Raw genomic sequence first — 56,643 nt, forward strand, 5'->3', positions numbered from 1 at the left:
TAAGCCCCAGCGTCCTAAGGAAGCGCAGAAGAGGCGCCGCTCAGCGGCGGCGCCGTCTCGATGGGCGGTTTATAGGCGGGACCCCTTTCTCCTGTCAACGCGCTTTTTGAAAGTTTTTCGACAAAAATGAGTTCTGCAATGAATTCAGGCACTTGATACGAAAGTATGAGTTTCGGGCTTCGGATGGACTGCTGCCGGGGCTGCTTCGGAGCCCTTTTGCTGGCGGGCCCGATCCGCACTGCTCCAGGCCGCCTGACGAAGCCTCGAAAGGCACGCCCTCAGGGAAGAGTGGCGGCGTCACTCAGGGCTTCCGCGAGGAAGGTGCTGAGTGCAGCCACGGCAGCCGGTGCCCGGCCCGGCGCCAGATGCAGCGCGATCTCGGAAGCCGGCAGAGCGGGCAATCCGTGCTCGGCCCCCAGCAACTGAAGACCGGGGCGGGCCGTGCCTGCCTTGACCACGGTCAGCGCCACGCCGGAAGCGGCCATCGCCTCGACGGCGCCGATGCTCGACGACGAGAACAGGATGCGCCAGCGCAGGCCCGCCTCGTTCAAGGCGTCGAGTGCCCATTCACGAAACATGTTGGGCGCCTTCAGAATGGCGAGCTGCAATGGCTCCTCCAGAGAGAAGGCGTTGCGGTCCGAGCAGGCCCAGACCGTCTGCTCCTTGCGCAGCACCTCGCCGCGACCGTCGCCGGCCTTCTGGGTCGCGAGCACCAGATCGAATTCCTCGCCGAGGCTGTTCAGGAGATCGCGCGTGAAGCCGGTCGTGACCTCCAGCTCGACATCCGGGTGCGAGCGGGCGAAGCGCGCCAGGGTCTCCGGCAGGACGATGGTGGCGTAATCGTCCATCACCGCGAGCCGGACCCGCCCGCTGACGCTCTGGGCATTGATGACGTCGAGCGCCTCGTCATGCAGTGCGACGATGCGGCGGGCATAGCCCAAGAACTGTTCGCCCGCGCGGGTGAGAAGAACTTCGTGGGGCGAGCGCTGCAGCAGGGTCTGTCCGGCGAGCTCCTCGAGGCGGCGGATCTGGGTGCTGACCGTCGACTGGCTGCGGAAGAGCGCAGCGGCTGCCCGCGTGAAGCTCCTGAGCTCCGCGATCGTGACGAAGCCGCGCAGCAGATCGACGTCGATATTGCGCAGCATGGCGCGGTGTCCTCACTTCCCTTGCGGTTCGGCAAGAGCCGTTATGGCAATTCGGAAACCATCTGTCCCATAGGCAGGCCGGTGGTTGCCATGCGCAGTGCCGATCATGGAAATCGAAGAATTCAATTTTGTCGCAGGGCGCGGGGGCGATAGCCTGCCGCGCAACGGGACATCAGGAGCCCGAACGGAGACGCATGAGATGCCCAGGCTGAGATCCGCCACCTCCACCCATGGCCGCAACATGGCCGGCGCCCGCGGCCTGTGGCGCGCCACCGGCATGAAGGACAGCGATTTCGGCAAGCCGATCATCGCGGTGGTGAATTCCTTCACTCAGTTCGTGCCGGGCCATGTCCATCTCCAGGATCTCGGCCAGCTCGTCGCGCGCGAGATCGAGAAGGCCGGCGGCGTCGCCAAGGAGTTCAATACGATCGCGGTCGATGACGGCATCGCCATGGGCCATGACGGCATGCTCTACAGCCTGCCATCGCGCGAGCTGATCGCCGACAGCGTCGAATACATGGTCAACGCGCATTGTGCCGACGCGATGGTCTGCATTTCCAATTGCGACAAGATCACGCCCGGCATGCTGATGGCCTCGATGCGCCTGAACATCCCGACCGTCTTCGTCTCGGGTGGCCCGATGGAAGCCGGCAAGTACATCGCCGAGGGCGTGCTGAAGAAGGTCGATCTCGTCGACGCGATGATCGCGGCGGCCGACGACAAGTATACCGACGAGCAGGTCGACGTGATCGAGCGCTCGGCTTGCCCGACCTGCGGCTCCTGCTCGGGCATGTTCACGGCGAATTCGATGAACTGCCTGACCGAGGCGCTCGGCCTCGCCTTGCCGGGCAACGGCTCGACGCTCGCAACCCATGCCGACCGCAAGCGCCTCTTCGTCGAGGCCGGCCATCTGATCGTCGATCTCGCCCGCCGCTACTACGACCAGGACGACGAAAGCGTGCTGCCGCGGAATGTCGGCTCGTTCAAGGCCTTCGAGAACGCGATGACGCTCGACATCGCCATGGGCGGCTCGACCAACACGGTGCTGCATCTGCTGGCGGCGGCGCATGAGGCCGAGATCGACTTCACCATGGCCGATATCGACCGGCTGTCGCGGCGCGTGCCGGTGCTGTGCAAGGTCGCCCCAGCCGTCGCAGACGTGCATATGGAGGACGTCCACCGCGCCGGCGGCATCATGGCGATCCTCGGCGAGCTCGACCGCGCTGGGCTGATCGACACCTCGCTGCCGACCGTGCACAGCCCGAGCATGGCCGAGGCCCTGGCGCGCTGGGACATCACCCAGACGCATAGCGAGGCGGTGCGCTCCTTCTACAGCGCCGCGCCCGGCGGCGTGCCGACCCAGACCGCCTTCAGCCAGGATCGGCGCTTCGCCGAACTCGACACCGATCGCGCGAAGGGCGTGATCCGCAGCGCGGAACATGCCTATTCCAAGGATGGCGGACTTGCCGTGCTGTTCGGCAATATCGCGCTCGACGGCTGCATCGTGAAAACGGCGGGCGTCGATGCCTCGATCCTCAAGTTCTCCGGCCCCGCCGTGATCTTCGAGAGCCAGGATGCGGCGGTCGACGGCATCCTCAACCGCAAGGTCAATCCCGGCGATATCGTGCTGATCCGCTATGAGGGGCCGCGCGGCGGGCCGGGCATGCAGGAAATGCTCTATCCGACGAGCTACCTGAAGTCGAAGGGCCTCGGAAAAGCCTGCGCGCTGATCACGGACGGGCGTTTCTCGGGCGGCTCCTCCGGCCTCTCGATCGGCCATGTCTCGCCGGAAGCTGCCGAGGGCGGCGCGATCGGCCTGGTCGAAAGCGGCGACATCATCGCGATCGACATCCCCAATCGCGGCATCTCGCTTGAGGTTTCCGACGAGGAACTGGCGCGCCGCCGCGCCGCGATGGAGGCGAAGGGCAAGGATGCCTGGAAGCCGGCCGCCCCGCGCAAGCGCAAGGTCACGACCGCGCTGAAGGCCTATGCCGCGACGACGACGAGCGCGGCCAAGGGCGCCGTGCGCGTCGTCGATTGATGATTGCGGGTCGCCCGGCCAATCCGACCGGGCGACCTCGCTAGATCGAAATTCCCCAATCGCGGCGCGCGGAAAGACGTTTCGGCCTTTTGCAGAAAAACGGCCGGTTCGACGGCAGAATGACGTTGCTCCGCCAAACACGATCCGCCTATTGAGCCTGCACACAATTTGAGCAGCCCAATCGGCCGTCATGAGTTCGGTTTCCCCTCCCTCTCCAGAGCGCTCGCGCTGCCGGTTCTTCGTGCCGCTTCTGGCCGGCGCGACCTGGCGTGACCGTCTGGTCTCCTGCGTCGGCGCGCTCGTTTGTGTCGGCGCAACCGGGCTGATCTGCAGCCTGCTGCTCGGCAACGATCCGCATCTGCCGCTGCTCGTCGCGCCGATGGGGGCGTCTGCGCTGCTGCTCTTCGCGATCCCGTCGAGCCCGCTGGCGCAACCCTGGCCGATCGTGGGCGGCAACACCGTCTCGGCCTTGATCGGCCTCCTCGTCAGCCGCTATGTGCCGGAACCTGCGGTCGCGGCCGGCTGCGCGGTGGCATTCGCCATCGCGGCGATGTCGCTGTTGCGCTGTCTGCATCCGCCGGGCGGCGCGGCCGCGCTGACCGCGGCGCTCGGCGGGCCGGCCGTCGCGACCTACGGGCTCGGCTTCGCCTTCGTTCCGGTCGGCCTCAATGCGCTGGTGCTGACCCTGCTCGGCGTGGCCTTCCATCGCTTCTCCAGCCACAGCTATCCGCATCGCGCGCAAGCGCCCGCGAATGCTCACGGCACGAAGGACTTGCCCTCCGCACAGCGCGTCGGCTTCACCGAAGCCGATATCGATGCCGCATTGAATGACGTCGGCGAGGCCTTCGACATCGACCGGGACGATCTCGACCGGCTGATGCGGCGCGTCGAATTGCATGCCCTTGCCCGCAACCGTGACCTGCCGCGCTGCGCCGACATCATGTCCCGCGATCTCATCCGGGTCGACCAGCATGACGATATCGAGACCGCCCGCCGCCTGCTGCTCGACCATGCGGTCCGGACGCTGCCGGTGGTCGACCGCGAGAACAAGGTGCTCGGCACGGTCGGCCTGCGCGAACTGACGCATCCGGGCCTGCGCGTGCGCGACGTGATGTCCCCTGCCGTGATCGCGCGCCTGGACGAGCCGGCCGTCGACCTCATCGCCACCCTCACCGATGGCCGCCACCATGCCGTCATCGTCGTCGACGACCGGGAGCGCCTGGTTGGCCTCGTCAGCCAGAGCGATCTCCTTGCCGTGCTGCTGCGCCCGCTCCGGCGCGAGGCCGCCTGACGAAAAAGCGGGTTCCCCCCGGCCGCCATCCTGCTTTAGCCTTGAGACGGGGTCTCAAGGGAGGAAATTGGATGCGGGCCGCGATCGTCGCCCTGAGCTGTCTTCTGTCCTTGCCGGCGGCAGCCGCCGGCCCGTTCGGCAAGATCGTCGTCGGCAACTGGTCGGGCGGCACCTTCACCAACGACCAGACCGGCGCCTTCTCGCATTGCGCCGTCAGCGCCCGCTACAAGAGCGGCGTCACGATGCTGACCTCGGTGACCGCGCAATTCTCCTGGCTGCTCGGCTTCTCGAAGCCGGAATGGAAGCTCAGGACCGGCGAGACCCTCAAATTGCAGCTCGTCTTCGACCGCAGCTCGACCATCGACGTGACCGCCAATATCAAGTCGCCGACGCTGGTCACCATCGCCATGCCCGCCCAATCCGCCCTGATCAATGCTTTCCGGCAAGGGCGCTATCTCGAACTGGTCGCCAATGACGCGCGCTATACCTTCGCGCTGACCTCGACCGGCGAGATGCTGCCGGCGCTGGTCGAATGCGTGAAGCAGAGTGCCAATGTGCGCGGGCCGGTCACGCCCGGTGCGCCCGCCCAGGCCCAGACGCCTCAGCCGACGGAGCAGGAACGCGCGGCGCGGGCCGAGAAGAAGGCGCTGCTGGAAAAAACGCGCGACCTGATCCGCACCAAGATGCTGGCCTGCATCGGCCGCGAGGGCGCGACGATGCTGCTCACCGACGAAAAAGCCGAGGTCGTCGCCAAGGCCGCGATGCTGTTCTGCAAGGGCGATGTCGATGCCCTGACCAATGCCACGATCGAGATCATCGAGAACGAGGACGGGCGGCCAGCCAATCGCAACGCCGTGCGCGATGCCGCGGAGAAGCGCGTCCAGGAGGTGGTCACGGCGCATATCATCCGCTCGCGCGGCGAGATGATCGGCAAAGGGCAGCGGCCGGACAATACGGCACCGAGCCGGCCGACCGATTCAGGATCGCGCCCTTCGCAATCGCTGTAGAAATGGAAACGCCACGCCTTGCGGCGCGGCGTTCCGGAAACTTGCGTCTGGCTAAGGATCAGCTCTTCAGCTTGGTGTTGCACTGGCTCCAGTAGCCGCCGCCCTTCTCGATCCACTTGAGCTCGCCATTGGCATTGGCCGCCTTGTTGGCGTTGTACTGGTCGGCGCAGGTCTTGAGGCGGGCCTTGCCGGCGCTCTCGTTCGAGTATTTCTGCGCGACAGCCTTCGGGAAGACGGCAGCCTTGGCCCTGCCGGCTGGCTTGGCAGCGGGGGCCGCAGCGGTCGTCGTCGCGGGGGCCGCGGTCTCCGGCACCGCAGCAGCGGCATCGGCATCGTTGGCGTCGTCATCGCCGCACTGGGCCTTGCGGAAATCGTTCCACTTCTGGCCCTTCAGCGTATTGGCCTTCTTGGCGTCCTGATACTTGGCACTGCATTCCTTCATCGTCAGCGCCGAGGCGGGCGCCACGGAGAAGGAGGCGAGCGCGAAGGCCGATGCTGATGCGAGAATGAAAGTCCTGAACATGGCGTTCTCCATGGCAAAGCGTGCTGCCGCCGGACGGCATGCCACTCCGATTTGCACCTCGAAGCAAGTCCCCTCCGGCGTGCCGACAATGCTTCGGACGACAAGATGTTCCTTTTCGGGCGAATGCCCGCTGCTTGGCAGGTGAAAGCTTCGCGACGGCCGCCGCGATCCGTGCTCTTGCGAGACTGTGGGATTTCCCTGCTATATGACGGCCCGCCGAACCGCTGGAGACGACATGGCACGGCCGTCAGACGCCGCAAAGGACCGCGAGCTCATCCGCATCCTCACCGAGAACGCCCGCCTGCCGCTGTCGGAGATCGCCAAGCAGCTCGGCGTCTCCCGCGCGACGGCGCAGGGCCGGCTCAGCCGGCTCGAACGCGACGGCGTCATCGCCGGCTATACAACGATCCTCGGCAAAGCGAGCCGGCCGGCGACCACGATCGCGGCGCTGATCATGATCGAGCTGGAGATGAAACAGCAGGGCGGCGTCGTCGCGGCGCTGAAGAAACGGCCGGAAATCGTCCAGTGCCACACGCTGAGCGGCCATTTCGACCTGAGCGTCAAGATCGAGTGCGAGACCTCCAGCGACCTCGACACGATCATCGACTGGATCGCCGAAATGGAAGGCGTACGCCGGACCATCTCCTCGGTGATTCTGGCCCGCAAGTTCGAACGCTGAGGACGAGGCCGTCGCGGCCCGTACCGTTTCTCATCATTCTTCAGCATATCCCATCGAATTGACTGATCATAACACCCTCCCCCGGCGATCCGCTTGTTAAAGCCTGCACGGCTTACGGCGATGCTCCGCATCGAGGGGGAGGCTCCTGGCCTGCCCGAGACCCACCAGGAGATCGCACATGACCATCCAGAAGCGCATTGCCGTGCTCGGCGCCGGCCAGATCGGCGTCATCATCGCCGGCATGCTGGCCGAGCAGGGCCATCAGGTGACGCTGGCCGACGCTTCCGCCGCGCAGCTCAAGCACGCGGCCGGCGGCCGTTTCGCCACCGAGACCGTCGATGCGTCCAATCTCGACGCGCTGCGCGTGTTCCTGAAAGACCGCGATATCGTCGTCAGCGCCTGCCCCTATTTCCTGAACAAGGGCATCGCCAAGGTCGCCGCCGAGACCAAGACCCATTATTTCGACCTGACCGAGGACGTCGCCACCACGGCCTATATCAAGGAACTCGGCGAGACCTCCGATGTCGCGCTCGTCCCGCAATGCGGCCTGGCTCCGGGCTTCATCTGCATCCTCGGCGCCGACATGGCCGCGCGCTTCGAGAATGTCCGCGCCATCAAGATGCGCGTCGGCGCGCTGCCGCTCTATCCGACCAATGCGCTGCGCTACAACGTGACCTGGTCGGTCGACGGCCTGATCAACGAATACTGCAACCCCTGCGAGATCGTCTTCGACGGCCAGCCGACCCTGGTGCCGGCGCTCGAAGGCATCGAGAGCGTCATGATCGACGGCGTCGCCTACGAAGCCTTCAACACCTCGGGCGGGCTGGGCACCCTGACCGAGACGCTCGCCGGCAAGGTCCGCAACATGAGCTACAAGACGCTGCGCTATCCCGGCCATGCCGAGATCATGAAGCTGCTGCTGCGCGACCTCGACCTCGCCGACGACCGCGAGACGCTGCGCCGTATCCTGACGCATTCCGCGCCCTTCACCCGCAAGGACGTGGTCGTGATCTTCGTGACCGGTGTCGGCGAGCGCCGCGGCCGCCTCGAGGAGGAGAGCGTCGTGCTGCGCTATGACGGCAATGACGAGCTCGGCGCGATCCAGCTCACCACCGCCGCCGGCTGCGTCGCGATGGTCGAGCTCTTCCTCGCCGGCAAGCTGCCCGCCAAGGGCTTCGTGCGCCAGGAAGACGCCGTCCTCGCCGATTTCCTCGCGACCAAGGCCGGCGCCCGGCTGGTCGGCGAAGCCCGCGGCGTCGATGCCGCCGGCCTCGTGCCGACCGTCGCGATCAAAAGCGCGGCCTGAACGCCCGCGCTCTCACACGTCAGGCTCTGCTCGTCAGAGCCTGACGCCCAGACCGCGCAATTCGGCGCGCAGGTCGATGGGCTCGACGAAATGGACGGTCCGCATGCCGGCGGCGCGGGCCCCCACCACGTTCTTCTCGCTGTCATCGACGAAGATGCAGTCCCCGGCCGTCAGGCCATAGCGATCGAACAGCACCTCGTAGATCGCGCGCTCCGGCTTCAGCATCCGCTCATGGGCTGAAACGACGACGCCGTCGAAGCTCTGCAGGAACGGGAAGCGGACCAGGCATTCCGCCCATTTCTCGCGCGAGAAATTGGTGATGGCGTAGACCTTCTCGCCCTGCCCTTTCAGCTCCTCCAGCACCGCGACGCTGTCGGCGATGGTATGGGGCACGCTGTCGTGCCAGCTTTCATCGAAGGCGCGGATCTCGCGCTCCCATTCCGGGTGCTGCTTGACGAGCAGCGCCACGCCCTCCTCCCAGGAGCGGCCGCGATCCTGCTCCAGATTCCAGTCGCCCGTGCAGATGTTCTGCATGAACCAGTCGAGCCGCTCGGGCTCGGGGATCAGCGAGCGATAGATCAGCCGCGCATCCCAGCGCAGCAGGACGTTGCCGACATCGAAGACGACGATGGGAGTGCTGGAAGCCATGACCAAACCCGATTGAAAGGGCGGGCAGGACAACCCATTCACGCGCTTGTGTCCAGACGTGCAGGACAGGGGCCGACCCCATCGTTTATGCCGGGGTCATGAGCGCCCGCCCCGCAAATACCGGCTTACGAACCTGGCTGCCCTGGACCGACCGGCAGGGCCGGTTCTCCGGCCTGCGGGCTGCCGCCTTCGCGCTGCTGCTCGTGCCCGCGCTCATGCTGCTCTATGCGGCCTGGATGCACCAGCTCGGCTCCAAGCCCTGGACGCAGGCGATCCACCAGACCGGGACGTGGACGGTCAGAATCCTCATCGCGACGCTCGCGGTCTCGCCGTTCCGGCGCCTGTTCGACTGGGGCAAGCTGATCGGCATCCGCCGCATGCTCGGCCTCGGCGTCATGGCCTATGCGCTCGGGCATCTCGGGCTCTACTGCATCGACATGGCCTTCGACTGGGGGCTGATCGTCTCGGAGATCGTCAAGCGCTTCTACCTGACCATCGGCTTCGTCGCGCTGATCGGCCTCGTCGCGCAGGGCGTAACCTCGACCGACGGCATGATCCGCCGCCTCGGCAAGAACTGGCAGCGCCTGCACAATCTCGTCTATCCGATCGCGATGCTGGCGCTGCTGCATTTCGCGCTGCAATCGAAGATCGACGTCACCGAGCCGGTGCTGATGAGCGGGCTGTTCCTGCTGCTGATGCTCTATCGCGGGCTTTACCGCTGGAAACTGCCCGTCTCCGTGCCGGTGCTTGCGGGCTTGGCGCTTCTCGCGGGCCTGCTCACCGCCGGCCTCGAAGCCGGCTGGTATGCGGCCACTTCCGGCGTCTCGGCCTGGCTGGTCTTCCAGGCCAATGCCGACATCCTGATCTATCAGGACTATGCCTCGATCCGACCGGCGCATTGGGTCGCGCTCGCGGGCCTCGCGGTGGCGCTCGGTCATGGCCTGCGCGCCCGCAAGCCACGGCAGGCACGCCAGCCCGCTCCCGCACGCGCTGCGTGAAGAGACAAACTTTCCAAGTTTCGACATCTTCCAGATGGAAAGGGTTTCCCCCTCCAGCACTCATGCTCTAACCCTATGACATGCCTGACGACCAGCACGCCCAGCCCACGGCCGATGTCGTAGAAGCCGAGCTCGCCTCGGAGGGCATCAAGCCTACCCAAGCCCGGGTTTCGCCCTTCGTTCCGCTACAGCAGCCAATCTTCCGCGCCGTCTGGTTCGCCAGCCTGGTCTCAAATTTCGGCGGCCTCGTCCAGGCGGTCGGCGCGTCCTGGATGATGGCCTCGATCTCGCCCTCGGCGGAGATGGTGGCACTGGTCCAGGCCTCGACGACGCTGCCGGTGATGCTGTTTTCGCTGGCGGCGGGGGCCATCGCCGACAATTACGACCGGCGCAAGATTCTGCTGACCGCCCAGGTCTTCATGCTGGCGGTCTCGATAGGGCTCGCGGTCAGCGCCTGGTTCGGGCTGATCACGCCCTGGCTGCTGCTGACCTTCACCTTCCTGATCGGCTGCGGCACGGCGCTGAACAACCCGGCCTGGCAATCCTCGGTCGGCGACATGGTCCCGCGCCGGGACGTGCCGGCGGCGGTGACGCTGAACAGCGTCGCGTTCAACATCGCCCGCAGCGTCGGACCGGCGATCGGCGGCGCGATCGTCGCGGCGGCGGGCGCGGTCGCCGCCTTCATCATCAATGCCTTCAGCTATATCCCGCTGCTCGTCGTGCTGACGCGCTGGCAGCCGCCCAAGGTCGAGCGCCTGCTGCCGCGCGAGACTTTGTTCATCGCGATGAGCGCCGGCATCCGCTATGTCGCGATGTCCCCGAATATCCGCACGGTCACGCTGCGCGCCTTCGTCTACGGCTTCGGCGCCATCGTCGGCCTGGCGCTGCTGCCGCTGATCGCGCGCGACCTCGTCCGCGGCGGCCCGTTGACCTATGGCGTACTGCTCGGCGCCTTCGGCGCCGGCGCGGTGGCCGGCGCCTTCATGAGTGCGCGCCTGCGCCGGGCGATGAGCACGGAAGCGCTCGTGCGCTCGACCTTCATCGCCTATGCCTGCGGCGTCACGCTGATCGCCTTCAGCAAGACGATCTGGCTGGCCATGGCGGGCTTGTGCGTCTGCGGTGCCTGCTGGGTCCTGGCGCTCTCGACTTTCAACGCGACGGTGCAGCTCTCGGCGCCGCGCTGGGTCGTCGGCCGGGCGCTGGCGATGTACCAGATGGCAACCTTCGGCGGCATGGCGATCGGCAGCTGGGCCTGGGGCCGCTCGGCGCTGCATTTCGGCGTCGAGAAGGCGCTGCTGATGTCGGCTGTTGTCTTGATCGCCGGAGCGATACTGGGTCTGCGCTACCGGCTGCCGCCGCTCGAGGCACTCAATCTCGACCCGCTCAGCCGCTGGCGCGAGCCTAAGGTCGCGGTCGATATCGAGCCGCGCTCCGGCCCGGTCATCGTCACCATCGAGTACATCATCAAGCCCGAGGACGTCGTCGCCTTCCTGACCGTGATGGCGGAGCGGCGACGCATCCGGCGCCGCGACGGCGCCCGGCATTGGACGCTGCTGCGCGACCTGACCGACCCGACGCTCTGGATCGAGCGCTATGACAGCCCGACCTGGGTCGAGTATGTCCGCCAGAACCAGCGCGTCACCCAGGCCGATGCCGAGATCGGCGAGCAGGTCCGCGCGCTGCATAGCGGCCCGAACCCGCCGGTGGTCCACCGCATGATCGAGCGGCAGACGGCCTCGCTGCCGCAACTGGCGCCGAGCCGGACGCCGACGCTCGCCGACTCGCTCAACGACCCGGCGCGACCGGCCTGATCAGCCGACGATCCAGAGGCCGGCGAGGCCGACCATGCCGACGATGATGCGCCACCAGGCGAAGGGCGCGAAGCCGCGCTTCGAGACGAAGTCGAGGAAACTCCTCACCACGATCAGGGCCGAGATGAAGGCGGCGACGAAGCCGACGCCGATCATGACGCCATCGTCGAAGGTCAGGAACTTGTAGCTCTTGAGCAGGTCATAGGCGAAGGCGCCGGCCATGGTCGGCATTGCCAGGAAGAAGGAGAACTCGGCCGCCGCGCGCTTGCTGGCTCCGAGCAGCATGGCGCCGACGATGGTCGAGCCCGAGCGCGAGACGCCCGGCACCATCGCCAGGCACTGGATCAGACCGATCTTGAAATACATCGGCAGCGGGAAGGTCGTCGCATCGGTGTGCTTCTCCTGCAATTCCAGTTCGTCGACGACGAGCAGGATCAGGCCGCCGGCGATCAGCGTGCAGCAGACGATGAAGGGGTTGAACAGCACGCCCTTGATGAAGCTGTGCAGCAAGGCGCCGATCACGGCCGCCGGGAGGAAGGCGATGAGCACGCCGATGACGAAACGCCGCGCCGACGGGTCGCTGGGGATACGCAAGGCGATATCGAGCAGACGGCGGAAATAGACCAGCGTGATCGCCAGGATCGCGCCAAGCTGGACCAGGACCTCGAAGGTCTTGCCGTTGGATTCGAAGCCGAGGAAATGGCCGAGCAGGAGCAAATGCCCGGTCGAGGAGACCGGCAGGAACTCGGTGAGACCCTCGACGATGCCGAGAATGAAGGCTTCGATCAGGTTGTGCATGGAAGACTTTCCTCGCGCGAATCAGGCCTCGCGGATTTCGATCCGCACCGGCCTGTCGCCGGCTTACGCCCAGCTCTTTGCAAATTGGTTACCACTTTGCGAAGCAGCAGCGGCAAATTGCGGGTATCGCCGTCGTCGCGGGTTGTGGCGTTTTTCCGGCATGATTATAGCAAGCCGCCGTCGCCTATCGGGTCGCTGCAAGCCCGGCGGCCCTGCTTCCGTCGCATTTTGCCTGCTTCACAGTCCTCATGAGTGCCATGGCGACCCTTTATCATTACCCGCTATGCCCGCATTCGCGTTTCATCCGCCTCGCGCTCAGCGAGTTCGGCATGGAGGCCGAACTGGTCGAGGAACGCGTCTGGGAGCGCCGGCGGGAGTTCATCGAGCTCAACACCGCGGGCACGACGCCCGTCTTCCAGGAGCAGAACGGCCTCGCCGTCCCCGGCGCCGGGCCGATCTCGGAGTATCTCGACGAGACGCGGGGCCTCGCGCTCGGCGATCGCCGCCTGCTGCCGGAAGGGCCGGGCGAGCGCGTCGAGGTGCGCCGCCTGCTCGACTGGTTCAACATCAAGTTTCATGAGGAGATCACCGGCCCGCTTGTGCTGGAAAAGGTGATGAAGCGCTTCATGAGCCGCGACGATGGCGGCGGCTCGCCCGATATGAGCACGATCCGCGCGGCGCGCGCCAATGTGCGCTATCATCTGCGCTATATTTCCTGGCTCCTGGCCAAGCGGAACTGGCTCGCGGGGGCGCAGATGAGCTATGCCGATCTCGCGGCGGCGGCACATCTGTCCTGCGTCGACTATCTCGGCGACGTGCCCTGGGAAGAGGATGAGGCGGCTCGCGCATGGTATGCGAGGATCAAGTCGAGACCGAGCTTCCGGCCGCTCCTGAGCGACCGCATAGCCGGCATGGCTCCGAGCGCCCATTACGACAATCTGGATTTTTGAACGGCGAGAAACTCAAGCGCGCCGTTGAAGCACGGGCGCTCACTGAGGGCTTCGCGGTCATGCGCGTCGCCGCGGCCGATGCGATCCCGCAGGCGCCGGAGCGCCTCGAAGCCTGGCTCGCCCATGGCTATCAGGGCGAGATGGACTGGATGGCGGAACGGCAGGCGCAGCGCGCCGATCCGCGCCAGCTTTGGAGCGAGGTCCGCTCCGTCGTCATGCTCGGCATGAACTATGCCGGAGAAGGCGATCCGCTCGCCATGCTCGCCCAGCCAGAGAAGGCGGCGATCTCGCTCTATGCGAGACGGCGTGACTATCACGACGTCATCAAGGGCAAGCTGAAGAGCGTCGCCGGCCTGCTCGCCGCGCGCGGCGGCGCCGACGTCAAGGTCTTCGTCGACACCGCTCCCGTCATGGAGAAGCCGCTGGCGCAGGCGGCCGGGCTCGGCTGGCAGGGCAAGCACACCGTGCTGGTCTCGCGCGAGCACGGCTCCTGGCTGCTGTTAGGGGCGATCTACACCACCGCCGAACTGCCGGCAGACGCGGCCGAGCGCGACCATTGCGGCTCCTGCCGGCGCTGCCTCGACATCTGCCCGACCGATGCCTTCCCGGCGCCCTACCAGCTCGATGCCCGCCGCTGCATCGCCTATCTCACCATCGAACATGCCGGCCATATCGATGCGGGCCTTCGTCCCGGCATCGGCAACCGCGTCTTCGGCTGCGACGATTGCCTCGCCGTCTGCCCCTGGAACAAGTTCGCCGAAGCCGCGCAGGAAACCCGGCTCGCCCTCAAGGACGAGCTCGACGGGCTCGACCTCGCCGCGCTCGCCCGTCTCGATGATCCAAGTTTCCGTACGCTTTTCGCGGGCACGCCGGTGAAGCGTACCGGACGCGACCGCTTCCTGCGGAATGTGCTGATAGCGATCGGCAATAGCGGCCGGCCTGCGCTGATCGACAGCGCCCTGCCCCATCTCGCCGATCCCTCGCCGCTGGTCCGCGCCATGGCGGTCTGGGCGCTGGGGCGGCTCGATGCCGGGCGTGCGAGAGGGCTTGCCACCGCAGGGCTCCAAGACGAAACCGACCCTCAGGTGCGCGCCGAATGGCACGCGCTCATGCCCCAGACGGAAGACGCCGCATGAATATCCTGATCCTCGGCCTCGGCTACTCGGCCGGGTTCTTCGCGCGCGCCGCGCTGGCGCAGGGCTGGGAGGTGACGGGCACCGTCCGCTCCGCCGAGAAGGCGGCAGAGCTCAGCCGCCAGGGCATCCGGACGCTGGTCTTCGGCGGCTTCGCGGTGTCGTCCCCGCTCGCCAAGGCGGTGGCGGAGGCGGACGCCGTGCTAATCTCGGTGCAGCCGGCCGAGGACGGCGACCCGGCGCTCGGCCCCTTGCGCGCGGCGCTGATGGCGGCGCCGAACCTGCGCTGGATCGGCTATCTCTCGACGATCGGCGTCTATGGCGACCAGGGCGGCGGCTGGATCGATGAGACCACGCCGCCGGCACCGACCAACGCCCGCACCCGCCAGCGCGTCGAGATCGAGGAGGCCTGGCTGCAGCTCGGGCGCGACAGCGGCAAACCCGTGCAGATCTTCCGCTTGTCGGGCATCTACGGCCCCGGCCGCAACGCCATCACCAAGCTGCGCAGCGGCACGGCGAACCGCCTGATCAAGCCGGGGCAGGTGTTCAACCGCATCCATGTCGACGATATCGCGGGCGTGCTCATGGCTTCGCTGGCCAAGCCGCGGCAGGGAGCGATCTACAACGTCACGGATGACGAGCCCGGCCCGCCGCAGGACGTCATCACCTTCGCGGCCGAGCTGACACGTCTCGAACCGCCACCGGAAATCCCGTTCGAGCAGGCGAAGCTCTCGCCGATGGCGGCAAGTTTCTACGGCGAGAGCAAACGCGTCTCGAACGCGCTGGTGAAGCGGGAACTCGGCTATGCCTTCCGCTACCCGACCTATCGCGAGGCGCTGCGAGCCCTGGCCGCAGCCGGCGAATAGTCAGGCGGCGTGCCGGGGGCCTTCGCCGCCATAGTAGTCGGTATAGCGCTTGTCGATCGCCGAGACCGGCAGCACGACCAGCACGTCGGTGGTGCCGAACTGGCGGTCGACGACCGCGCCGGTGCCGAAGCGGGCGCCGATGCGCAGGTAACCCTTGATCAGGGGCGGCAACTGCTTGAGGGCGAGCTTGGCATCGACCATCTCCGGCGGCAGGCGATCCATGCCGACGAACTGATCGGCATGGGCGGTCGCGGCCCAGTCGCCCTCCGAGCGGGCCTGATGGTGCAGGAAGCTCAGCGGCAGCGCCAGGGCGTCGGGATCGGTGCCGTCGAAGGAGGCGCAACCGAACATCGCGTCGATGCGGTGATGCTGGAGATAAGCCCAGATACCGGACCAGAGCAATTCGACCGTCCGCTTCGTGCGGTAGGGCTGCAGCACGCAGGAGCGGCCGAGTTCGAGGAAGCGGCCGCCGGGATGGCGCGCCAGCATCGGGCCAAGATCGTATTCGCCCTGGGTATAGAAGCCGCCGAGACGCTCGGCGGCGCTCTGGCGCATCAGGCGATAGGTGCCGACGACCTTGGGCTTGATGCCGCCGAAGCGCCCGCGCGCAGCGTGATCGATAACAAGGAGATGGTCGCAGGCCTTGTCGAAGCGATCGGCATCGCGGCGGAACATGCGCGAGATCACGTCGGGCTTGGCGGACATCTCCTGATAGAAGACGCGGTAGCGCAGGCGCTGCGCCCGCCAGACCTCGCGCGGGCCGCGGGCCAGCCGCACCTCGAGCGAGCCGATCCGGCCCAGGGTTCCGGACAGCGGCGCTTCATCGATCCCGGCGCCCGACCGGCGCATGGCTCCGCCCTTCATCAATATCAACGGGGCGAAGCGCGAGAACGGATTGCCGGCTGAAAACCGGCTGGGCAGCGCGTTCTTGCTTCCAGAAACGTGCAATGCCATCGCTTCTCTCATCTCCTGCCGCTACCGGCATGAGGTAGGCTTGCTCCGATGATCTTACAACTTCGCGACGAAACTGCGTCGGAGCGATGACGGCCGTCAAGCCGACAGGCTGCCGGCCGTCCCTTGCGACACGCGTTCCAGCCAGCGCAGCAGGGCCTCGCGCTCCAGTGGTTTCGCCAGGCAATCATCCATCCCGGCCGCAAAGGCTGCGGCCCGGTCGGTGGCCGACACATTGGCGGTGACGGCCACTAGCGGCAGCATCGCACCGCGGCCGAGGCGCTTTTCCAGCGCGCGGATGGCGCGGGCGCAATCGAGCCCTGTCATCACCGGCATCCGCACATCGAGCAGGGCCAGCGCCAGTGGCGGCGCCACGCCGGCAAAGCTCGCCTCCACGCGCTTCAGGGCCTCGCGCCCGTCGCGCGCCCAGATCGCCGTGCAGCCGAAGCGCTCCAGCGTGCGTGTCGCGAGCAGTGCGTTGATCTCGTTGTCTTCCGCGACCAGTACCGTCAGGCCAGTGCCCGGCTGCCGCATCGGCATAGCGCCGGATAACGCAGCACCAGCCATCACCGGCCGCCCCGGCTGGAAGCGATTTCCAAGCTGCTCGTAGAGCGAGCGCGTCCGCACCGGCTTGATCAGAAAGCCGGTGAAACCTGCCGCCTGAGGCGATCCGAACTGGCGGCGCGCATGGGGCGACAACAGGATCAGGCAGTCCCGGATGCCAGCCTCCGCCACGGCTCCCGCGAACTCCTTTGCCGGCGCATCACCGAGCGCATGATCGATCAGCACAGCCGTGACCGGGATTGCCCCGGCAAGCTTCGCGCGCGCGGCCTCGACCGTGCCGGCGACCGAGACGGATGCGCCGGTCGTCCGGATGGTTTCGGCCAGAAAGCGGACCGCGAAAGGCGCCGGCGAGACGAGCAGGACATGCTGGTCCGGCCAATGCGGGATCCGCGCTTCCGGCGTGTCGGACGCGGCCTGAAGAGGCAGGATGACACGAAAGGTCGCGCCCTCGCCAAGCCGGCTTTCGACCCTGACCTCGCCACCCATCAGGCGCGCGAGACGGCGCACGATCGCAAGGCCGAGCCCGGTGCCGGGCTGCCGCGCGGCCGCGCCGTGGTCGAGCTGCTCGAACTCGCCGAAGATCGTGTCGAGCCGGTCGGCCGGAATGCCCGGACCGGTATCCGCGATGGTGATCTCGATGCGATCGCCAACCCGGACGAGGCTGAGCCCCACACCGCCCGCTTCCGTGAACTTCACGGCATTGCCGACGAGGTTCAGCAGGATCTGGCGCAAACGGTCGCGATCGCCGACCAGCCTCACCGGCAGGTCGGGCGCAATATGGGCGGCGAGCTCCAGCCCCTTGGCCTGCGCGCGCGGCGCCATCAGCTCCGCGACGGTCTCGACGAGCTGGACAAGGTCGAAGGGCTCCGCGACCAGCTCCAGCTTGCCGGCCTCGACCTTGGCGAAATCGAGAATGTCGTCGACCAGCGCCAGCAGCGCCTCGCCGGAGGTGCGCAGGGCCGCGACATAGGTCGCCTGCTCAGCATCGGGGCCGGTATCGGTCAGGAGGTCGGCCATGCCGAGAATGCCGTTGAGCGGCGTGCGAAATTCATGGCTGACGGTCGCGAGGAAGCGCGATTTCGCCTCGTTCGCGGCTTCCGCCCGCGCCCGCGCCTCGACCAGCGCATCTTCGCTGGCGATGCGCGCCGTGATGTCGCGGCCGACGCGCTGGATCAGCGTGCGGCCGTCCGGGCCGGGCACGGCTGTCTCGACCCAGGAGATCCAGCGCTCGCCCTCATAGGTCGCGAGGCATTCGTCGAAGCTGCGGGCGCCGCCTTCCAACAGCACGAGCGGCCGGCTGGCGAGCTGCGGCAGGAGCATCTCGCTGCCGACGAGGTCCTGCTCCCCCGCACCGAACAAAGCCGCATAGGCCCGATTGGCATAGACGATCAGCGCTCCGTCCCGCCGGACGATCAGGTCGCCCTGGGCCTCGATCAGGCTGCGATAGCGCTCTTCGCTGTCGGCGAGATTCCAGAGCCGGTCGTTGAGGGCCTCGGCATCATGGGCGAGGCCCGTCACTTGCCGGCGCAGGCCGTCACGCTGGCGCAGCAGCGACAGAACGCCCCACGCAGCCGAAAGGAGCAGCGCTACGAGCGCAAGAGAAAGCCATGACCAGATCGAAGAAGCCATGCCCTTCGATCTACGCAGATCGCCTTGAAAAAGCGGCCGGGTAAAGCCGCTAATTCGACCGGTTGGAGAGGAGGGTCCGTTAACCCTCGGCCTCAGGCGGCCTGCACGAGATCCTCGCCACGCGCCCGATAAGACAAGGCTTCCGCGAGATGACGCCGGCCGACCTTCGCCTCGTCGTCGAGATCGGCAAGGGTGCGGGCGACCTTCAATACGCGGTGATAGGCGCGCGCGGTCAATCGCAAAGCCTCGGCGGCGTCGCGCAGGAGCGCGAGCCCGGCATTGTCCGGCCGCGCGACCTCTTCGATCACCGGGACCGGACAGGCGGCATTGGTCAGGACGTGGCCGAGACCGAGTTCCTCGAAACGCGCCGCCTGAATGCGGCGAGCGGCGGCAACACGCGCCGCGACCGTCGCCGAGCTCTCGCCCGCAGCCGGCCGGATCAGATCCGCCGCCGTGACAGCAGGCACGTCGATCGCAATGTCGATCCGGTCGAGCAGCGGGCCGGAGACGCGCGCCTGGTACTGCGCCATGCAGCGGTCGTTCGGCTGGCGGCGGCAGGCGTAGCCAGGTTCGGTCGCCCGACCGCAGCGGCAGGGGTTCATTGCGGCGACGAGCTGGAAACGCGCGGGATAGACGACGCGGTGATTGGCGCGGGAGATCAGGACGTCTCCGGTCTCCATCGGCTGGCGCAGAGCATCGAGCGCCTGCGGCTGGAATTCCGGCAATTCGTCGAGGAAAAGCACGCCGTGATGGGCGAGCGAGACCTCGCCCGGACGAGCCTGGAGGCCGCCACCGACGAGCGCCGCCATCGAAGCGGAATGGTGCGGCGCCCGGAAAGGCCGCCGGTCGGTCAAGGCGCCATCGGCCAGCTTCCCGGCGACGGAGAGGACCATCGAGACTTCGAGCAGCTCGCGCGGCGCGAGCGGCGGCAGGATCGAGGGCAGGCGGCTCGCCAGCATCGACTTGCCGGCCCCCGGCGGCCCGTTCATCAGAAGGTTGTGCCCGCCGGCCGCCGCGATCTCGAGCACGCGCCGCGCGCTTTCCTGACCCTTGACGTCGGCGAGATCGGGCAAGGGCCCGGCCTGACGCGCCACCGCTGGCTCGGGCCTGGCCATCACCTGCGTGCCCTTGAAGTGATTGGCGAGCTGGATCAGCGAGCGTGGCGCCAGGATGTCGATATCGGCCGCCGCCCAGGCCGCTTCCGGGCCCGAAGCCGCCGGGCAGATCAGCCCCTGCCCTTTCGCGTAGGCCGCGATCGCCGCGGGCAGGACGCCCGCGACCGGCGCGATCGAGCCGTCGAGCGCGAGTTCGCCGAGCACCGCATAGCCCGCGAGGGCATCGGCGGGAATCGCTCCGATCGCCGCCATCACGGCAAGCGCGATCGGCAGATCGTAATGGCTGCCTTCCTTGGGCATATCAGCCGGCGCTAGGTTCACGGTGACGCGTTTGGCTGGCAGGGCGAGCCCTGAAGCAAGGAGTGCAGCACGCACCCGCTCGCGGCTCTCTGCGACGGCCTTGTCGGGGAGGCCGACCAGCACGAAGGCGACGCCGCCCGGCGCGATCTGGACCTGAACGTCGACGGCGCGTGCCTCGATGCCTTCGAACGCCACCGTCGCGACCCGCGCCACCATTTCGGCTTCGCTCCCCTGCCCCACGGGAAAGCTAGCGAAGCTTCAGCAGCAACGCAAGAACATATCAGGAACTCAACAGGGCAAAAAAAGGGAGGCAATGCCTCCCCTTGTCGTCAGGCCTCGACGCCGAGGCCGATCTGGCAGGCGACCCCGGTGCCGCCCAAGCCGCAATAGCCGCCCGGGTTCTTCGCCAGATACTGCTGGTGGTAGTCCTCGGCGAAATAGAGCGTCGGCGCCGCGCGGATCTCGGTGGTGATCGGGCCGTAACCGCCAGCGGCCAGAGCCTTGGCGTATTCGGCGCGCGAGCGCTCGGCCGCCTCCTGCTGCTCGGCGTCATAGGTGTAGATCGCCGAGCGATACTGCGTGCCGATATCGCCGCCCTGACGCATGCCCTGGGTCGGGTCGTGGTTCTCCCAGAAGATCTTGAGCAGATCCTCATAGGCGATCCTGGCGGGATCGAAGACCACGAGGACGATTTCGGTATGGCCGGTCAGGCCGCTGCAGACCTCCTCATAGGTTGGGTTGGGCGTCGAACCGCCGGCATAGCCGACGGCCGTGACCCAGATGCCCTCGCCGCTCTGCCAGAACTTGCGCTCGGCGCCCCAGAAGCAGCCGAGGCCGAAGACGGCCTTGCGGAGCCCTTCCGGGTGGGGACCGGCCAGCGGGCGGCCGTTGACGAAATGAGTTTCGGCGGTGGGGATCGCCGTGGGGCGGCCAGGCAGCGCCTCGGCGGCAGTCGGAATCTCGGTCTTCTTGCGCAGGGAGAACATCATTGGCTCCGTTCGTTCGGGCTCGACGCCTATGTAAGCGCCTGGAGCCCGTTCGGACAGGGGTGGGAACGCGGACGCGCCATCACCGACGCGTGACGATGCCGATAGCCTCCTGCGGACGCCGCCCCAGCCAGAGCAACGCGAAGCCGAACAGCAGTGCGGCCAGGGCCACAGGCGAGCGCAGGACCGTCAGCAGGACCGGGTCCCAGAGCCAGGGGTGGATGTTGCGTTCGATCGTCGGCTGGATGAGCTGATAGCGTTCCTGGATGACAGCGCTCAGCACCTCGCCGACCGGCGTGAAGCGCAGGCCAGCGTTGGCGATCGACCTGGCACCGTCGATCACCAGCGCGACGAAGCCGGCAGCGACGACCAGATACCCGATCAACCGGAGAAGAAACCGCACCACCCGCTCCCTGTCGCATCCGCCGCGACAGGCTGCGCCGCGTGCCGTCGGCCGGCATGCCGGCTCAGGCCACCAGATGTGGCCTTGCCTGCCGGAGATCGCAACCGGGTGAGCACGATTTACCGCGATTGTGCAAAACCCTGCATCTCGGGCCTTGAAAGATGGCGGGCCGGCAGTCATAAGCAGCGCGCCGGACAGGTGGCCGAGTGGTTGAAGGCGCACGCCTGGAAAGTGTGTATACGGGAAACCGTATCGCGGGTTCGAATCCCGCCCTGTCCGCCAGCAATCCCGTAAGGGGTTAATTTTCCAGAGAGCTAAGGCAAATCAAAGGCTTGCAGCGGCCCGAGTGGTACACGTGGCCCTCGCAATGGCCCGTCCCTGGAAGCATCCAAAGACCGGCATCTACTGGCTCCGCAAGCGCGTCCCGGACGAGTTGCGGACGCTGCTCGGCAAAACCGAGGAGAAGCAAAGTCTTGGAACACGCGATCCGGCCGAGGCCAAGATCAAACAACTGGAGGCGCTCGCCGCCGTCGAGACGCGCTGGGCAAATCTGAAGGCCGGCCCACGTTCACTCAGTGAGCGCGAGGCGCATGAGTTCGCCCGCAGCGCTCATGACACCTGGCTGGCCCGCTATCGGGATAATCCGAGCGAACAGCCCTGGCCGATCGAGCTCGGCACGAGGCTCTTTGCGCCAGCGCCGTCGATCTGGGAGGATCGCCCGCCGATCGACCTCGCGGTTCTCGATGTCGAAGGCGGCAAGATCCAGGAACTTGAAGCCTGGTGCCTACGGGAGGCGGATGCCGATCTCGCTGCCCGCGGTCTGAAGGTCGACGAGGCCAGCCGCCAGAGATACGCAAAGGCGATCGCGGCGGCCATCCAGCGCGCCAGCCTGACGCTCGCCGAGCTTGCAAAGGGATATCACGGCCCGGCCACCGCCACGGGCATCATCAACGGCTCGCCTCTGCCGGCCCATGCCGCGGTCGTAGAGCCTGTGCTCTTCGACGATCTTCTCAAGGGCTGGTCGCCAAGGGGCAGCATGATGTGAGAATGGTTCGAGCCGGTCCCGTCACCGTCGGCTATCGCGCGTGCGACGCCGGGGGTAGGAGGCATCCGCACCCTCCGTCGGGAACGCTATCGCCAAGCTAGGGAAATTGTCCGAGCCAAGGCTGAACGCAACTTCACTGCGTTGTTGAACGCCGTCGGCCCGTTCATCGACCTCTTCGCTGCAAATGCTTCAAGCGGTCCGGCTGAGCCCGATTAACCGGAAACGCTTTAGAGTGCCGCAAAGCGGACGCTCCCAGAGACCGCTATGGGCCAGTTTCGACCCAAGGCTTTCCCGCGGATCAATGTGACGCTTCAGGTTCAGTCATCGAGCCAGGTTCGGGATCTCGTTGCGTCCGGGCAGTTCGATCTCGGACTCTGCTCGGAAGAGGTCGACCTGAATGGCATCGAGCATCAGCACTTCGCCGACTATCGGATGGTGGCGGTCATCCCACGCGATCATCCTCTCGCGGCGCGGGCGGTGATCAGACCGGAGGACCTGCACGACCAGCCGTTCCTGCGGCTTGATTTCGACGAACGCCTGTCCCGTGATCTCCATGCCGCCTTCGCCGTCGCTCAGGTGAGGCCCCGCGTCGTCGTGGACGTCGAGCATTCTGCAACCGTATGTGCTTTGGCCTCGGAAGCAGCGGGAATCGGCTTGGTCAATCCCGCTGCAATCCCAGGGCTAGACCGCTCAGGCTTCAGAGTTTTGCACTTTGAGCCAGCCCTGCATTTCCGCAAGCATCTCGTCTTTCCGCCAGGGCGCCCGCAACCTCAGCTCGTTCGCGAATTCCTGGGTGTGTTGGCGGAGGTGAGGAATCGATTTGCCCTCCAAGTCGACGACATCTGAACGCCAACTGCTGACATTGAGCTGCCGCCAGAGAGCAGACATTTGGCGCCGTCACGATATTGGCCGCCCCACCCTGAAAGCAGGGGCCTTGCGTGGTTACGTATATGTCGATAAATCTCGACATATGGAAAATGAGCAAACCATCCTCGCTTTGGCGGCCCTGGCGCAAGGCACCCGCCTCGAAGTGTTCCGCATTCTCGTGGGCGCCGAGCCCGAGGGGCTGGCGGCGGGAGAGGTCGCGCGGCGCCTCGAGGTCCCACACAACACGATGTCGTCGCACCTCGGCATCCTGAACCGGGCGGGTCTCATTCGCTCCGAGCGTTTCAGCCGCTCAATCGTCTATCGAGCCGATCTCGACGCGCTTCGATCGGTCCTCTCCTTCCTCCTCAAGGATTGCTGCGGCGGCCGCCCGGAGATCTGCGTACCGCTGATGGCCGAGCTCACGCCTTGCTGCCCACCGAAGGCCAATGCGGATGTCTGATGAGCCGATCGACATCATCATCTACCACAACCCGGCCTGCGGGACGTCCCGGAACACGCTCGGCCTGATCCGCAATGCTGGCGTCGAGCCGCATGTCATCGAGTATCTGAAGACGCCGCCGAGCCGGGCGCTGCTGAAACAGCTTCTCGACCGTGCCGGGCTGACGGTTCGCGAAATTCTGCGCGAGAAGGGCACGCCCTTCGCCGAGCTCGGCCTCGGCGATCCGAGCCTTTCCGACCATGTCCTGATCGAAGCGATCGAGACCAATCCCGTCCTGATGAACCGCCCGCTGGTCGTTTCGCCCAAGGGCGTGAAGCTCTGTCGACCATCAGAGGCTGTTCTCTCCCTACTGCCGCCGCAGCGCGGGGAGTTCCGCAAGGAGGATGGCGAGCTCGTCGTCGATGCCTCCGGTCGCCCTGCCGCTCTCGCCTGAGGTCACTATGTCCACCTTCGAACGCTACCTGACCATCTGGGTCGCGCTGTGCATCGTGGTCGGGATCGCGCTCGGCCATGTCATGCCGGGCGTCTTCCAGGCCATCGGCGCGGCCGAGGTCGCCAAGGTCAACCTTCCCGTTGCGGTCCTGATCTGGCTCATGGTCATCCCGATGCTGCTGAAGATAGACTTCGCGGCGCTCGGGCAGGTCGGCCGCCACTGGCGCGGGATCGGCGTCACTCTCTTCATCAACTGGGCGGTGAAGCCGTTCTCGATGGCGGCGCTCGGTTGGTTCTTCATCGCCTGGCTGTTCCGGCCATGGCTCCCGGCCGAGCAGATCAACAGCTACATCGCCGGTCTTATCATCCTGGCGGCTGCGCCCTGCACCGCGATGGTCTTCGTCTGGTCGAACCTGACCAAGGGCGAGCCGCATTTCACGCTGAGCCAGGTCGCACTGAACGACGCCATCATGGTCGTCGCCTTTGCGCCGATCGTCGGCCTGCTGCTGGGCCTGTCGGCGATCACCGTGCCATGGGGAACGCTCGTCCTCTCGGTCGTGCTCTACATCGCCATCCCCGTGATCGTCGCGCAGCTCGTTCGCAGCAGCGTTCTGGCGAAGGGCGGACAGGCCGCGCTCGACAGGCTGCTCGCTCGCCTGGGGCCGGTTTCGCTCGTGGCGCTGCTCGCCACCCTCGTCCTGCTCTTCGGCTTCCAGGGCGAACAGATCCTCGCCCAGCCGATGGTGATCGCGCTCTTGGCGGTGCCGATCCTGATCCAGGTCTACCTGAACGCCGGACTGGCCTACGTGCTGAACCGGATCGTCGGCGAGCAGCATTGCGTCGCGGGGCCGTCCGCGCTGATCGGCGCCTCGAACTTCTTCGAGCTCGCCGTCGCCGCCGCGATCAGCCTGTTCGGCTTCAACTCCGGGGCGGCGCTCGCGACAGTGGTCGGCGTCCTGATCGAGGTACCCGTGATGCTGACTGTGGTCTGGATCGTGAACCGCTCCAGACCCTGGTATGAAAGAGGCCGAGAACTGCGAAACTCTCAATCCGCCGCCGAATAGCGCCAACTGCTGACATTGACGGTCTGCCAGGAAGCGGACCTTCGGAGCGGAGAGATAGTTTAGGCCAAAGCGCTTCGTTTTCGGTGGCGCCTGGAGCCGATTTTTCAGGTCGGCTCAGGCTTGATCGGGCGTACGCGGAATTAGGTAGCTGCCGACGAGTTCGATAGTCGCCCGGTATCCGGTCGGTCGAGGTCGAGGTCGCGGGTTTCCGGGATCAGCAGCCCAGTCAGCAAGGTGATGCCGGCCACGAACATCAGGTAGAACAGGAACAGCCGGTGCTCGCCCGTCTGCGAGAGATAGGTGTTCACGTAAGGCGCCGTGCCGCCGAAGATCGCAGTGGCGAGCGAGAGCGGCCCGCTGACACCGGTGGCTCGGACCGAAGTCGGAAACACCTCGGCCCACACCGCCGTGTTGACCCCGAACAGACAGGCCAGGATCAGCAGGGCGCAGATCATCGCCGTCAGCAGGCCCGAGAAGCTGTTCGTGATCAGCCCGTCGAGTTGCAGGGTCGCGGCAATAAAGCCGAGCCCGAACAGGATGATGAAGATCCGCCGCCCGAACCGGTCGGCGAGCCAGCCGACGATCGGGATTGCGACGAAGAACACCGTCTGCGCGATCAGGCTCGCAGTCAGTGCCGATGTCGCATCGAGCCCGCGGCTGATCTGCGCGAAGGTCGGGCTGTAGATCAGCCACGTGTAGAACATGATCGAGCCGCCGGCTGAAAGCCCGAAGACGACGGCGACGCCGCGCCAGTTCCGCAGCAGAGGGCTAATCCCGGTCGCGGTTTTCACGCCCTGCGCCTGCACCTTCGCGAAACTGTCGGTCTCGGTCAGCTTGCGGCGCAGATAGAGCCCATAGAAGCCGAGCAGGCCGCCGAGCACGAAGGGAATGCGCCAGCCCCAGCTTTCCAGGTCCGGGCGGCCAAGCGTGGCGTTGAGCAGCAGGCCGGTGACGGTCGCGATCATGGTGCCGAGGACGACGCTCATCCATGACGTGCTGCCATAGAGGGCGCGCCGGTGGCGCGGCGCCCGCTCGACCAGATAGGTGACGGATGTCCCCATCTCGCCCCCATGGGCTATGCCCTGCGCCAGGCGCGCGACCAGCAGGATGACGGAAGCCAAGAGCCCCACCGTCGCGAAGGTCGGCGCGAAGGCGATGACGAGGCTGCCGCCGGCCGTGATGAACATGGCCAGCGTCAGGCTCTTCTTGCGGCCGACCCGGTCGGCATAGAGCCCGAACAGGAAGCCTCCGAGCGGCCGCGTCAGAAAGCCGGCCGCGAAGACGGCGAGCGCCGCCAGCAGCGCCGCCGATTTGTCCGCGGACGGGAAGAACTGGAGCGCAAAATAGGGCGCGAAGATCGTGTAGATCGTCCAGTCGAACCATTCCAGCGTGTTGCCGAAATTGACCGCGATCAGGTCTTTCACGCGACGGGAGCGCGGAGCGGCAAGCGCGCCCGCTGCGGCGATGTCAGACATGTGGTGAACCCCTCTTTTTATTGATGGTGACGTTGTCGCTGGTGAAGCCGGCGCTGCCTCAGCCGGCCGCTCGCCCTTCGAGGCCGAAGCGGGCATCGGCATCTGCCCCCGGCACGCGCATTTCGAAGACGTCTTTCACGACCGTGTAGTCGAAGTAGCCGAGGCGGGCGATCGGCTTGATCGCGGGAATGTCGAGCTTGCCTTCGTGTGTGATGAAGCGATCGTCGATATGGATCGTCTCGACCTGCGCGAAGACGATATCGATGGTGCCGACTGCCGAATTGCCTTTCAGACGGTGCGTACTCAGGTAACGGCACTCGAACTTGACCGGGCTCTCCTTCACCATCGGGATGCGGGCGTTGTCAGCATATTCCCGCGTGACGTTCAGGCGGTCGAACTCGCTTTCCTCGGGCGGCAGCGCCATCGCGCTCAGGTTGACCGCCTCGCGCAGGTCATAGGTCGCCATGTTCCAGACGAACCAGCCCGTCTCCTCGGCATTGAGCACCGTGTCCTTGCGGCGCCCGTCCGGATACTGGTTCGCCGAGAACATCACCATCGGCGGATCGAAGGTCAGGTTCTGCCACTGGCTGTAGGGCGCGATGTTCTCGACGCCCGCCGTACTGACGCTGGATAGCCAGCCGATCGGCCGCGGCACCGTGCAGCTCTTGAAGGGCGAGAAGGGGAGCGGGCTCGGCTCGATGGAGGGCGAATACTTCATGGCGTCGCGTTCCGGGTTCTTGTGGATCTCAATAATATGCCACTGATATATCGGATGGGCGGCGGTTTGGAAAGCCCGTGAAATCAGCTATCGGGTCAGGAACGGAATCGCCTCCCGGCCGGGGGCAGCGCTGGGCTGGAAAACGGATGAATCAATCGGAACAGGCAGTGGTCGCGCTGCAGCGCCTGATCGAGCAGGGCGAGCTCAAGCCCGGCTCGATGGTCTCCGAGCGCGGCCTGATGGAAGCCACCGGCCTCGGCCGTACTCCGGTGCGGGAGGCGATCCAGCGCCTCGCCCTCAACCACATGCTGCGCATCCACCCGAACAAGGGCATCGAAATCCCCGCGATCACCGTCGAGGATCAGCTCAGCGGCCTCGAGGTTCGCAGGGCCGTGGAGGTTCTCGCCGTCGGGCTCGCCTGCCGCCGCGCGACCGACAAGGACATCGAGGCGATCTCGGCGCTGAAGGCGACCCTCGCCGGCGGCTTCGATCTCCACAGCTATTCCGAGACCGTACGCCAGACTCACGCCCTGATCATCCAGGCAGCGCACAATCCCTATCTGGAAGCGTTGATGGTGCCGTTGCAAACCCTGTCGCGCCGCTTCTGGATCATGCATGTCCGCGACGAGCAGGCCGAGATCGCCCATGGCAAGCGCCTGCACCAAGACATTTTGCAGGCGATCTTAGCCCGTGACGCAGCCGAGGCCGGCGCCGCATCTCTGGCGCTCAACAGTTACCTCGTTGAATTTGCTCTTTCGGTCGTCGCGAGGATGACCACCTCGCGTCGTTGAGTGCTGCAGCTGCGCGATATTGAGTTCATGGCTCAGGTAGCTGGACAATCCGGAGCACCGGGCGAGAAATGCGCCAATAACTGACCTTGGCGCTTTGCCAGGGATCGGACATTCAGCATCCGGGTCGCGGCCGTATTAATTAGTAAGGCTTATCAGACCTATTGAATCTAGGCTGCTAATCGAAGAGTGGGTGGGTGAGTAGGTTCCTCGCGAGCTGATGCAGCGAACGAGGGGCTAATGCCTTCCATCGATACCAAGTTCCTTATTCCGCCCTTCCTTCTGGCGGTCGGCCTGATGGGCTCAACACCCACGCTCGCTCAACCGCAGGCAGCCAAGCCCGCGCCTCTGACGATCCAGGAGCAGGGCAGCTTCGCCGTCGGCGGGACGGTGGCGAAGACCGCAGGCACCTACGATAACAACAAGCCGACTGCCGCAGGCCAAAGCCTGCACGGCGACCATCTCTACGCCTCCTACCAGGTTCCGCAGAACCCCAAGCCGCTGCCGATCGTCATGCTGCACGGCGCTTTCCAGTCGGCGCGGAGCTGGGAGACGACCTCCGACGGGCGCGAGGGCTTCCAGACCCTGTTCCTGCGCCGCGGTTACCCGGTTTATCTGGTGGATCAGCCGCGCCGCGGGCGGGCCGGCAACAGCACTGTCGCGACGACGATCGAGCCCACCCCTTACGATCAACTCTTCTTCGATCAGTTCCGGCTCGGCAAATGGCCGAACTACTTCGACAACGTCCAGTTCGACCGCAAGCCTGAGACGCTGGACCAGTTCTTCCGCTCGGTCACGCCGAACACCGGGCCCTACGATGCCAGCGTCATCTCCAACGCGATGACGGCGTTGTTCGCCAAGACCGGCCCGGCCATCCTGTTCACTCATTCCCAGGGCGGCGGCCCGGGCTGGCTGACGGCGATCAAGAGCGGAAACGTCAAAGGCATCGTCGCCTTCGAACCGGGCAGCGGCTTCATCTTCCCGGAGGGCGAGCTGCCTCCGGCCATGCCGAGCGCGGCCGGCACATTGGCGCCCGAGGCGGTGTCACTGGGGGATTTCCAGAAGCTCACCCGTATCCCGATCGTCATCTATTACGGCGACAATTTTCCGGTCGAGCCGACGACGGAGCGCGGACAGGACAACTGGCGCGTGCGGCTCGCCATGGCGAAGCTCTGGGTCGCCGCCGTCAACAAACATGGCGGTGACGCGCGCCTCGTGCATCTCCCCGAGATCGGCATCAAGGGCAACACGCACTTCCCGATGTCCGACCTGAACAATGTCGCGATCGCGGATCTGGTCTCGAAATTCCTGGCCGAGAAGAAGCTCGACTGACCGTCTGGGCGAGGGCTGGTGCAGCACTGGGGCGGCGCGATCCAGGACATCCGCCAAGGCGACGTCGTCTGGATTCCGCCGGGCCTCGAGCACTGGCACGGCGCCGCGCCGACCACCGGAATGACGCATGTCGCCATCTCGGAGGCACTCGACGGCAAGACCGCGGAGTGGCTGGAGCACGTCACGGAAGAGCAGCACCGGCGCTAACAGCCGAGCGAAGCATCACAGGCATACGAGACCCCCATGAAGATCCCGACACGCCAGATCATCCTGACGAGCTTGTCCATGGCTGCCGTGCTCACGGTCGGCTGGCAGGTTCATGCCGAGGCCAACAAGGTCACCTTCCCCCAGCTCGACAAGCTCGTGCACTACACCACGGTGCGACGCGGCAACGTCATGGAGCACATCATGACGACGCCCGAGGCGATGCAGGCGATCAAGAACCGTCAGCCGGTGCCAGCCGGCACGCATTTCGTGCTCGTCGACCACCGCGACGGCAAGCTTTTCCGCTATTTCGTGATGGAGAAGGGTCAGGGCTGGGGCGCGGATTACGACGAGCGCCGACGCACCGGCGACTGGCAGTTCCAGTGGTTCTGGCCGGACAAGACCATCAACACCGCGGAGAACACCGCGCGCTGCCAGTCCTGCCACAGCAGCCAGTCGGGAGCGGAGTATCTTTTCACCGGCTCCCGGATTCCCCGCTTCAACGGCACGCCGATCGAGTAGGCGGGAAACGCGAGGTGAACCGTCTTTTTCTCTCTCGTTTGTGGCTCGATGGCCTGACCGCGGCGCTGCTGCTGCTCGGCTTCGCCTATTGGTGGCTGGGCAACGCGGTCCATGAGCTGGCGGGAACGGCGATGTTCCTGCTCCTCATTGCGCACAACATCTTCAACCGGCGCTGGTGGGGCGGGATTGCGCGGACACGGCGCGAGCCCCGCCGCCTGTTCAATGTCGGGGTGACCTTCGCGCTCCTGATCGCCATGCTGATGCTGCTCGCCACCAGCGTGCTGATCTCGAACGCGCTGGCACCATACCTGCCGCCCTGGGGTGGCTTCACCGTGCGGCAGATCCACACGCTCGCCGCTTATTGGGTTCTGGTGATCGCCGCGATCCATCTCGGCCTGCGCTGGCCGATGCTGATGGGTGTCGCGCGCAACCTGCTCGGGATCAAAGGAACGAACCGGCTGCGAACACTCGTGTTGCGGGCAATCGCGGGGACCATCGCGATCCACGGCGTCTGGAGCTTCCATCAGCTCGGCCTGGGCACCAAGCTCTCCATGCAGATGACACTCGACTGGTGGAACTTCGAGGAAGCCGTCGCGGGCTTCTTCATCCATTGCGTGGCCGTCGCCGGGCTGGTGATGGTCGTCACCTATTACGGGCTCAACCGCGATAGCGCAGGACGTCGACGAGCACCGACAGAGCCGGTGAGAAATGCCGCCGGCTAGGATAGTAGAGATGGTAGCCGGGGAATGGCGGGCACCAATCCTCGAGCACCCGGATGAGCCTGCCGGTGCGGATATGCGGAACCGCCTGATCCTCAGGGAGGTAGGTCAGCCCGAGGCCGTCGAGCGCCGAATTCAGACGCAGTGCGAGGCTGTTAAACACGAGTTGCCCATCGCCACGCACCTTGACCTCGCGGCCATCCTTTTCGAGGCCCCAGGGAAACAGCCCGCCATAGGTCGGCAGGCGGGACGCGATGCAGTTATGGGAGGTCAGGTCCTGCGGCGTTTCCGGAATGCCGTAACGCTCAAAATAGGCCGGCGATCCAATCACGGCCATGCGCATCTCGGGGCCGATCCGGACGGCGATCATGTCCTTCGCGACCTGTTCGCCCAGGCGCACCCCCGCATCGTATCCCGCCGCCACGATATCGACGAGGCCATAGTCGACGATGATCTCGACCTTGATGTCGGGATGATCCGGCAGGAAGCGCTTCAAGGCGGGCTGCAAGACCGAGATAGCGGCATGTTCGCCGGCCGTGATGCGGATCGTGCCGGCCGGCTTGCCGCGCAATTCGCCCAGCGCCGCGATCTCCGCCTCGATCTCGTCGAAGCGTGGCGCGACGCTTTCGAGGAGCCGCATGCCGGCTTCGGTGGGCGCGACGCTTCGGGTCGTACGCGTCAGCAACCGCAGCTTCAGGCGCTCTTCGAGAGCCTTGATGGTCTGGCTCAGCGCCGACTGCGAGACGCCCAGCTTGGCACCGGCCTTGGTGAAGCTGCGCTCCTTCGCGACCATGGCGAAGGCGGCAAGATCGTTGAAGTTCGGCTGCGCCATTGATTAGAATGCCTTATGAGACCAGCCGAATTATTGCTCCTAATCCTCTTGGTCGGCGTCAGCAAGGTTCAGGCTTCCAATGTGCGAGGCTCCAAGAGAGGTCGCGTCCTTCAAGCAACAGCAGACCGTCGGTATCGTTCGATGGCCCGCCGGGCCAGGTCATCTTCATCTTCGGCGATCGCCACCAGCGCGGCCACGATATAGGCCAGTTTGGTTCGCTCTCGCTCATCAAACGCATCAGGAATGGTCGATCTGACTTCGTTCCACGCGGCCTCTAAGGCCGCCTGCGCCCGAGCGAGATCGACTGGGTCACTCAACGATGAGAACGGCATGCTCCTTCCTCCGAGGGCTTTCCTTCGGCGCGGATTTTATGAAGACGGAGCCCGCCGGCAACATCAAAAATTAAGCCGATCCCGTCGCCGAGAGCGATGGGACGCTTCTCCTCAAACTCAAATCTGGTCGGAACCGCCCTAGATATCTTGAGGTTGCTCCGCGCCAGGAGCGGACACTGGGCCGCGGCCCGGAAGCGGACGTTCCCAACTCTGAGTCGAACGGCAGTTCTCGACCCGACTTTGCCGTTGGCCGAACGGCGGAAGGGGCACGGCGGGAGCCCGCCGTGCCAAAGCTCACAGGTCCGTTTGCTCCGAAAGGAGAAGCGCGTCGTCGACATCGATACCGAGGTAGCGCACGGTGCTTTCCAGTTTCGTGTGGCCTAGAAGAAGTTGGCAGGCGCGGAATTGCCTGTGCGCTTATAGATCAGCGCAACCTTCGTTCGCCGGAGACTGTGCGTCCCGTAGAGCGCTGGGTCCAATCCGATCAGCGCCACCCAGCTGTCCAGGAGGCGGCCGTACTGGCGCGTTCTAATGTGATCGGCGTGCTGGCTACGGCTCGGGAAAAGCAAGTCGTCTTCTCGGGAACCTCGCATTCCAAGCCAAGCAATAAGCGCTTCGCGGGCTGAATCCGTCAGTTCGAATGGTACCGGCCGCCCCGTCTTCTGCTGAACGATCGCGGTTCGGAGGCGAACGGCGCCTCCGAGGGCGACATCGGCGACACGAAGGCGAACGAGATCGCCCCCGCGCAGCTTGCTGTCGATCGCAAGATTGAACATGGCGAGATCGCGGGTTCGCCCCTCATGCTGAAGTCGGGTTCGCAACGCCCAGATGTGCTTTGGCTTCAGAGGCGGCTTCGGTCCGATGATGCGACCGAGGTTCCACGCATTATGAGGCTGTTGGTTCTGCGCCTGGATACCCATGGCAGATCCCCTTCTTGGGACGCCGCATATTGGCAAATTCTATCAAATGCGGTCGGGTCTCTCACGCCTCGTGCTGAAAAACGCGAGGAGGAGTGCAGCTTGCGCCAACTGCCGGCCAATGCCGGAGAGCGGACGGACCCGAACAACGATTCTCGGCTGTCAGCGTCCGATCGATGCCGGCACTCACGCGCTTCGCTTATCGCCTGGGCCCCTCGCGCTGCCGCGCACACGCCCGATGGGGTGGCTGGGGGGCGTCAGCCCGCTGCAGGCTCGCTGGGAGCCGCGAAGATCATGAGCGCCGGTCCTGCGGCTTTCGCCTTGTCAACATTGTCCAGGCGCGAAGATTGAACAGCGCGACCGAGGTCGCCGCGACGACGAGCGCGCAGAGCATGAGCTTGGAGATGCTCCCCATCGTCCCGTCGATCAGCAGCGCGTGGACGACCCCGCCGATCACGACCAGCACCACGAGCACAGTATGGCCAAGACGCCAGAGCCGCGGCTTGATGCGCAGGGGCCGGCGCACAGCGGCGAGCAGCGCCGCGGCGAAGGCGGCCCACATGGCGACGCCCCCCCAGGCCGAAAACGGCGTTGGCGAGTCGAAGAGAAGCGCGTCGACGACGTCGGGTGGGCTGGTCAGCCACAGCCCGGCGACGTGAATGATGATCGCCGAGACGAGTGCGGCTCCCACCCAGCGATGCACTAGACGCCCGCGCGGGATCGGGAGCCCTGGCAGGTATCCGGCCGCGAGCAGGGGCTGTAGCAGAACAAGCGCAAGTGCCAAGACGCCGGCGAAACCGGAGACGACATAGATTGGCCCACGCCAGGCGAGCAGCGGGCTCTTTGCAGCGATAGCGAGTGAAGCAACGATCGTGCCTGCGACCACTGCCCAGATCAGGGCCGCCCTCATCCACGCCATGCGGTTCACGCCGGCTGGAGCACGAAGTCAGCCTTCAGGCTCTTATCGCGGGAACTCTGCATCACCGGGCGCAGAAACACGGTCTTGAAGGCGGCATCGTCATAAGCGAGATGACCGTGCGCCTGCCCGAAGGCCGGGATGATCTGCGGCATTTCGAGACGAAAGACACCGTTAGGATCGGTCAGTGTCGCACCGTGGCTGCGCGCATCCGTCTCGTAGCCCTCCGTGGTATGGGCCCAGATCTGGATGCGGATACCAGGAAGCGGCGCGCCGTCTCCGGCCCGGCGCACCGTCCCGGACATCCAGAATCCGCCATTGCCGATGCGTTGCACGGTCGGCGCGCCAGGACGATAATTATTAGCACCGCCGCGCATCGAGTCCGTCGGCGCCAACCCTTGGGCCTGCGCCGACCGAATGATCGCCGGCGCGCCCACTGTCAGCGCCGCCGCACCAAAGGCGGTGCCTGCAGCGAGCAGGCCGCGGCGTGTCGTCGAAATGGGCAGCATCGCGTGCTCCATGGGCCAATGTGATAGGCGTCGGCCAAGGCCAGAAACTCCCGTTCATCTTCAGCCTACTGAAGCTATTCGTCGAAATCTCGTCGGCCAGCGGGGCACACGGCTTCGTGACAACCGATGCCGAAGGATGACCGAGGCGCATCGGCCATCGACCGGCCTCTTCCCTTCGGCGCCACAAGCTGACCTTGGCGCTTTGCCCGAAAGCGGACGCTAGCGGTTCGGGCACGAGGTGCGGGCTCCCGACCCAAAGCGGTCACACCGGCCGGGCTGCACAAAACTGCTCGCCTCCTGCAGCGTTTCCTCCACCGCAGACATGTTCCGTGCCTGCTCGCCAGACGAACACGCTTCTGGAGTCGGGACAGGCAAGGATCGCAATCCAGTGCGAAGATTGCTGCCACGAAAGCATCATGCGGCCGCCAAAACGTTCTCAGACCGTCTTCGCGAAGATCGCGCGCCCCTTGCCGTCAGCTTCGGCCTCATACAATTCGGTGTCGGCGGCACCTGCGCGGTTTCCTCCGCTGTCGGCGCGGAACTGCGACGGGTGCACACTCCGTGTGTCCTCTCGTCAACGGTTTCAAGCGGAGAAAGAAGTCGCTCACACCCGACCCGATATCCCACATCGTCGCAACTGCATCCTATTTTCGGCAACGACACGTTCGTCATTTTGACATGGGCGGCAAAGCCAAAACTGGGCAAGCTCGAAAGGGGCCAATCAACGGCATGGCAACCCGCCCCGAAAAGGGAGGACAGCGTGACAACAACCCGTCGCAACATCGTCATCGCCATGGGAGGGGCCGCCGCCCTGGCATCGGCCATCGCTCCCGCCATCGCGCAAACCGCGGCACCTGCCGCTCAGCCGAGTTCGGACGCCCTGCTCAAGGTCAAGATCCTGCTGAACGGCGGGATATCGGGCCCGCATGCCTTCTTCTGCCTGGCACATGAGCGCGGCTATTTCCGGGATGCCGGGCTGGATGTCCAGTTCTCGCCTGGCGACGGCGCGGCGTCGGTCGTCACACGCATTCCCCAGGAAGGCTATGACGGCGGCTATGGCGACATGAACGCGCTGATCAAGCTTGCGGGACTGCGGCCGAAAAACTGCCCGACAGCCGTCTTCGTCGCGTTCAACACGACGCCCCTGACCATCGGCGTCCGGAAAGGCGGCTCGATCAAGGGTCCCAAGGATCTCAAGGACAAGGTCGTTATCGGCCACCCGATCGACGCTGCGATCGAGGCATTCCCCCCTTACGCCAAGCTTGCGGGGATCAACCCGGAGGATGTCCACATCCTGCGTTCCGTCTCGAGCATGGCGGCCAATGCGAAGGAAGTCGTCGACGGAAATGTCGATGGTGTCTTCGGCTTCGTGAACACCATCATCGCCGCCTTGCGCGGCATCGATATCGACGGGCGGGAGAAGCTGGATTTCCTGGAATTCCAGGATCTTGTGCCGGAGTTTTACGGCAACGCGCTGATGATGAGCCCTGGTTTCATCGCAAAACATCCCGAGGCCCTGAAAAAGCTGGTCGCAGCCGTCAATCGAGGGCTCGTGGAAACGCTGAAGGACCCCAAGGCGGCCCTGAGCGCCGTGCAGAAGATGGCGCCGGGCTTCCGCCAGGAGGTCGACGGTCCGCGCTTGATGGGCACGTTGCAAGTGGAAATGGCTCATCCGGAGGGGGCGGTCCACGGCATCGGAGATGTCGACGACAAGCGGATCGCGCGGTCGATCAGCCTGATGTCGGAAGCATGCCGCCTGCCGCGCACGCCAAAGCCCGAAGAAATCTTCACGCGGGCGTTTCTTCCTCCGCTTGCCGAGCGTGCAAGACCGCTGACCAAGCCTCTTTAAGAACATCGGGCGGTTGATCGGAGCATGGAGCGAGGCCGAAAATCCCGCCTTCACCGATCATGCCTGCTTCTGCTCTTGATGCAGGTCCAGCACCAACCCGGGGCTCTAACGTAGAGGTGCCGTTACTATCGCGCTCTCGGCTGCCCGCTTCGTCCGTGCTTCATCTATCGGCTGACGGAGCGGGCAGTGCGCCAGTTGCGGAAGTCGATGGGCTGCCCGAAAGCAGATGTTGGACCCGCTCCGCAAACGACCTTTGACCATAGCAAACGAGATTTGCTCCTATTGCCATGCCCTAAGCCCTGAAGGCATGGCGCGTCGGGCGTCGCCTGTGGTTGTGGACCGCGGTCACGTCGATCCCGTTCTCCCGGAGGGCGCGCAGCACGGGTTTGACCCGGCCACGCCCCTCTTTGCCGATATGGTAGCCGAGCACCTTTCAGGAAGCAGGCTGCCTGCGACTTGCCATGGCGGGTATCTGGATTTTAGTTTTCAGAATTGACAAAATATTGATTAATGAAATGATTGCATCAAGATTTCTCCTACCTCGCGCCGGACCCATGCTCCTTGAGCCGAACGAGACGCACCCTGTTGGAAGCCGCCGCTGCGATTCCGCGTCGCCGGTCGTCTTCGTCTGCGAGCATGCGGGGAACCTGCTGCCACGCAGTTGCGGCGATCTCGGGGTTTCCGAGCGGGACATGACCCGCCATATCGCCTGGGATGTCGGCGCGTTCCGCGTCGCCGAACTGCTGGCCGAGCGCTTCGAGGCGCCATTGCTCTGGCAGCGCTATTCGCGGCTCGTGATCGACTGCAATCGCCATCTCGGTGCGCCCAGCCTGATCCCCGAGACCAGCGAGGCGACGCCGATCCCCGGGAATTTCCGGTTGTTCCAGAACGAGCGCCGCGCCCGGATCGCCGAGATCTGGCAGCCCTTCCAGGACGAGGTCGGCGCGCTGCTGGAGCGGCGGGCGGACCGGGGCCTGCCGACCCTGCTCGTCGCCATGCACAGCTTCACACCTGTCTATCTCGGGCGGGCAAGGCCCTGGCATGTCGGCTTCCTGCCGGGTGCGATCGCCTGGCCGAGCCTTGCACTCTATGACGCGCTGAAGCCGAGCGGGGCGCTGACCGTCGCGCTCGACCAGCCCTACCGGATCGACGAACACGACCAGACGATCCCGGTCCATGGCGATGCCCGCCAGATCCCCTCGACCCTCGTCGAAATCCGCAACGACCTGATCGCGGACGAGGAGGGCTGCCGCGAATGGTGCGGCCTGCTCGGCGATGCCCTCGACAGCGTGCTCGAGACGGCATCGCCTGCAGCCTCGGTGTTTTAAGGGCGTTTGGTGGGGGTGAGCATGACGGATACGGATTGCGAGCCGCGTCTGCGCCGGGCCGTCGAAGCTCATATCGCCGAAGGCCGGCTGCTCGACGATCTGGCACGGCGCATCGCCATCCCGACGCCGAGCGGCGATCCGACGGCCGGGCCCGCCCTGAGGGCTTATCTCGCCGATGAGATCATACCGACGCTCGACGCGATGGGCTTCGCCAGCGAGATCACCGTCGAGGGCGACCTCGCCCCCCTGCCGGTGCTGATTGCTCGCCGCGAGGAGGGGCCGGACCTGCCGACCATCCTGCTCTACGGCCATGGCGACGTGGTCCAGGCCGATCCGGCGGAGTGGTCGGACGGGCGCGATCCCTGGGTGCTGACCCGTCGCGGCGAGCGCCTTTACGGACGCGGCAGCGCAGATAACAAGGGGCAGCACAGCGTCAATCTCGCGGCCCTGTCGATCGTGCTCGCCGAACGCGGCCATCTCGGCTTCAACACCATCCTGCTGATGGAGATGGGCGAGGAGGCAGGCTCGCCCGGGCTCCAGGCCTTCTGCGAACGGCATCGCGACAAGCTGAAGGCCGATCTGCTGATCGCTTCGGACGGGCCGCGCTGGTCGAGCCGGCGACCGACCCTGTTCCTGGGTGCGCGCGGCCATATCGATCTCGAAATCACGGTCTCGCTGCGCGAACAAGGCTATCATTCCGGCAATTGGGGCGGCTGGCTGCGCAATGCCGGGCAGGTTCTGACCCGCGCGCTCGCCCTGCTGACGGATGCGCGCGGACGCCCTTCCGTGTCGGCGCTGGCGACGCCCGATGCGGCGCTGGCCTATGAGGCGCTGTTCGATCGGCTGGCCACCCCCGATGAGCCAGGCCTGCCCGAACCCGAGGCGGGCTGGGGCGACGGCGAGGCATCGCCCGCCGCGCGCCTGCTGAACCGCAACAATCTCGAAATCATCGCGATCGATTTCGGGGCAATGACGAAGCCGGTCTATGCCATCGGTCCGCGTGCGCGTGCCCTGGTCGGGATCAGCTTCCTGCCGGAAACGGACCCGAGCACTTTCGCGCCGGCCCTCGAGGCGGCTTTTCGCGAGGCGGGGCTGGAGGGCGTTACCGTGCGGCCGACCGGCTTCCTGATGCCGGCGAGCCGCACCGCGCCCGACCATCCCGCCGTCGCCTGGGCTCTGGCCGCGATGCGGCGCTGGAGCGGCAAGCCGGTCGATCTCCTGCCCAATTTCGGCGGCGCGCTGCCGAACTGGATCTTTCGCGACGTGCTCGACCTGCCGACGCTGTGGATTCCGCATTCCTACAATGGCTGCGCCCAGCATGCGCCGGACGAGCACGCGCTGGAGCCTGTCCTGAACGAGGGGCTGATGCTGATGGCGGGCCTGTTCTGGGAGGCCGGAAGCCGACCGGAGCGCCTGTCGCGCCTGCTGGCGCGCTTCTGAAATGATACAACCAGTTTTCATAATTATCACATTTCTGAAAAATTATTGACACAACTTCAGCGGGCGCTACAGTCGCTCCAGCCGATCATGGGACCGAAGGGGACGGGCCTACGCGATGGGACGGTTTCTCACACGACAGCTGCTGCTCGCGATCGTCGTCGCGGTGAACGTGTCGCTGATCGGCTTCGCCATGTTGCGCCTGTCCGGCGATCTGGCGCAGCGCATCGTCGGGCCGGAGGCGACGGCCGAGCAGGTCGAGACGGTGCGCAAGTCCTACGGGCTCGATAAGCCGCTCGTCGTGCAATATGTTGACTGGGCGCGCGATGCGCTCCACGGCGATTTCGGCCGCTCCTTCTTCTACAACGCGCAGGTCTCCGACCTGATCGCCGAGCGCCTGCCGGTGACGATGACGCTGGGCCTGATCGGGCTGGCGCTGGCGCTGCTCTTCGCCATCCCCCTCGGCATCCTCGCCGCGGTCTATGCCGGGAGCTGGCTCGACCGATTGGCGCTGACCGGGGCGGTGCTCGGGCAGGCGATGCCGAGCTTCTGGATTGGCCTGCTACTGATCCTGCTCTTCGGCCTTCAGCTTGGCTGGCTGCCGGTATCCGGCGCCGACGACTGGCAGGGCTATGTCATGCCCTCGATCGTGCTCGGCCTCTATGCCGCGCCGGCGCTGATGCGCCTGACCCGCTCCGGCATGATCGACGTGCTGCGCTCCGATTATATCCGCACCGCCCGGGCCAAGGGGCTCCTGCCGGCTGCGGTTGTGCTCAAGCACGGCCTGCGCAACGCATTGATCCCGGTCGTCTCGATCGCGGCGGTGCAGCTCGGCCTGCTGATGGGCGGCTCGGTCGTGGTCGAATCCGTCTTCTCGATCCACGGGCTCGGCTATCTCGCCTGGGAATCGATCAGCCGGGCCGATTTCCCGGTGGTGCAGTCGATCGTGCTCACGCTCGCGATCATGTATGTCGGCCTGGTCTTCCTCTCCGACGTGCTGAACGCCCTGCTCGATCCGCGGTTGAGGTGAGGCGATGAGCGGACCGTCAGCCCCCGTCCTGCCCGCAAGCACGCCCGAGACAGGCCGCGCAGCCTCGGCCCGGCGCCTGCTGCGGCGCATCCTCGGCAATAGTGGCACCTTGCTCGGCGGCGGCCTGCTGCTGCTGATCGTACTGGCCTCACTTGTCGGCCCGCTGGTCTACTGGCAGGACCCGTTCACGCAGGACGTGACGAACCGCATCGCCGAGCCGTTCTGGAACGGCGGCCCGGCGATCCATCCGCTCGGAACCGATACGCTCGGCCGCGACTACCTCGCGCGACTGCTCTACGGCGGACGCATCTCGCTCCTGATCGGCGTGCTCGCCGTCTCGATGGCGGCGGCGATCGGCATCACGCTCGGGCTGGTCGCGGGCTATTTCGGCGGCCGCGTCGACCTCGTCGTGCGCTTCCTGATCACGACGCGGCTCGCCATGCCGGTGGTGCTGGTCGCGCTCTCGGTCGTGGCGACCGTCGGCAACTCGCTGACCATCGTCATCCTCGTGCTGGGTTTCCTGATCTGGGACCGTTTCGCCGTGGTCGCCCGGACCACCGCGATGCAGGTGCGCGGCATCGACTATGTAAAGGCGGCGCGCGCCGTCGGCTCCTCGCATGCGCGCATCATCTTCCGCGAGATCCTGCCGAATATCTCGAACGGCCTGATCGTGGTCGCGACCGTCGAGCTCGCCAATGCGATCCTGCTGGAGGCGGCGCTCTCCTTCCTCGGCCTGGGCGTGCAGCCGCCGCTGCCGTCCTGGGGGCTGATGATCGCCGAGGCCAAGGACTACCTGTTCTTCTCGCCTTGGCTGATCACGCTGCCCGGTATCGCGCTGGTGCTGCTGGTGCTGGCGATCAACCTGCTCGGCGACGGCGTGCGCGACATCACCGCGCCTTCGGGGACCAGGTAGCCATGGCCAGCGTCCTCGATATCCGCGACCTCGCCGTCGACATCCCCGTGGAAGCCGGCACGCTGCACGCGGTGCGCGGCATCTCCTTCGCGATCGAGAAGGGCCGGACCTTCTGCATCGTCGGCGAATCCGGCTGCGGCAAGTCGATGACCTCGCTCGCGATCATGGACCTGCTGCCGGAGGGCGCGGTCAGGCGGGCGAGCGCACTCAGCCTCAACGGGCGCTCGCTCGCCGATCTCGACAACCGGGCGATGGCGGATATCCGCGGCGCCGAGATGGCGATGATCTTCCAGGAGCCGATGACCTCGCTCAATCCGAGCTTCACCATCGGCGACCAGCTCACGGAATCGCTGCGCCGGCATCGCGGCACCTCGCGGCGCGAGGCCGAGACCCGCGCGGTCTCGATCCTGCGCACGATCGGCATCACCGCGCCGGAAAGCCGGATGAGCCAGTATCCGCACCAGCTTTCGGGGGGCTTACGCCAACGCATCATGATCGCCATGGCGATGATGTGCGACCCTTCGCTGATCATCGCCGACGAGCCGACGACCGCGCTCGACGTCACCATCCAGGCCCAGATCCTGCGCCTGCTGAAATCGCTGCAGAGCGAGTTCGGCACGGCCCTGCTGCTGATCACCCACGACCTCGGCATCGTCTCGCGCATGGCCGACGATGTCGCGGTGATGTATGCCGGCGAGATCGTCGAGAGCGGTCCGGTCGAGCAGATCTTCCGCGATCCGCAGCATCCCTATACGCGGGGGTTGATCGCCTGCCTGCCCAATCGCGAGCGGCGTCAGGTCGGCGGCAAGCTCGCTTCCATTCCCGGCACCGTGCCCTCACTCATCGGCAGCTTCACCGGCTGTGCCTTCCGCGAGCGCTGCGATCTCGCGATCGACGCTTGCGCCGAGCCGGTCGCTTTGCGCTCGCTCGTGCCGGGCCACGCGGTCCGTTGCATCCGTGCCGGAGAACCCGTCGGGGAGGCCGCCGCATGAGCGCCGCGATGCTCGATATCCGCGATGTCTCGAAGGTCTTCCCGATCTCGCGCGGGATGTTCCGCGGCGGCGCCAAGCTCACCGCGGTCGGCGGCGTCTCGCTCAGCGTCGCACCCGGCGAGGTTTTGGGCATCGTCGGCGAATCCGGCTGCGGCAAGACCACGCTGTCGCAGATCATGCTCGGCCTGCTGCCGCCGACCACCGGCGAGGTCACGATCGACGGCCAGCCGCTGAAATCGCTCGGCCGGCTCGACATCGCCCGGCGCGTCCAGCCGATCTTCCAGGACCCGTATTCCTCGCTCAATCCGCGGCAGACGATCCAGGAGATCGTCAGCGTGCCGCTGCTCGTGCACGGCATCGGCTCCAGCGCCGAGCGGGCGAAGCAGGCGGCAGCGATGCTCGATCTCGTCGGCCTGCCGGCGCGCTTCCTCGACCGGCTGCCGTCGCAGCTCTCGGGCGGGCAGCGCCAGCGCGTCGCCATTGCCCGCGCCTTGATCCTGAAGCCGCGCCTGCTGATCTGCGACGAGCCGACCTCGGCGCTCGACGTCTCGATCCAGGCGCAGGTGCTGAACCTGCTGGCGGACCTGCGCCGCGAGCTCGGGCTGACCTTCGTCGTCATCAGCCACAACCTCTCGGTGGTCGAGTATTTCGCCGACCGCATCGCCGTGATGTATCTCGGCCGCGTCGTCGAGGAAGGGCCCTCGGCCGCGATCTTCGCGAACCCGCACCATCCCTATACCCGCGCACTGATCGACTCGGCGCTGCCGATCGACCCCGGCGGCGGCATTCCCGAGCTCGGCCTCGGCCAGGCCTTTCCCGATCCGATCAATCCGCCGCCCGGCTGCGCCTTCAATCCGCGCTGCCCGGGAGTGCGTCCGGACTGCGCCTCCCGCATGCCACGGCTCGATGCGCTCGGCGAAAGCCGGGTCGCCTGCCTCTATCCGCTGGAACGCGGCGCTGCCGCCGCGCCGGCTTCCGCCTAGACCGAAATCCAAGAGGGGAAAACCAATGAAGAACGGCCTCGTTTCGCTCAAAGCCCTCGGGCTTGCCGCTGCCCTGGCGCTGACCGTCGCCGGCCCGGCGATCGCCGGCAAGAAGGACGACACGCTCCATGTCGTCTGGCGCGTCAGCGTCCCCAATCTCGATCCGCAGCACAACAACCTGCGCGAAGGCGTGGTGATCGGCCAGTTGATCTGGGACACGCTGGTTCACAAGAACACCGATACCGGCGCCTTCGAGCCGCTGCTGGCGGATTCCTGGACCTGGGTCGACAACACCACCGTCGAGTTCAAGCTGAAGCGCGGCGTCAAGTTCCACAATGGCGACGATTTCAGCGCCGACGACGTCGTCTACACCCTGAACTATGTCGCCAATCCCGCCAGCAAGATTTCCGTGCCCGGCAACGGCTCCTGGATCGACAAGGCCGAGAAGGTCGACGACTTCACCGTGCGGGTGAAGCTGAAGAAGCCCTTCCCGGCGGCTATGGAGTATTTCGCGATTCCGCTGCTGATCTATCCGGCGAAGTATCATGCCAAGGTCGGGGCCGAGGGCATGGGCAAGGCCCCGGTCGGCACTGGCCCCTACAAGGCGGTGACGATCGACGGCGTGAAGCGCTACGTTCTGGAACGCAACGAGAATGGCGTGCCGAGCAGTCCGAAAGGCCGCGCCAAGATCGGCAAGCTCGAGATCCGCACCGTCACCGATTCCGCCGCCGAGGTGGTGGAACTGCTGGCCGGCCGGGCCGACTGGATCTGGAAGTTCAACAGCGACCAGTTCGACAAGCTCGGCAAGATGCCGCGCATCGCCGCCTCGCGCGATGAATCGATGCGCATCGATTTCCTCCTGCTCGACGCGATCGCGCCCGGCGACAACCCGCTCGCCAAGCAGCAAGTTCGCCAGGCGATCAACCACGCGATCGATCGCGAGAAATTCGTGAAATACCTCGTGCAGGGCAACGCCCGCGTCATCGACGCGCCCTGCTATCCCGGCCAGTTCGGCTGCGACATGAGCGCAGCGGTCCGCTACGCCTACGATCCGGCCAAGGCCAAGGCGCTCCTCGCCGCAGCCGGCTATCCCAACGGCTTCACCACCCAGATGGTCGGCTTCCGCAGCGCGCAATGGACCGCCGCGATCCAGAACGACCTCGCCGCAATCGGCATCAAGGAGCAGGTCAGCATGGTCGAGGGCGCCGTGCTCGTCGAGAAGACCAAGAAGGGCGAGGCGCCCGTCGCGCATTGGGACTGGGGCTCGCTCTCGGTCAACGACGTCTCGGCCGTGCTGCCGAACTTCTTCGGCGACGAAGGCTATGACCGTTCGCAGGACAAGGAGGTCAAGGCGCTGCTCGACAAGGCCGGCACGTCGGTCGACCAGGCCGAGCGCAAGGCGCTCTATGCGCAGGCGATCAAGCTGGTCACGGAGCGCGCCTATTCGGTGCCGCTCCACACCTTCACGATCAACTACGCCTATAACCGCGAGCTCGACTTCAAGGCCTATGCCGACGAGCTGCCGCGCTTCTACCAGTATGGCTGGAAATAAGCCTCATGCCGGCGGCGCCTTGCCGCCGCCGGCTGCTCCTTGCGACGATATCCGAGAGGCTGCCATGACCATGCCAATCCGGCGCGACGCCCCGTTCGAGAAGGGCGCGACGGCGTTGCTCTTCGTCGACATGCAGAAGATCTGGACGATCCCCGGCCTCGATCCGGATCACCCCGACGCCGATCCCGAGAGCTATTTCTACAAGCGCGCCCGCGACCTCGTGGTGCCCAATCAGGTCCGCATCCTCGGTGCCGCGCGCCGCGCCGGGGCCGACGTGCTGCACACCATCATCCGCAGCCTGACCAAGGACGGGCGCGACCGCTCGCTCGACCACAAGCTGACGCCGATCCACATCGCGGTCGACGCGCCCGAGGGCGACGTGATCGACGAGCTCAGCCCGATCGACAACGAGATCGTGCTGCCCAAGACCTCGTCCGGCGTCTTCAACTCGACCAATATCGACTATGTCCTGCGCAATCTCGGCTGCCGCAACCTGATCATTGCCGGCCAGCTCACCGATCAATGCGTCGACATGGCGGTGCGTGACGCTGCCGACCGCGGCTATCTCGTCAGCCTCGTCGCCGATGCCTGCGGCACCTACACCGAGGAGCGCCATCAGGCGGCGCTGCGCGCCTTCGGCGGCTATTGCTGGGTTACCGATACCGACGAAATCACCCGCCGGCTGGAAGGGATGGCATCATGACGACGGAGCTTCCCGTGGGCGACGAGCTTCTCGCCCTTCTCACCACCGACATGACCGGCCTGACGCGCGGGCGCTGGATCGCGGCCGCCGCCTCCGACAAGACCGTGCTCAAGGGCTGCGGCTGGGTGCCGGCGAATCTCGCGCTGACGCCCTTCGACGTCATCGCCGAGAATCCCTGGGGCTCTTCCGGCGATCTCAGACTGAAGCCCGATCTCGCCACGCGCTTCCGCGTCTCGACCCTGCCCGAGGTGACGGCGCTCAACGGCGTGCTCTGCGACATCACGGAGCTCGACGGCACGCCCTGGCATGGCTGCGGCCGGTCCTTCCTGAAGGCCGCCCTCGCCGATCTCGAACGCGAGACCGGGCTCACGGTCACGGCCGCCTTCGAGCAGGAATTCCAGATCAGCGAGCCTGAATGGGAGCAGGCGCCGTCCTTCTCGCTGGCGGCGCTTCGGCGTGCCGATCCCTTCGCGCCGCTCCTGATGGCGGCCCTGCGCGAGGCCGGCACCGAGCCCGAGATGGTGCTGGCCGAATATGGCCGCGACCAGTTCGAGCTGGTCTGCGGGCCGGCCGATGCGGTCACCGCCGCCGATCGCGCCGTTCTGATCCGCGAGATCACCCGCGAGGTCGGGCGCTGTTGCGGCCTGGCGACGACCTTCGTCCCGAAGCTCACGCCTGATGGTGTCGGCAATGGCCTGCACATCCATTTCTCGTTCCGCGACAGCGACGGCCGGCCTGTGACCTATGATCCGGCGCGGCCGGGGCGGGTCAGCGAGGCGACCGGTCAGTTCGTCGCCGGCGTGATGCGGCACATGCCGGCCCTCGTCGCGCTCACCGCGCCGAGCGTCGTCTCCTACCAGCGCCTGAAGCCGCATCACTGGAGCGCGGCCTATACCGCCTTCGGCGCGCTCAATCGCGAGGCTTCGGTGCGCATCTGCCCGGTGCCGGAGGGGCAGGGTGTCGACATCGCCAAGGCCTTCAACCTCGAATACCGGGCGGCGGACAACACGGCGAGCCCCTATTGGGCGCTCGGCATGATCGTCCGGGCCGGACTTGAAGGCCTGCGCCACAAGCTGCCGCAGCCGCCGCTCGTCGGCATGGACCCCGCCTCGCTGACGGAGGAGGAGCGCGAAACGCTCGGCCTGCATCGCTTGCCGGCGAGCCTGCCGGAGGCGCTGGCCGCCTTCTCCGCCGATGAGACGGTGAGCGGCTGGCTGCACCCGGAGGTGCGTCAGAGCTATCTGTCGATGAAGCAGAAGGAGCTCGATCTCGTCGAAGGGTTGATCGACGCGGAGATTTGCAGCCGCTACGCGTCGGTCTACTGAGAACGAGTCGATGGACCGACATCCACCTCACCGGAGGCGAGATGTCGATTCATCCCTTTCGTTTCGCATCGGATTGATCCGAAAAGTGCATGCCACTTTTCGGTCCGATGCTTGAGGAGATCCGACGTGACGACGCCGTCCGACAGCCAGGTTCTCGCCACGACCATCCGCCAGCGGCTCAGCGATCTCACGCAGAGCGAGCGGCAGGCGGCGCGGACGCTGCTGTCGGATTATCCACTCGCCGGCCTGCAGGCGATCACGGCTTTCGCGACACAGGCGGAGGTCAGTCCGGCGACGATCCAGCGCCTGATCGGCCGGCTCGGTTATCCCCGCTATGCCGATTTCCAGTCGCAACTGCGCTCCGAACTCGACGAGCGCCTCAAGGGGCCATTGGTGCTGGAACGCCCGGCGCAGGACGACGGCGCGGCGGAACGGCCCTGGCTCGGCTTCGGCACGGCGCTCACCAAGCAAGTCGAGGCTTCGCTGCAGGATCTCGTGCCGTCGGAGGTGGAAGCGGTCGCGACGCTGCTCGCCACGGATGCCCGGCGCATCGTCGTCGCCGGCGGGCGCTTCACCCGTTCGGCCGCGACCTATCTGTGCACGCATCTCCAGCATATGCGCGGCGGCGTCTCGGAAATCACCGGACCGAATTCCGTCTGGGCCGATCTCTTGCTCGATCTCGGCCGGCGCGACCTGCTCGTGGTGTTCGACGTCAGGCGCTACCAGCCGGACCTCTACGCCCTCGCGAATGCCGCGCGGAATGCCGATCTGCGCATCGTGCTGGTCACCGATCCCTGGATGTCGCCGATCGCGGCGCTCGCGCATCATGTCCTGCCGGTCCGGGTCGAGGCGCCCTCGGCCTGGGACACGATCGTGCCAGCGATGGTGCTGACCGAGGCGCTGATCGCTGAAGCGCATGCGCGCGTACCGCAGGGCGGCCGCAAGCGGATGTCGGAGCTGGAGCGTCTGCGCAGCGATCTCGCAACGGCCAACAGGACGGACCGGTCATGACGCAGGAACGCGCCCTGCGCGTCGATGCGCATCACCATCTCTGGCGGCTGTCGCGCGGCGATTACGGCTGGCTGACGCCGGAGGTCGGCGCGCTCTATCGCGATGTCGAGCCGGCCGATTTCGCGCCTCACCTTGCTCGCAACGGCATCGACCGCAGTGTGGTGATCCAGGCGGCCCCGACGGTCGCCGAGACGGTCTTCCTCTGCGAGCTTGCGCGCGACAATCCCTGCATCGCCGCCGTGGTCGGCTGGGTCGATTTCGCCGATCCAGCCTCACGCGCCGATCTCGAACGGCTGAAGGAATTGCCGCCGTTCCGCGGTGTCCGGCCGATGATCCAGGACATCGCCGAGGATGCCTGGATGCTGCGCAAGGAGCTGACCCATACCTTCCGCGATCTCGTCGCGCTCGATCTCAGCTTCGACGCGCTGATCCAGCCGCGCCATCTGCCGCATCTGATCGAACTGGTGACACGTCACCCCGACCTGCGGCTGGTCATCAATCACTGCGGCAAGCCGGAAATCCGGGACTGGACACCGGGCGACGCTGATTTCCGCCACTGGGCGGAGGGGATGACCTGGCTCGCGCGCAACAGCACGGCCTTCTGCAAATTTTCGGCGATGCCGACGCGAGCCGCGGTCGGCTGGACGGTCGAAACTTTCACGCCCTATGCCGATGTCCTGCTTGGCGCCTTCGGCCCCGAGCGCCTGATGTGGGCGAGCGACTGGCCGGTGCTCGAACGCAATGGCAGCTATGACGACTGGCTGGGCGCCGCCCGCGAACTGGTCGAACCTTCGGGAGCGGACGCTGTTTTCGGCAGGACTGCTGAGCGGTTCTACCGGTTCTGACGAGACGCCGCAGCCGGCGAGCCGCTGTGGTATGACGATGTGGCGGGTCATGCGGCGCTTGTCCGCTCAACCTCGATCCCAGTCGCGCTCGGCGAGCAATTCTACAAGTTGGACGCCTTCAAGGCATTTCTGGCTGCTGGCGCCCAGACCTTTGCCCAGCCCGACGTGACCCGGCTCGCTGGCATCACCGAACACATCCAGGTCGCGGACCTCGCCCATGCATATCGTCTGTCGGTGGCGCCTCGTGCCGGCGAGATGAGCCAGGTCCATGTCCATCTCTCCGACTGGCACCCGCCTCGACGATCATCGAGGACATCCCGTGGATCAAGGATCACTTTCAGGAGCCGATCAGAGTCGAGGCCGGCATTTTGCGCGCTGCCGCAGCAGCCGGGAACAAGGGCGACGCCGCTGCCCGCCAACATGGAGCGCTACGGCAAAGGCTTGTGACCGGCGGCCGATAGCCGCGCCGCCGCAGCAAGGGCGGTACGGCAACGCAGAGAAACAACCAGCGAGGAAGCCGAGTATGGCCAGGATCGTATCCGGCAGCCGCCCAGCTGGCATCAGCGCAGGTTGCGAACGTATCTGCTCTTGTCGGCTCCGGCGGCGCCGTGAATCTGGCGCAGGGGCCAATCCTGGATGGTCTTCGGCACCTCCGCGCCGGGGCGGGGCTTCGCGTACAGGTAGCCTTGGGCGAAATCGCAGCCGACGTCCCGCAGGCGCGTCATCTGCTCGGTGTTTTCGACGCCTTCCGCGGTCACGTGAATGCCCATGGCGTGGCCGAGATTCACGATGGCGGCGACGATCGCAGCATCGCCGTCATCACAGGTCAGGTTCTGAACGAAACTCTGGTCGATCTTGATGTGGTCGACCGGGAACTGCTTGAGATGGATCAGCGAGGCGAACCCCGTCCCGAAATCGTCGAGGGCGATGGAGACGCCGGCCTTATGCAGTTCGCTCAGGATGAAGGATGCCGTCGCCGTCCGGCGCGCCAGAAAGACCGTTTCCGTGACCTCGACTTCGAAATGTACCGGGGGAACGCGGGCCTCCTCCAGAATGCGAATGATCCTGGCGGCGAGGCGCGCGTCGGAGAAATCGGCCGAAGACAGGTTGACGGCCACCCGGCCGCATTCGAGGCCCTGGTCCAGCCATAACCTGACATCGGCGGCAACCTGACGAATCATCTGCTCGCCAAGCGCGGCTGAAATGGCCTGTTCCGCGAAGACGGAACCGAAATAGGCGGGGGACAGAAGCCCCTTCTTCGGATGCTGCCAGCGCACCAGCGCCTCAAACCCGACGATCTTGCCCGTCGTGAGCGAGACCTTCGGCTGGTAGTGCGGATGAAATTGCTTCGCCGCCAGCCCGTCGCGGACCTCGCGGGCGACCGTGACGCGATGTTCCATCTTCGCGCGGGCGGCGCTGGTGAACACGGCCGCCTGGCTGCGGCCCTGCTCCTTCGCGCGGTAAAGCGCGATATCGGCGGCCTTCATCAGCTCGATCGGCTCGCGATGATGCTCCGGGAAGGCGGCCACCCCGATGCTGACCGTGGTCGAGAGCGCCCGCCCTTCCTGCTGGAAGGGGATGCAGAGGTCATCGACGATGGCCCTGGCGCGCGCGGTTGCCTCGGAAGCCCCCGAAACCTCGGCGAGCACGATGGCGAACTCGTCGCCACCCAGCCTCGCGACGGTATCCCCCTCGCCAACGAGCTTGCCGAGCCGAAGAGCCGTTTCCTGAAGAAGCAGGTCGCCGACAACATGGCCGAGGGTATCGTTGACGTCCTTGAAGTCATCGAGATCGAGCAGCAGCAGGCCGACGCCGGAGCCCGAAAGCTCCGCATTCTTCAGCGCCTCTTCGAGCCGGGACTGGAACAGCGCGCGGTTCGCCAGCCCCGTGAGCGGATCATGGTTCGCGGTCCGCCAGATGGCGTCCTCGGCCACCTTCCGGTCCGCGATATCGAAGGTGAGGCCGATGAGCCGCCGGTCATCCTTTCGCTCAGCCCTGAGCGCCACCCAGGTCTGCCTGCCGCCGGGCGCGAGATAGCGCACCTCGGTCGCGTTGCTGCCCTCGGACATGACCGAGCGCCAGAAGGCGGTCACCTTCTGCCGATCGTCGGGATGAACCCGCTCGATGAAGTCGGAGGCCGGCCCCGAGCCAATTCCGAGCAGCGCCATGGAGTTGTCGGAGCGATCGACCCACTGCGTCTCGAGGTCGAGCTCCCATGCCGCCATCTGGCTCGCCTGCAAGGCCAGCCGCAGGCGCTCCTCGCTGACGCGGATCGCGCTCTCGGCCGCCTTCCGGACGGTGATGTCGGTGAAGGTGCGGACCATTCCGCCATTGGGCAGGCGGTTGGTCCGGATTTCGAGCACGGTTCCGTCCGGCCTCTGCCTTTCGTAGTCGAGGATCTCGACGTTGATGCCCTCGTATTTGATGGCGCGAAGCAACGTCTCGGTGACCGTGCCGAATTCGCCTTGCTGCAGTTGCCATCTCTTCACGTCCTCGAAGAGCGGATTGGACCGCATCAGGTCGGAAGGCAGGCCGAGCAAGTCGATCGCACGCTGATTGCAGACGGCCACGTAACCCTGGGCATCCACCATCAGGATGCCCTGATCGACATGTTCCAAGACAGCATTCAGCAGAGTGCTGTCCATGGAAAAGGGTTGAGCATCGCCTGCAACCGTCAAATGTCGACCTCTTCCCGAGCATGGGGCCGGTCAGGATTACGGTCGAGCGCTTTCGAAATCCTAAAAGATCAAGATCGACCTGTTCCGGTCGCGCGACAAATATCTTCGCCCGGCAGTTTAGACGCGGCCGTGCTTGGGACACGGCTTTTGCCGTCGATGAAAGACCGAGCCCTGCGATGATCCGGCCCGTCTTGATTTTCCGCCGGATTGGCTGTGACTGGATCGGGCGATCGCCAACAGAAGGTCCCGTCTTGCATGGAGTGTCCAGCTCCCGCGGTCGATGCCGCCTACGAAATTCACCCGTCAACCGCCGACGGAGACGGCATGGCGCCGAGCTGGCCCTACCACGTCGCCAGGTGGCTGTTCCGGGAGCCTGTCGATATCGCGATCACCGCGGCCCTGGCCGAGATCGGCGCGCAGGCCGGAGCCGACCGGGCCTGGATGTTCGAGTACGACGCCGATCTGCTGCGCTTCCGGAACACGCATGAATGGAGCCGGCAGGGCGTCAAATCCTATGTCGAGGACCTGCAGAACACGCCGGTGGCGATGATCGCCTGGCTCCACCAGTTCCTGGCGAAGGGCCATGCCGTTATGATCAACCGCGTCGCCGATCTGCCGCGCCCGGCCCGCGCGCTCCAGGTCGAGATGCTCAGGCAGAACGACAAGAGCGTGCTCAGCGTTCCTGTCTTCCATGAAGGACGGTTGCGGGCCTGCATCGGCTTCGACGCGACCCTCACCCCCCGGCGCTGGCTCGACACGGAGATAGCTGCCCTTTTCCAGTGCGCCGACCTGATTGCCCTGGCGCGCTACGGCTCGCTTCCGGGCGGGCGCTCCCGCACCGATGCATCAAGACCGTTCGTCCCGCTGATCTATCTGCGCCGGCCGGGGCAGACCATCGGCGTCGAGCCGCAGGCCATCGTTGGCGTCCGTTCGGCGCGGGACTATGTGAAGGTCTGGCTGCAGGACGGCTCGGCCGTGCTCGACCTGCGTTCGCTGGCGCTCTGGACGGGAATGCTGCCGCCATCATCGTTCCTGCGCATCCACCGGACAGCGATCGTCAACCTGCAGCATGTCAACGGCCTCGACCGGCGCGCGGGCGAAACCTGGACGATCGGGCTCAACCGCGTGGCGGCCCCCTGGCCGGTGTCGCGTCCGTACCGCCAGGAACTGCGAAATCGTCTCGGCGTGTGAACGCCGCCGCTGATTCGCAGGGCTCCCGCCCCGATCGTTTAACTGATTTCTCACGATGAATTCGGCTCGCCGCGCCGTTCGTCGAACCTGCATGTCGGTTCGTCGAAGAGCGCTTGTCGCTCGGCGAGCGCGCGATCTCAATACGGGGATTCTGCAACGGACTTGCCCTGCCTATGCCCTTTCGCCGTTCGCCTCTTCTCAACGGCTCGAGACCGCGACGCATGATGATACGCGCGGTCACACGCTTCGCCCTTCCATTCTCGCTTGCGATCGCCGCACTCGCCGGCCCGCAGCGCGCCGTCGCTGAGGACCTCGCCCTGCGCGAGGCGGCGTCGATGGCGGGCGTCGCGATGTTCCTCAACGCGCGGGCGCCCGGCCTGATTCTGGCCGTGGTCCATGGCGAGGACAGCTTCGTAGCCGGCTATGGCGAAACGGCACCGGGGAACGGCAAGGAACCGGACGGCCGCTCGATCGTCCGTGTCGGCTCGGTCTCGAAAGTCTTCGCCACCGACGTGCTCGCTACCATGGCCGCAAGCGGGCAGCTGGCGCTGGACGCGCCGCTTGCGCGCTATGCTCCGCCCGGCAAAGCGCCGCTGGCCTTCGACGACCGGCCGATCACCTTGCTCGACCTCGCGACCCATTCGGCAGGCTTGCCGCGCGAATTGCCGGACCCGGCGACGCCGCCCGGCGAACCGAATCCGTTCACGACCTACAAGGCCTCCTATTACTGGGACTGGATCGCCGGAAACCGGCCCGCCTATCGTCCGGGTACGACCGCGATCTATTCCAATCTCGGTTACGGCCTGCTCGGTGAGGCGCTCGGCAAGGCCGGCGGCAAGCCGTTCGCCGAACTGGTCGGCGAGCGCATCGCCCGGCCGCTCGGCATGGCGGATACGAGCCTGCGCCTGTCCGATGCGCAGAAGTCGCGGCTGATGATCGGGCTCGACCCGTTCGGCAAGCCCGATCCGAACTGGGAGGCGAGCGAGGTGATGCAGGCCAGCGCCGGCATCTACACCACCGCCGACGACATGGTGCGGTGGATGCGCTGGCACCTTGCCGACGACGCCGCTGGCCGGCCGGCGCGGACGCTCGCGCATGCGCTCTGGCGGCCGCATGACGGGCTCCAGCGGCTGGTCGGCGTCGAGGCGACGGATTCAGAAGGCATGGGGCTGGGCTGGATCGTCAGCCGGCCGAAGGACCGGGTGCCGCTCCTCCTCGGCAAGAGCGGCGGCATAGGCGGCTTCATGAGCTATGTCGTGCTTTCGCCCAATCGCCGGCTCGGCATCTTCGTCGTCGCGAGCAAGGTCGATTTCGCCATGTTCGAGGGGTTGCGAACCGCCATCCGCGATCTGGCGGCCGAGCTGGTGCCGGCAGGGCCGTAAATGATCGCCCGGCTCCGCCCCGTCCACGGATCAGGCCGCTTCGCCTCCTCGACCGCGATGCTGCGCGTTCTGGCTGCGCTCGCCGGCGCCTGCGCGCCGCTTGCGCTGGCCTTGCCCGCCTGGGGGCAAGTGAGCGGCAAGGGCGGAACCGGCGGTGCCCATGGCGCCAGTCCTCCAACGGGTGGCCGCGGCGGCGGAACCGCAAGCGTAAGTGCCGGCGGTGGTGGTGGGGGCGGTGGCGGCGCCAATGCGGAGACCGGCTCCGGCTCGGGCGGGGGCAAGGGCGGCAGCGGCGCGCATGGCCACGGCGGCGGCCATGGCGGCGGAGTCAACGGCGCACCCATCCTGTCCTCGATCCCGCCCGGATATGGCGGGCATATCGGACAATCCGGCTCGGCGGGCGGATCGCCCTCGCGTGGCGGGGGCGGCGCGCCGGGACATGACGGCGGCAGCGGTGGCGGCGGCGGTGGCGGAGCCGCCGGCCTCGACTTCTCCGGCACGCTGCTGACGGCCGGCCAGACGATTAACCTGACCGGCGGCAATGGCGGCGACGGCGGGACCGGGGCGAAGGGCGGCGACTCCTACAGGGATCCCTTCATAGGGCACCGCGGCGCCGGTGGCGGCGGAGGCGGCGGAGGCGGAGGCGGCGGCTCCGGGTTGACGCTGCCTGGCGCAGGCTGGGTGGCCGACCCCTTCCTGGGCGGTATTCACTGGGTCACGCCCTCCAATCTCGTCGTGACGAGTACGAATGCGGTACTGCAAGGCGGCAATGGCGGCCGCGGCGGCAACGGTGGCAACGGTGGGTCCGGCTCCGGAGCCTATGAGACGACGATCTGCTATGGCCGCGGCATCTGCACGGTCACCGCGCGCTGGTATCCGGGCGACGGCGGGGCCGGTGGCGGCGCCGGCAATGGCGGTGCGGGCGGCGCCGGCCTGTTCTCGGCCTATGGGCGGCAGCTCAATCTCTTCGCGACGATCGCCCGCGGCGGCAATGGCGGCGACGGTGGAGGCGGCGGGGGCGGCGGCGATGCAGGCTCGACCTACGGCTACCCGATGCCACAGGCCAACCAGGGCAATCCGGGCGCCGACGGGAACGGCGGCAATGGCGGCTCCGGTATCGAGGTCATGGCGGCGAGCGGGGGCAGCACAGTCATCTCTCTGTCCTGGGACAGCCAGGCACTGGGTGGCGCGGGCGGTCGCGGCGGCCCGTTCGGCCTGCCCGGCTGGGGCGGCGACGGCATCCGCGTCACCGGTGACGCGACCGTCACCGCGGGCGGAAGCATCGTGGGCGGCAGCGGCGGCGATGCCAGAAGCACGCAGTCGGTCGGCGGCGGTGGCGCCGGCATCTTCATCGACGGCCGGGCCACCATCACCGTCCAGAACGGCGCGCAGGTCTGGGGCGGGCGCGGAGGGCTCGGGCAGGCATTCTCCAACCACCCCGGCGGCAATGGAGGCTCCGGCATCGAGGTCCTGCGCGGCGGCACGTCCCTGATCATCGCCGGAGAGGTGCGCGGTGGCGACAGCCAAGGCCCTGTCTTCGGCTCGCAAGGCGCCGCGATCGCCCTCAATGGCAGCGGCAACACGGTGGAGCTGCAGGCGGGCTACAACCTCGTCGGCAAGGTCAATGGCGGCAGCAACGCGACCCTCATCCTCGGCGGCGGCACCAATGCCGGCTTCAACCTCGCCGGACTGGGCGAGCAATATCTGGGCTTTTCGGATCTCAATAAAACGGGCGCGAGCACCTGGACGCTCAGCGGCGCCCCAACTGCCTTTCGCGGCAACATGGCGATCGGGGCGGGCGCCCTCGCCTTCGCGCCCGGCACGCAGCTGACGGCCGCGAAGGCCGGGATCGCAGAGGGTGCGGGCTCGTCCGCGGCCGTCTCGGTTGCGGGCGCCGGAGCACGATGGACCGTGGACGGGCCGCTCGTGATCGGCAACCAAGGACAGGGCAGCCTGGCGGTCTCCGCCGGAGGCAACGTCCAGGCCGGTGCGATCAGCGCTGGCGCCGCGGCCGGCGGCAGCGGCTCGATCAGCATCATCGGCAACGGCTCGCATATCGGTACCGGAGCCCTTACTCTCGGTGATGGCGGCGCGGGATCGGCACTGGTGAGCGGTGCTGGCGCGAGTCTCGCAACAACCGCCCTGACTGTCGGCAATTCCGGCAGCGGCACCCTGACCGTCATCGATGGCGGCAAGGTAAGTGCGGGCGGCAGCCGGCCCATCGAACTCGCCCGGAACGCGGGCAGCTTCGGCACCATCACTATCGGAGCGGCGGCGGGGCAGGCAGCGGCGGGCGCAGGCACACTAACCAGCGGCATCCATTTCGGCGCTGGCAACGGCCGGTTGGTCTTCAACCACAACACGCCCGGCTACACCTTCTCCCATGCTCTTTCCGGCGCCGGCGCCATCGACCTGCTCGCGGGCACGACGATTCTCTCCGCCGACAGCAGCCGTTTCTCCGGGCAGACGACGGTCGCGGCCAGCACCTTGCAGATGGCGGGCACCGCGCGCCTCGGTGGAACCGTCGCCATCGATAACGGCGGCATCGTCGCCGGCGGCGGCGGCATCGGCGCGACCACGATCAACAACGGCGGCACGCTCGCACCCTCGGGCCTGACGTCGCTCACCGTCAACGGCAACGTGACCGCCCATGGCGGCGGCACGATCAAGCCGTCCGATGACTCCCGGCTCATCGTCAACGGTACGCTGACACTCGATGCCAGCAGCAACTACGACTACCGCCTGCACGGCTATGGAGCCTCGTCGCCGGGCTCGGCGACGACGCGGGTCAATGGCAATCTCGTTCTGAACAACGCCACGCTCAATCTCGGCAGCAGTACCCAGCCCGCGATCGGCTACCATCGCGTCATCACCTATAGCGGCGCACTGAGTCCGTCGAACGGCAGTTTCATCATCGGGGCCATGCCGTCGACCGGTCCATTCGCCTACACCTATGGCGTCGATGCCTCGCAAACCGGCAAGGTCGATGTCCTCGTGACCGCCAACGGCCTGAACATCCTGCAGCTCTGGGGCACGACATCGGCTGGCGGCGCGGACGGCGTCTGGAATGCCAACGACCCGAACTGGTTCAATCTCGGCGGCGCGACGACCACGTCATGGGGCGGCGCGTATGGCGTGTTCCGCGGCC

52 protein-coding genes, 1 tRNA gene and 2 pseudogenes (1 of these 55 only partly in view) are annotated in these 56,643 nt (G+C 66.3%); 37 read left to right on the forward strand and 18 right to left on the reverse strand.

Annotated elements, in window-relative coordinates; genetic code table 11:
- Positions 1-278: 278 nt before the first annotated feature.
- On the reverse strand, positions 279-1,145 hold the full coding sequence (locus AC07NY_RS23095; RefSeq protein ID WP_494585761.1) for a LysR substrate-binding domain-containing protein: 867 nt from the start codon (positions 1,143-1,145) through the stop codon (positions 279-281).
- Positions 1,146-1,344: 199 nt separating this feature from the next.
- On the opposite strand from AC07NY_RS23095, the gene ilvD reads away from it, so the two are divergent.
- From ilvD to AC07NY_RS23110, 3 genes are all read left to right on the forward strand, one after another.
- Entirely contained in the window at positions 1,345-3,186 is a 1,842-nt protein-coding gene (ilvD, locus tag AC07NY_RS23100; protein WP_494585762.1) for a dihydroxy-acid dehydratase, read from the forward strand.
- A 190-nt stretch (positions 3,187-3,376) separates the two neighbouring features.
- Positions 3,377-4,477: an HPP family protein gene (locus AC07NY_RS23105; RefSeq protein ID WP_494585763.1), complete on the forward strand. Its 1,101-nt coding sequence runs from the start codon at positions 3,377-3,379 to the stop codon at positions 4,475-4,477.
- Between the two features lie 71 nt (positions 4,478-4,548).
- The gene (locus AC07NY_RS23110) at positions 4,549-5,484 is read left to right on the forward strand and encodes a hypothetical protein (RefSeq protein ID WP_494585764.1); all 936 of its coding nucleotides are present in this window, start codon (positions 4,549-4,551) and stop codon (positions 5,482-5,484) included.
- 58 nt (positions 5,485-5,542) lie between these two features.
- On the opposite strand, the gene AC07NY_RS23115 is transcribed toward AC07NY_RS23110, so the two are convergent.
- Positions 5,543-6,007, reverse strand: coding sequence for a hypothetical protein (locus AC07NY_RS23115; protein WP_494585765.1), 465 nt, complete (start codon positions 6,005-6,007; stop codon positions 5,543-5,545).
- Positions 6,008-6,242: 235 nt separating this feature from the next.
- Here AC07NY_RS23115 and AC07NY_RS23120 point away from each other — a divergent pair, with 235 nt between their 5' ends.
- Together AC07NY_RS23120 and AC07NY_RS23125 are read left to right on the forward strand one after the other, a co-directional pair.
- Positions 6,243-6,686, forward strand: coding sequence for an Lrp/AsnC family transcriptional regulator (locus AC07NY_RS23120; RefSeq protein WP_377844522.1), 444 nt, complete (start codon positions 6,243-6,245; stop codon positions 6,684-6,686).
- A 178-nt stretch (positions 6,687-6,864) separates the two neighbouring features.
- Entirely contained in the window at positions 6,865-7,992 is a 1,128-nt protein-coding gene (locus AC07NY_RS23125) for a saccharopine dehydrogenase family protein (RefSeq protein ID WP_492286629.1), read from the forward strand.
- Between the two features lie 33 nt (positions 7,993-8,025).
- Here AC07NY_RS23125 and AC07NY_RS23130 read toward each other — a convergent pair whose 3' ends face one another.
- On the reverse strand, positions 8,026-8,640 hold the full coding sequence (locus tag AC07NY_RS23130) for an HAD family hydrolase (protein ID WP_494585766.1): 615 nt from the start codon (positions 8,638-8,640) through the stop codon (positions 8,026-8,028).
- 98 nt (positions 8,641-8,738) lie between these two features.
- Here AC07NY_RS23130 and msrQ point away from each other — a divergent pair, with 98 nt between their 5' ends.
- Both msrQ and AC07NY_RS23140 read left to right on the forward strand, forming a co-directional pair.
- Entirely contained in the window at positions 8,739-9,638 is a 900-nt protein-coding gene (gene msrQ / locus AC07NY_RS23135; protein WP_494585767.1) for a protein-methionine-sulfoxide reductase heme-binding subunit MsrQ, read from the forward strand.
- An 80-nt stretch (positions 9,639-9,718) separates the two neighbouring features.
- On the forward strand, positions 9,719-11,449 hold the full coding sequence (locus AC07NY_RS23140) for an MFS transporter (protein ID WP_494585768.1): 1,731 nt from the start codon (positions 9,719-9,721) through the stop codon (positions 11,447-11,449).
- Here the strand turns inward: AC07NY_RS23140 and AC07NY_RS23145 are convergent, their stop codons facing one another.
- On the reverse strand, positions 11,450-12,247 hold the full coding sequence (locus AC07NY_RS23145) for an undecaprenyl-diphosphate phosphatase (RefSeq protein ID WP_492286633.1): 798 nt from the start codon (positions 12,245-12,247) through the stop codon (positions 11,450-11,452).
- 257 nt (positions 12,248-12,504) lie between these two features.
- Between AC07NY_RS23145 and AC07NY_RS23150 the strand changes: the two genes are divergently transcribed.
- The 3 genes from AC07NY_RS23150 to AC07NY_RS23160 are packed head-to-tail and all read left to right on the forward strand — an operon-like array spanning position 12,505 to position 15,196.
- A complete protein-coding gene (locus AC07NY_RS23150; protein ID WP_492286634.1) occupies positions 12,505-13,197 on the forward strand; it encodes a glutathione S-transferase family protein in 693 nt (230 codons plus the stop codon).
- The gene (queG, locus tag AC07NY_RS23155; RefSeq protein WP_494585769.1) at positions 13,194-14,333 is read left to right on the forward strand and encodes a tRNA epoxyqueuosine(34) reductase QueG; all 1,140 of its coding nucleotides are present in this window, start codon (positions 13,194-13,196) and stop codon (positions 14,331-14,333) included. Before AC07NY_RS23150 ends, queG begins: the two co-directional genes overlap by 4 nt.
- A complete protein-coding gene (locus AC07NY_RS23160; RefSeq protein ID WP_494585770.1) occupies positions 14,330-15,196 on the forward strand; it encodes an SDR family oxidoreductase in 867 nt (288 codons plus the stop codon). Before queG ends, AC07NY_RS23160 begins: the two co-directional genes overlap by 4 nt.
- On the opposite strand, the gene olsB is transcribed toward AC07NY_RS23160, so the two are convergent.
- From olsB to AC07NY_RS23185, 5 genes are all read right to left on the reverse strand, one after another.
- A complete protein-coding gene (olsB, locus tag AC07NY_RS23165; RefSeq protein WP_492286637.1) occupies positions 15,197-16,150 on the reverse strand; it encodes a l-ornithine N(alpha)-acyltransferase in 954 nt (317 codons plus the stop codon).
- A gap of 96 nt (positions 16,151-16,246) precedes the next feature.
- A complete protein-coding gene (locus AC07NY_RS23170; protein ID WP_494585771.1) occupies positions 16,247-18,340 on the reverse strand; it encodes a hybrid sensor histidine kinase/response regulator in 2,094 nt (697 codons plus the stop codon).
- A 92-nt stretch (positions 18,341-18,432) separates the two neighbouring features.
- Positions 18,433-19,971 carry a YifB family Mg chelatase-like AAA ATPase gene (locus AC07NY_RS23175; RefSeq protein WP_494585772.1) on the reverse strand — a complete coding sequence of 513 codons (1,539 nt, stop codon included), beginning with the start codon at positions 19,969-19,971 and terminating at the stop codon, positions 18,433-18,435.
- A gap of 113 nt (positions 19,972-20,084) precedes the next feature.
- Entirely contained in the window at positions 20,085-20,741 is a 657-nt protein-coding gene (gene msrA, locus AC07NY_RS23180) for a peptide-methionine (S)-S-oxide reductase MsrA (protein WP_494585891.1), read from the reverse strand.
- A gap of 82 nt (positions 20,742-20,823) precedes the next feature.
- Positions 20,824-21,144: a hypothetical protein gene (locus AC07NY_RS23185; RefSeq protein ID WP_494585773.1), complete on the reverse strand. Its 321-nt coding sequence runs from the start codon at positions 21,142-21,144 to the stop codon at positions 20,824-20,826.
- A gap of 192 nt (positions 21,145-21,336) precedes the next feature.
- Between AC07NY_RS23185 and AC07NY_RS23190 the strand changes: the two genes are divergently transcribed.
- From AC07NY_RS23190 to arsB, 6 genes are all read left to right on the forward strand, one after another.
- Positions 21,337-21,426: transfer RNA gene (locus tag AC07NY_RS23190), tRNA-Ser, on the forward strand.
- Between the two features lie 85 nt (positions 21,427-21,511).
- Entirely contained in the window at positions 21,512-22,189 is a 678-nt protein-coding gene (locus AC07NY_RS23195) for a DUF6538 domain-containing protein (protein WP_494585892.1), read from the forward strand.
- Positions 22,190-22,453: 264 nt separating this feature from the next.
- Complete coding sequence (locus AC07NY_RS23200; protein ID WP_494585774.1) at positions 22,454-23,035, forward strand: LysR substrate-binding domain-containing protein; 582 nt, start codon at positions 22,454-22,456, stop codon at positions 23,033-23,035.
- A 124-nt stretch (positions 23,036-23,159) separates the two neighbouring features.
- Positions 23,160-23,516 (forward strand): ArsR/SmtB family transcription factor, encoded by a 357-nt coding sequence (locus AC07NY_RS23205; RefSeq protein ID WP_494585893.1) that lies wholly within the window; start codon positions 23,160-23,162, stop codon positions 23,514-23,516.
- A gap of 7 nt (positions 23,517-23,523) precedes the next feature.
- Positions 23,524-23,949 carry an arsenate reductase (glutaredoxin) gene (gene arsC / locus AC07NY_RS23210; RefSeq protein ID WP_494585894.1) on the forward strand — a complete coding sequence of 142 codons (426 nt, stop codon included), beginning with the start codon at positions 23,524-23,526 and terminating at the stop codon, positions 23,947-23,949.
- Between the two features lie 7 nt (positions 23,950-23,956).
- Positions 23,957-25,012: an ACR3 family arsenite efflux transporter gene (gene arsB / locus AC07NY_RS23215; RefSeq protein ID WP_494585775.1), complete on the forward strand. Its 1,056-nt coding sequence runs from the start codon at positions 23,957-23,959 to the stop codon at positions 25,010-25,012.
- Between the two features lie 140 nt (positions 25,013-25,152).
- Here the strand turns inward: arsB and AC07NY_RS23220 are convergent, their stop codons facing one another.
- Together AC07NY_RS23220 and AC07NY_RS23225 are read right to left on the reverse strand one after the other, a co-directional pair.
- Positions 25,153-26,487: an MFS transporter gene (locus tag AC07NY_RS23220; RefSeq protein WP_494585776.1), complete on the reverse strand. Its 1,335-nt coding sequence runs from the start codon at positions 26,485-26,487 to the stop codon at positions 25,153-25,155.
- 58 nt (positions 26,488-26,545) lie between these two features.
- Positions 26,546-27,205, reverse strand: a complete 660-nt coding sequence (locus tag AC07NY_RS23225; RefSeq protein WP_494585777.1) for a flavin reductase family protein — start codon at positions 27,203-27,205, stop codon at positions 26,546-26,548.
- 146 nt (positions 27,206-27,351) lie between these two features.
- On the opposite strand from AC07NY_RS23225, the gene AC07NY_RS23230 reads away from it, so the two are divergent.
- The 5 genes and pseudogenes from AC07NY_RS23230 to AC07NY_RS23250 all read left to right on the forward strand — a co-directional run bounded on the left by AC07NY_RS23230 (position 27,352) and on the right by AC07NY_RS23250 (position 30,773).
- On the forward strand, positions 27,352-27,996 hold the full coding sequence (locus AC07NY_RS23230) for a GntR family transcriptional regulator (RefSeq protein ID WP_494585778.1): 645 nt from the start codon (positions 27,352-27,354) through the stop codon (positions 27,994-27,996).
- A gap of 294 nt (positions 27,997-28,290) precedes the next feature.
- Positions 28,291-29,325, forward strand: coding sequence for an alpha/beta hydrolase (locus tag AC07NY_RS23235; RefSeq protein WP_494585895.1), 1,035 nt, complete (start codon positions 28,291-28,293; stop codon positions 29,323-29,325).
- Positions 29,326-29,328: 3 nt separating this feature from the next.
- A pseudogene (locus AC07NY_RS23240) lies at positions 29,329-29,532 on the forward strand (cupin domain-containing protein); the annotation flags it as partial.
- A gap of 36 nt (positions 29,533-29,568) precedes the next feature.
- On the forward strand, positions 29,569-30,051 hold the full coding sequence (locus tag AC07NY_RS23245; protein WP_494585779.1) for a cytochrome P460 family protein: 483 nt from the start codon (positions 29,569-29,571) through the stop codon (positions 30,049-30,051).
- A 14-nt stretch (positions 30,052-30,065) separates the two neighbouring features.
- Positions 30,066-30,773, forward strand: coding sequence for a DUF4405 domain-containing protein (locus tag AC07NY_RS23250; protein WP_494585780.1), 708 nt, complete (start codon positions 30,066-30,068; stop codon positions 30,771-30,773).
- On the opposite strand, the gene AC07NY_RS23255 is transcribed toward AC07NY_RS23250, so the two are convergent.
- From AC07NY_RS23255 to AC07NY_RS23275, 5 genes and pseudogenes are all read right to left on the reverse strand, one after another.
- Positions 30,709-31,602 (reverse strand): LysR family transcriptional regulator, encoded by an 894-nt coding sequence (locus AC07NY_RS23255; protein ID WP_494585781.1) that lies wholly within the window; start codon positions 31,600-31,602, stop codon positions 30,709-30,711. The genes AC07NY_RS23250 and AC07NY_RS23255 overlap by 65 nt on opposite strands.
- 110 nt (positions 31,603-31,712) lie before the next feature.
- Positions 31,713-31,934, reverse strand: a complete 222-nt coding sequence (locus tag AC07NY_RS23260; protein ID WP_494585782.1) for a hypothetical protein — start codon at positions 31,932-31,934, stop codon at positions 31,713-31,715.
- A 294-nt stretch (positions 31,935-32,228) separates the two neighbouring features.
- Positions 32,229-32,854, reverse strand: a pseudogene (locus tag AC07NY_RS23265) (tyrosine-type recombinase/integrase).
- A gap of 289 nt (positions 32,855-33,143) precedes the next feature.
- On the reverse strand, positions 33,144-33,761 hold the full coding sequence (locus tag AC07NY_RS23270) for a ferric reductase-like transmembrane domain-containing protein (RefSeq protein WP_494585783.1): 618 nt from the start codon (positions 33,759-33,761) through the stop codon (positions 33,144-33,146).
- Between the two features lie 14 nt (positions 33,762-33,775).
- Positions 33,776-34,276: a twin-arginine translocation pathway signal gene (locus AC07NY_RS23275; RefSeq protein ID WP_494585784.1), complete on the reverse strand. Its 501-nt coding sequence runs from the start codon at positions 34,274-34,276 to the stop codon at positions 33,776-33,778.
- A 397-nt stretch (positions 34,277-34,673) separates the two neighbouring features.
- On the opposite strand from AC07NY_RS23275, the gene AC07NY_RS23280 reads away from it, so the two are divergent.
- A complete protein-coding gene (locus AC07NY_RS23280; RefSeq protein ID WP_494585785.1) occupies positions 34,674-36,125 on the forward strand; it encodes an ABC transporter substrate-binding protein in 1,452 nt (483 codons plus the stop codon).
- A gap of 292 nt (positions 36,126-36,417) precedes the next feature.
- Here the strand turns inward: AC07NY_RS23280 and AC07NY_RS23285 are convergent, their stop codons facing one another.
- Positions 36,418-36,555 (reverse strand): DUF1259 domain-containing protein, encoded by a 138-nt coding sequence (locus tag AC07NY_RS23285; RefSeq protein ID WP_494585786.1) that lies wholly within the window; start codon positions 36,553-36,555, stop codon positions 36,418-36,420.
- Between the two features lie 124 nt (positions 36,556-36,679).
- Between AC07NY_RS23285 and AC07NY_RS23290 the strand changes: the two genes are divergently transcribed.
- The 12 genes from AC07NY_RS23290 (at position 36,680) to AC07NY_RS23345 (ending at position 48,691) form a co-directional block, all read left to right on the forward strand.
- The gene (locus tag AC07NY_RS23290) at positions 36,680-37,453 is read left to right on the forward strand and encodes an N-formylglutamate amidohydrolase (protein WP_494585787.1); all 774 of its coding nucleotides are present in this window, start codon (positions 36,680-36,682) and stop codon (positions 37,451-37,453) included.
- A 21-nt stretch (positions 37,454-37,474) separates the two neighbouring features.
- On the forward strand, positions 37,475-38,893 hold the full coding sequence (locus tag AC07NY_RS23295) for a M20/M25/M40 family metallo-hydrolase (RefSeq protein ID WP_494585788.1): 1,419 nt from the start codon (positions 37,475-37,477) through the stop codon (positions 38,891-38,893).
- A gap of 115 nt (positions 38,894-39,008) precedes the next feature.
- Positions 39,009-39,920, forward strand: a complete 912-nt coding sequence (locus tag AC07NY_RS23300) for an ABC transporter permease (RefSeq protein WP_494585789.1) — start codon at positions 39,009-39,011, stop codon at positions 39,918-39,920.
- Between the two features lie 4 nt (positions 39,921-39,924).
- Positions 39,925-40,833: an ABC transporter permease gene (locus AC07NY_RS23305; RefSeq protein WP_494585790.1), complete on the forward strand. Its 909-nt coding sequence runs from the start codon at positions 39,925-39,927 to the stop codon at positions 40,831-40,833.
- A 2-nt stretch (positions 40,834-40,835) separates the two neighbouring features.
- The gene (locus AC07NY_RS23310) at positions 40,836-41,825 is read left to right on the forward strand and encodes an ABC transporter ATP-binding protein (protein ID WP_494585791.1); all 990 of its coding nucleotides are present in this window, start codon (positions 40,836-40,838) and stop codon (positions 41,823-41,825) included.
- Positions 41,822-42,808 carry an ABC transporter ATP-binding protein gene (locus AC07NY_RS23315; RefSeq protein ID WP_494585792.1) on the forward strand — a complete coding sequence of 329 codons (987 nt, stop codon included), beginning with the start codon at positions 41,822-41,824 and terminating at the stop codon, positions 42,806-42,808. The genes AC07NY_RS23310 and AC07NY_RS23315 overlap by 4 nt, the downstream gene beginning before the upstream one ends.
- A gap of 25 nt (positions 42,809-42,833) precedes the next feature.
- The gene (locus tag AC07NY_RS23320; protein WP_494585793.1) at positions 42,834-44,360 is read left to right on the forward strand and encodes an ABC transporter substrate-binding protein; all 1,527 of its coding nucleotides are present in this window, start codon (positions 42,834-42,836) and stop codon (positions 44,358-44,360) included.
- 64 nt (positions 44,361-44,424) lie between these two features.
- Entirely contained in the window at positions 44,425-45,063 is a 639-nt protein-coding gene (locus AC07NY_RS23325; protein ID WP_494585794.1) for a cysteine hydrolase family protein, read from the forward strand.
- Positions 45,060-46,388, forward strand: a complete 1,329-nt coding sequence (locus AC07NY_RS23330) for a glutamine synthetase family protein (RefSeq protein ID WP_494585795.1) — start codon at positions 45,060-45,062, stop codon at positions 46,386-46,388. Before AC07NY_RS23325 ends, AC07NY_RS23330 begins: the two co-directional genes overlap by 4 nt.
- A 126-nt stretch (positions 46,389-46,514) precedes the next feature.
- The gene (locus AC07NY_RS23335; protein WP_494585796.1) at positions 46,515-47,399 is read left to right on the forward strand and encodes a MurR/RpiR family transcriptional regulator; all 885 of its coding nucleotides are present in this window, start codon (positions 46,515-46,517) and stop codon (positions 47,397-47,399) included.
- Positions 47,396-48,244, forward strand: a complete 849-nt coding sequence (locus AC07NY_RS23340; RefSeq protein WP_494585797.1) for an amidohydrolase family protein — start codon at positions 47,396-47,398, stop codon at positions 48,242-48,244. Before AC07NY_RS23335 ends, AC07NY_RS23340 begins: the two co-directional genes overlap by 4 nt.
- Before the next feature lie 39 nt (positions 48,245-48,283).
- Positions 48,284-48,691: an enolase C-terminal domain-like protein gene (locus tag AC07NY_RS23345; protein ID WP_494585798.1), complete on the forward strand. Its 408-nt coding sequence runs from the start codon at positions 48,284-48,286 to the stop codon at positions 48,689-48,691.
- 113 nt (positions 48,692-48,804) lie between these two features.
- On the opposite strand, the gene AC07NY_RS23350 is transcribed toward AC07NY_RS23345, so the two are convergent.
- Positions 48,805-50,889, reverse strand: coding sequence for a putative bifunctional diguanylate cyclase/phosphodiesterase (locus AC07NY_RS23350; protein ID WP_494585799.1), 2,085 nt, complete (start codon positions 50,887-50,889; stop codon positions 48,805-48,807).
- 357 nt (positions 50,890-51,246) lie between these two features.
- Here AC07NY_RS23350 and AC07NY_RS23355 point away from each other — a divergent pair, with 357 nt between their 5' ends.
- The 3 genes from AC07NY_RS23355 to AC07NY_RS23365 all read left to right on the forward strand — a co-directional run.
- Positions 51,247-52,113, forward strand: coding sequence for a LytTR family transcriptional regulator DNA-binding domain-containing protein (locus tag AC07NY_RS23355; protein WP_494585800.1), 867 nt, complete (start codon positions 51,247-51,249; stop codon positions 52,111-52,113).
- A gap of 221 nt (positions 52,114-52,334) precedes the next feature.
- Complete coding sequence (gene ampH / locus AC07NY_RS23360; RefSeq protein WP_494585801.1) at positions 52,335-53,495, forward strand: D-alanyl-D-alanine-carboxypeptidase/endopeptidase AmpH; 1,161 nt, start codon at positions 52,335-52,337, stop codon at positions 53,493-53,495.
- A protein-coding gene (locus tag AC07NY_RS23365) for an autotransporter domain-containing protein (RefSeq protein WP_494585802.1) crosses the window boundary here: on the forward strand, positions 53,496-56,643 show its 5' portion. 2,675 nt of this gene lie beyond the right edge of the window; 3,148 of the gene's 5,823 nt are visible here — the first part of the coding sequence; the start codon lies at positions 53,496-53,498; its stop codon lies off the right edge, out of view.

Source organism: Allobosea sp. GW821-FHT09G06 (assembly GCF_059416005.1).

Bases quoted from the DNA above. Each gene is read 5' to 3' on its own strand.
- AC07NY_RS23300 (WP_494585789.1), top strand. From the start codon at position 39,009: ATGGGACGGTTTCTCACACGACAGCTGCTGCTCGCGATCGTCGTCGCG.
- olsB (WP_492286637.1), bottom strand. From the start codon at position 16,150: ATGGCATTGCACGTTTCTGGAAGCAAGAACGCGCTGCCCAGCCGGTTT.
- AC07NY_RS23130 (WP_494585766.1), bottom strand. From the start codon at position 8,640: ATGGCTTCCAGCACTCCCATCGTCGTCTTCGATGTCGGCAACGTCCTG.
- AC07NY_RS23175 (WP_494585772.1), bottom strand. From the start codon at position 19,971: ATGGTGGCGCGGGTCGCGACGGTGGCGTTCGAAGGCATCGAGGCACGC.
- ilvD (WP_494585762.1), top strand. From the start codon at position 1,345: ATGCCCAGGCTGAGATCCGCCACCTCCACCCATGGCCGCAACATGGCC.
- AC07NY_RS23260 (WP_494585782.1), bottom strand. From the start codon at position 31,934: ATGCCGTTCTCATCGTTGAGTGACCCAGTCGATCTCGCTCGGGCGCAG.
- AC07NY_RS23110 (WP_494585764.1), top strand. From the start codon at position 4,549: ATGCGGGCCGCGATCGTCGCCCTGAGCTGTCTTCTGTCCTTGCCGGCG.
- AC07NY_RS23315 (WP_494585792.1), top strand. From the start codon at position 41,822: ATGAGCGCCGCGATGCTCGATATCCGCGATGTCTCGAAGGTCTTCCCG.
- AC07NY_RS23330 (WP_494585795.1), top strand. From the start codon at position 45,060: ATGACGACGGAGCTTCCCGTGGGCGACGAGCTTCTCGCCCTTCTCACC.
- AC07NY_RS23145 (WP_492286633.1), bottom strand. From the start codon at position 12,247: ATGCACAACCTGATCGAAGCCTTCATTCTCGGCATCGTCGAGGGTCTC.
- AC07NY_RS23305 (WP_494585790.1), top strand. From the start codon at position 39,925: ATGAGCGGACCGTCAGCCCCCGTCCTGCCCGCAAGCACGCCCGAGACA.
- AC07NY_RS23255 (WP_494585781.1), bottom strand. From the start codon at position 31,602: ATGGCGCAGCCGAACTTCAACGATCTTGCCGCCTTCGCCATGGTCGCG.
- AC07NY_RS23310 (WP_494585791.1), top strand. From the start codon at position 40,836: ATGGCCAGCGTCCTCGATATCCGCGACCTCGCCGTCGACATCCCCGTG.
- AC07NY_RS23115 (WP_494585765.1), bottom strand. From the start codon at position 6,007: ATGTTCAGGACTTTCATTCTCGCATCAGCATCGGCCTTCGCGCTCGCC.
- AC07NY_RS23220 (WP_494585776.1), bottom strand. From the start codon at position 26,487: ATGTCTGACATCGCCGCAGCGGGCGCGCTTGCCGCTCCGCGCTCCCGT.
- AC07NY_RS23355 (WP_494585800.1), top strand. From the start codon at position 51,247: ATGGCGCCGAGCTGGCCCTACCACGTCGCCAGGTGGCTGTTCCGGGAG.
- AC07NY_RS23320 (WP_494585793.1), top strand. From the start codon at position 42,834: ATGAAGAACGGCCTCGTTTCGCTCAAAGCCCTCGGGCTTGCCGCTGCC.
- AC07NY_RS23295 (WP_494585788.1), top strand. From the start codon at position 37,475: ATGACGGATACGGATTGCGAGCCGCGTCTGCGCCGGGCCGTCGAAGCT.
- AC07NY_RS23290 (WP_494585787.1), top strand. From the start codon at position 36,680: ATGCTCCTTGAGCCGAACGAGACGCACCCTGTTGGAAGCCGCCGCTGC.
- AC07NY_RS23200 (WP_494585774.1), top strand. From the start codon at position 22,454: ATGGGCCAGTTTCGACCCAAGGCTTTCCCGCGGATCAATGTGACGCTT.
- msrA (WP_494585891.1), bottom strand. From the start codon at position 20,741: ATGTTCTCCCTGCGCAAGAAGACCGAGATTCCGACTGCCGCCGAGGCG.
- AC07NY_RS23275 (WP_494585784.1), bottom strand. From the start codon at position 34,276: ATGCTGCCCATTTCGACGACACGCCGCGGCCTGCTCGCTGCAGGCACC.
- AC07NY_RS23340 (WP_494585797.1), top strand. From the start codon at position 47,396: ATGACGCAGGAACGCGCCCTGCGCGTCGATGCGCATCACCATCTCTGG.
- AC07NY_RS23160 (WP_494585770.1), top strand. From the start codon at position 14,330: ATGAATATCCTGATCCTCGGCCTCGGCTACTCGGCCGGGTTCTTCGCG.
- AC07NY_RS23105 (WP_494585763.1), top strand. From the start codon at position 3,377: ATGAGTTCGGTTTCCCCTCCCTCTCCAGAGCGCTCGCGCTGCCGGTTC.
- AC07NY_RS23095 (WP_494585761.1), bottom strand. From the start codon at position 1,145: ATGCTGCGCAATATCGACGTCGATCTGCTGCGCGGCTTCGTCACGATC.
- AC07NY_RS23270 (WP_494585783.1), bottom strand. From the start codon at position 33,761: ATGAGGGCGGCCCTGATCTGGGCAGTGGTCGCAGGCACGATCGTTGCT.
- AC07NY_RS23235 (WP_494585895.1), top strand. From the start codon at position 28,291: ATGGGCTCAACACCCACGCTCGCTCAACCGCAGGCAGCCAAGCCCGCG.
- AC07NY_RS23205 (WP_494585893.1), top strand. From the start codon at position 23,160: ATGGAAAATGAGCAAACCATCCTCGCTTTGGCGGCCCTGGCGCAAGGC.
- AC07NY_RS23140 (WP_494585768.1), top strand. From the start codon at position 9,719: ATGCCTGACGACCAGCACGCCCAGCCCACGGCCGATGTCGTAGAAGCC.
- msrQ (WP_494585767.1), top strand. From the start codon at position 8,739: ATGAGCGCCCGCCCCGCAAATACCGGCTTACGAACCTGGCTGCCCTGG.
- AC07NY_RS23170 (WP_494585771.1), bottom strand. From the start codon at position 18,340: ATGGCTTCTTCGATCTGGTCATGGCTTTCTCTTGCGCTCGTAGCGCTG.
- AC07NY_RS23125 (WP_492286629.1), top strand. From the start codon at position 6,865: ATGACCATCCAGAAGCGCATTGCCGTGCTCGGCGCCGGCCAGATCGGC.
- AC07NY_RS23120 (WP_377844522.1), top strand. From the start codon at position 6,243: ATGGCACGGCCGTCAGACGCCGCAAAGGACCGCGAGCTCATCCGCATC.
- AC07NY_RS23225 (WP_494585777.1), bottom strand. From the start codon at position 27,205: ATGAAGTATTCGCCCTCCATCGAGCCGAGCCCGCTCCCCTTCTCGCCC.
- AC07NY_RS23350 (WP_494585799.1), bottom strand. From the start codon at position 50,889: ATGGACAGCACTCTGCTGAATGCTGTCTTGGAACATGTCGATCAGGGC.
- AC07NY_RS23195 (WP_494585892.1), top strand. From the start codon at position 21,512: ATGGCCCGTCCCTGGAAGCATCCAAAGACCGGCATCTACTGGCTCCGC.
- ampH (WP_494585801.1), top strand. From the start codon at position 52,335: ATGATGATACGCGCGGTCACACGCTTCGCCCTTCCATTCTCGCTTGCG.
- AC07NY_RS23325 (WP_494585794.1), top strand. From the start codon at position 44,425: ATGACCATGCCAATCCGGCGCGACGCCCCGTTCGAGAAGGGCGCGACG.
- AC07NY_RS23230 (WP_494585778.1), top strand. From the start codon at position 27,352: ATGAATCAATCGGAACAGGCAGTGGTCGCGCTGCAGCGCCTGATCGAG.
- AC07NY_RS23150 (WP_492286634.1), top strand. From the start codon at position 12,505: ATGGCGACCCTTTATCATTACCCGCTATGCCCGCATTCGCGTTTCATC.
- arsB (WP_494585775.1), top strand. From the start codon at position 23,957: ATGTCCACCTTCGAACGCTACCTGACCATCTGGGTCGCGCTGTGCATC.
- AC07NY_RS23245 (WP_494585779.1), top strand. From the start codon at position 29,569: ATGAAGATCCCGACACGCCAGATCATCCTGACGAGCTTGTCCATGGCT.